Source organism: Natronococcus sp., assembly GCF_047921035.1.
Classification (GTDB): Archaea; Halobacteriota; Halobacteria; order Halobacteriales; family Natrialbaceae; genus Natronococcus.
Genome location: NZ_JBLRWX010000016.1, coordinates 1 through 45,237 on the forward strand (window position 1 = coordinate 1; position 45,237 = coordinate 45,237).

Sequence of the window (45,237 nt, forward strand, 5' to 3'; positions counted from 1 at the left end):
ATCGCCACTGTCATCATCGTCATCTCCGATGTCGTCGTCTTCGGTATCGGGGTCGTCGTCTTCGGTATCGGGGTCGTCGTCCTCTCCTAGGCCTGTGTCGCTATCGTCTCCAACCTCGGTTCCGTCGTTATCGTCGCCGATGCCATTATCGGAATCGTCCTCACCCTCATCGTCGTCCGCATCGTCGTCATTTCCCGAATCACTTTCCCCATCCTCGTCGTCAGTGTCGTCTACGTCCTCGTCGCCGTCCGCGTCGTCGTCATTTCCCGAATCGTCCTCGTCGTCATCATTTCCCGAACCATCCTCCTCTTCTTCGTCTTCCGCATCGTCTTCGTCGTCCTGTTCCTCTCCGCTTTCGTCATTTCCCTCTTCGTCCTCCTCGCCGTCGTCATCCCCGTTTTCGTCACCTACGTCGTCTTCACCGTCTCCCTCGTCGTCTTCGTCATTTCCCTCTTCGTCCCCCTCATCACTATCGTCGGCCGGATCGTCGTCGTCGGCTGGATCATCATCGTCGTCAGCCGGCTCATCGTCGTCGACCGGGTCATCATCGTCGTCGGCCGGATCGTCGTCGTCAGCTGGGTCGTCATCATCGGCCGGGTCGTCATCGTCGACCGGGTCGTCGTCGTCAGCCGACTCGTCGTCATCGTCGTCGGCCGGCTCGTCGTCGTCAGCCGGCTCGTCGTCGTCAGCCGGCTCGTCGTCGTCAGCCGGCTCGTCGTCATCGTCCGGCTCGGCAGTATCGTCGTCGTCCTCCTCTGGCTCGTAGGACTCCTCGTCCAGATCGCCGATCTCGAGTTCGTACGAGGCCGTCCCCTCGCAGTTGCTCAGCGGGAACGAGTAGACGGCGGTCTCGCCTGGCTCCGGGCTCCGCTCGTCGGCAAAGTGAATGCTCGCGATCTCGGCGCCGTCCTCGTCGTAGATCCGGGCCTCCATGTCGACGGTGATCTCCTCGTCGCCGACGTTCTCGAGTTCGACGTGGACGTTACACTCGTCGCCCGGCGGGTCGTCCGCCCAGGTGAACGTGTGACGCAGGGCCTCGAGGGTGTCGCTGGCGGCGCCGGAGATGATCACCTCTCCCGAGACGGACTGGTCCTCGTACTGGTCCTGTTCGTCCTCGTCGCTATCGTCGCCGTTCTCCGAGCCCCCGTCTTCGTCGTCCCACTCCGCTGGCCCGTCCCCATCCCTGGCCGATTCGTTGTCCCCCTGCTCGTCCTCGTCGTCGATAGCGCTACAGCCCGCCAGGATGGCCGAAAGTGATACCCCCGCAGCCGTACTGAACTCGCGCCGGTTTAGATCCATGTGACTCTCGTAGTGACCGCCCGCTGATTGCCTCTCGATACGTATCCTCTGGACAGACGTTCGGAGCTCCCCCGTGTTTAGCTCGTCGGATCCGCCCGGAAGCGTTCAACGTACTGATATCACCGAGAGCTACTATTCCTTCTGCAAGCACTGTCAGCCGCTCAGGAAGAAACCGGATCGATCCGGTCCTCGCGGTCCGCCTCGTAGATCCGCGCGACCCGGTCGTCGAACCGGTCGAGGATGACCCGGCGTTTCTTCTTCATCGTCGGCGTCAGCATGTCGTTCTCCTCGGTGAACTCCCGCGGAACGAGTTCGAAGCGCTTGATCGTCTCGTGTTTCTCGAAGTTCTCGTTGACCTCGGCGACTGTCTCGCCGACGTACTCCCGGACGCGCTCGTCGTCGCACATCGCCTGCGGGTCCTCGGGGAGGTCGATCCCCTCCTCGGCGGCCCACTCGCGGACGTGATCCGTGTTGGGAACGAGCAGGGCGCCGACGAACTTCTCGCCGTCGCCGACGACCATACACTGCTCGACGACCTCGCTGGCCGCGAAGGCGTCCTCGATCGGACCGGGTGCGACGTTCTTCCCGGTCGAGAGGACGAGGATCTGCTTGACCCGGTCCCGGAACTCGATGAAGTCGTCAGGACGGAGGTGGACGATGTCGCCGGTGCGGAACCAGCGACTGCCGTCGTCGTCCTCGAGGAACGATTCTCTCGTCGCGCCCGGCTTGTTCCAGTACCCCTGGGTGACGTTCGGCCCGCTGACGAGCAGTTCGCCGACCTCGCCGGGGTCGTCGAACGTCTCCCCCTCGACGAGCGAGTCGTCGATCCGGACGTCGACGCCGGGAAGCGGCGGCCCGATGGTTCCGATCTTCGGCGCCTCGGGCGGGTTGACCGAGACGACGGGGGCGGTCTCGGTGAGTCCGTACCCCTCGTAGATCGGCAGCCCCATTGCGTGGTACAGCGTACAGAGCTCCTTCGAGAGGCTCCCGCCGCCGCTGATTAGGAGTTCGATCTCGCCGCCCAGCGCCTCGCGAACGTTCGAGAAGACCAGTTTGTCGGCCAGCGACTGCTTCGCGCTGAGGATCGGGCCGGGATCGTCGGTCTCCTGGTACTCGACGCCGACGTCGGTCGCCCACTCGAAGATCCGCTTTTTCGCTCCCGACTCGCTGGCCTGCTCGCGGATCGTGTCGTAGATCTTCTCGTAGACCCGGGGAACGCTCGTGGCCGTGTTCGGCTGTACCGTCCCGAAGTCCTCCTTGAGCGTGTCGGTGCTCTCGGCGTAGGCGACGCAGGCGCCGCTGGCAAACAGCAGGAAGTGGCCGGACGTGCGCTCGAAGACGTGTGCCAGCGGGAGATAGGAGACGGACTGAACGGTCTCGTCGATGACCGGCAGCTCGTCGTCCTTGTCCGGGCGCGGGCCGTAGCGCTTGCGAATCTGGTTGACGTTCGACCGGAAGTTCCGGTGGGTGAGCTGGACGCCCTTGGGCTGGCCCGTCGTTCCGCTCGTGTAGATGAGGCTGGCCAGGTCGTCCGTGTCGGGCGCGTCGAGCCACTCCTCGTAGCGCTCGAGGTCGAACGTCTCCTCGCCGCGGTCGTGGACCGCCGCGAGGGTCAGGACGTCGTCGCGGTCGTCGTACCCCTCGAGACGATCCATCGAAACGATGAACTCGAGGTCGAGGTCGTCCTCGACCTCGAGGACGCGCTCGACCAGCCGTTCGTTCTCGACGACGACGGCGGTGGCGTCGGGGTCGTCGAGGAGGTACCGGACCTGGTTGGGCGAGGAGCTCTCGTAGACCGTCGTGATGACCGCGCCCGCCGAAAGCAGCGCGAAGTCGGTCTGGGCCCACTCCATACGGGTGTCGGCGAAGATGCCGACGCGATCGCCCTGCTCGACGCCGAGGTCGCGAAAGCCAGCCGCGAGGTTCCGGACGACGTTTCGCATCTGGGTGTAGGAGATCGCCCGGAACTCGCCCGGGTCGGCGGGCTCGAGGACCGACTCGGTCAGCGATCGGTCGTAGATCCCGCCCTTGTACCGCTGTGCCGGCCGGTTCGGGTGGCGCTCGACGGCGTCGTCGAACATCCGTCCGAGCGTCGTTTCACCGATGACCTCGTCCTCGTACTCTCGTTCGGCGTCCCGCCAGTGCATACACGTGAGACAGTACCTCCCGAGCGATAAAACGTGATGAAACTGAACGCATCTGTCACCGCGTTTATTCGTGGGCTGAAACGGTGATCGCGTCGAAAACGGGCAATCGGGCGGTCCCGACAGTCAGTCCCGGTGATCCAGGTAGCCGACGACGCCGCGAACGTTCATGCCGGCCTCGGCGCCGGCTTTGTGCTCGCCCCAGGCGTCGCCCAGATCCGACCTCGAGGCGAAGTGCTCGACGAGCGCCTCGTCGTCCTCGAGCTCCCCGCGTTTTGCCTCGACGTCTCGGACCCACTCCTCGAGGACGGTCGCGTACGCCTCGAGGGCCGCCTCAGCGTCGTCGCCGACGTAGCGCGGGCCGAAGTGGGCGTAACAGAGCACGTCGGGATCGATCTCCTGGAGGGTCTCGACGTCCTCGAGACAGCGCTCGAGGTGGAAGTTCGACGGCGGCGAGGTCTCCCGGATCTCCTCGCGTTCGGGCACCCAGATCCCCGCGGCGTCGGCGGTAAACACCGCGTCGTTTTCGGGATCCTCGAAGACGACCTGGTGGGGGGCGTGGCCGGGCATCTCGTGAACCCGCAGCTCGTGGGTGCCGAGGTCGATCGCGTCGCCGTCCTGGATCTCGACGATCCGATCCTCGGGGATCGGCTTCGGGTCGACGTAGTACTGCCACTGGTCGCCGACCGCAGCCTTCGTCCCCGCGACCAGCCGCGAGGGATCCGCCAGATGGGACGTGCCGATCGGGTGGACGTAGACGTCGGCGTTCGGGCACGCTTCGGCGAGAAAGCCCGCGCCGCCGGCGTGGTCGAGGTGGATGTGCGTGACGGCGATGGCCTCGAGGTCCTCGGGCGCGATACCGATCTCCTCGAGCGCCTCGAGGATTCGCTCGTAGTTCGTCCCGATCCCGGTGTCGACGATCGCGGGTCGGTCGTCGTCTACGACGTAGACGGCGCCGTACCCGCTGGTCTCGTACATTCCCGTATCGACGTAGTAGAGGTCCGAACAGTCGCCGGCCGTGACCGGGCGGACGTCACCGATTTCCATACCGGTAGGCCGTGGGGAGATAAAATAAAAGCTGTCGTCCCGGCCAGGCTACCGGTCGCGCTGGTCCTTCCACTCGCCGATCCCCGACGGGTCGAGGTGGACGTGGGCGTCGCCGACGTCCTCGATCCCTCTGAGACTGGCGACCAGCTCCGATTCGATATCGTGGGCCCGCCGGAACGGCATGTCGCCGTCGACCTCGACGTGGACCTCGACCTCGAGGACGGGGCCGTCGTAGAAGACCGTGAGGTCGTGGATCCCCTGGACGTCGGGGTGGTCGCGGAGGATTTCGGTGATCTGGGTCCGTTTCGTCGGGCCGGGCGAGGCGCCGATGAGGTAGTCGACGTTCTCGCGACCGATCTCGACGCCCTGGTAGATGACGAGCAGGCTGACGAGCCCCCCGGCGATCGGATCGAGCAGGGGCTGGCCGAGCAGGACACCGATGACGCCGACGACCGCGGCGAAGGAGGTGTAGATGTCGTTCAGACAGTCCGTCGCCAGCGCCTCGAGCGCAGTCGAGCCGATCGACTCGTTGATGTACTCGGTGTAGCGGTAGACCAGATACATGTCGACGATCGCGAACCCGAGCGCGCCGAGCAGCAGGGGACTGAAGACGACGTCGACCCCGTAGGCGATCCCCTGTGCCGACTCGTACAGCAGGTTGAGGCCGAGCAGGGCGATGACCGCGCCGACGAACAGCGCCGTCAGCGGTTCGATCCGCTCGTGGCCGTGGGGGTGGGTGTCGTCGGGCTCGTCGAACGAGCTTCGGCCCCAGACGAGCACGACGAGGCTCGCGACGAGATCGGCGATCGAGTGGGCCGCGTCCGCGACGAGCGCGACGCTGCCGAAGGCCAGCCCCACGGCGCCCTCGACGACGATCTTGACGGCATTGCCGAGGACGTTCACCCACGACGCACGCGTGAACCCGTCGCGACCCCCCTCGTCGACCATACCCTGTTTAGAGACAATCTAAACTTGGGTCTTTTCCTTCCGAGTGGCGACCCCGCCTTCCACAATTCTCATTTGACTGGTGTGAGAACGAACGTCTATCCGGGCGATGGGGCCCGCCTGACGCAACCGCCGGTGACTCGTTCACCAGTTCGCAACGCACCGCGCCACTGCCGGACCGCGTGCGGACGACCGAAACGGCCGGCTGATGGTCCCTACCGAACGCTGTCAGCCATGACCGACCATCCGCTCGTCCGACTCGAGACGCTCGCACTGATCGCGATCGGCGGTTTCGCCGGCGCGAACCTCCGGTTTTTCGCGATCGGGCTACTCTCGGACGTCGCCGCCGTGTTACTCGTCAACGTCGTCGGGAGCTTCCTGCTCGGGTTCGTCGTCTACGAGGCCCAGTACACCGGTATCGTCGACCGGAAAGCCAGGCTGGTGTTCACGACCGGGTTTCTCTCCTCGCTGACGACCTACAGCACGTTCGCGGTCCAGACCGCCGTCGCCGCCGAGCCCTGGCTGCTCGTCGGGATCGTCGTCGCCAACTACGGACTCGGCTTCACCGGCGTACTCGTAGGGCGGAAACTCGCCCGCAAGGTCAGGGACCGACGGCCGACACCGGCCGGGGGTGAGACGGCGTGATCGGGCTCGAGTCGACGGCGTCTAGCCTCCTCGCTCTCGTCCTCGTTCTCGAGCCCGTCCTCGAGGACGGCGCGCTCGAGTTCGAGGCCGCCCACCTCGTCGGCGTCGGCGGCGCGATCGGCGCCCTGTTGCGCTACGCCGTCTACGAACGACTCTCGGACGAGCGCTACCCGTGGCCGACGCTGGTCGTCAACGTCGTCGGGAGCTTCGTCTTCGGCGCGGCGACGTTCGCCGGGGCGGGCGAGTCGGCCATCCAGTTCGTCGGGATCGGCATCTGCGGGGCGTTCACGACGTTCTCGTCGTTCTCGGTCGAGACGGTCCAGCTCTACGAGCGCGGGGATCGAAAACTCGCGGTCGCGAACGCCGCGGGGAACCTCGTGCTCTCGGTCACGGCGATCGGACTCGCTTGGGTGATCGCGAGTACAGCTCCGGGACTGTAGCACGCTCGGACGAGAGTCGTCGGCAGATCCCGTACGAACTCGAATTCGTCCCGAGCGAAGCGAGGACGACGGAAGCGATCCCCGGGACCTGCCGCCTGCTTGCTATCATTTCCCGATACGTTTAACAGTCGACTGCGAAAGATACTGCTATGAGCGTACGGGAGGAGTTCTGGTCGATCTACCGCGAGGCGCTTCCCATCCTGCTGGTCGCCCTCGGCGGCGGACTCTTCGCCGGCCTGGTGCTCGAGGGAATGGTCGAGAGCGTCGAACGGTTTCCGGGACTTCTGGTGATGATCCCCGTCTTTCTGGCCACTCGTGGCAACGTCTACGGAGCGCTCGGCGGGCGGATCTCGAGCGGGCTCCACCAGGGGCTGATCGATCCGAAGTTCGAATACGACCAGCGGCTCGTCAACGCGGTCACCGCCTCGTTTATCAACGGGATCGGAATCTCGGTCGTCATCGGCGTCATCACCTGGCTCGCGCTGTTGCTCCTGGGCTGGGAGGTCGCCGCGCTGTACGAACTGGTGGGTATCATGCTGATCGCCGGCGTGCTGACGTCGGTCGTACTCATCTTCGGCCTGCTGGCGCTGATCTTCGCCGGCTTCAAGTACGGTTACGACCCCGACAACCTCGTCGGCCCCATCGTGACGACGCTCGGTGACATCTTCGGGATGCTCTTTATGCTGTTCGCGATCGGCCTCGTGGAGGTGCTCGTCTGATGGTCGCCCCGAGTGGCTCGCTCGGGAGCTGGGAGGTCCGCAGTATCGTCGGCAACATGTTCCCGCTGCTGATCGTCCTCTGTGTGATCGTTCTCTGGGCGGGGATCACCCTCGAGGAGGCCGAAGAGATGCTCGAGCAGTACGGCATCTTGGCGATTATGGTGCCGACGATGGTCGACATGGGCGGGAACCTCGGCGCGATCCTGAGTTCGCGGCTCTCGACCCGGCTCCACCTCGGGACGACCGAGTTCGATCCCCGGGATCGGGAGCTGTGGGCGAACGTCGGCGCGGTGCTGGCGCTCGCGGCGACGATCTTCACCGCGCTGGCGTTCGGCGCCTACCTGCTCGGCGGGCTCATCGGCTCGACGCTCCCGCTGTCGACGCTGCTTTTGATCTCGCTGGTCAGCGGGATGTCCGTCGCCGTCATCGCGGTTCTGTTCAGCTTCGCGACGACCTACGCCTCCTACCGGCTGGGCGTCGACCCCGACGACACGACGATCCCGATCGTCACGAACGTCGTCGACGTCTTCGGGATGGTCATCTTCATCGGCGTCTCCGCGCTCGTGCTGGGATTCTAGACCGTCCCCCCGGTCTCGAGCGAAACGAATTCGGCGGGGAAAACGGATGTGTGCCACCCGTCCGTCGGACGTCTGACTGAACTTCAAGTGTCAGGGTGTGGGGGTTGTATGCATGGAAGTCGAATCGACTCGCGACGAACGAACGCCACGAGACGTTCCCCGAAACGCATTCGGAGGAACGCGAGCGGGCCGATGAGCTGGCTCGTCCGCGCGTTCCGAACGCGGGAGCGACGACACGCGACCGTTCCCTTGACGCTAGCGATCGTCGTCGTCGCGCTCGGCATACTGCTGTATCTCGAGCTCGTCACGATACTGCTCGCGTACGCCGGCTAGCTCGGGTCGCCGACGGCGGCCGACTACTCCGTCGCTCGAGACAGGTTTCCGAACGCCTCCGCGGCCGTCCGGGTCCCCTTCGAGATGAGCACGTCGCCGCCGTTGACCTCCGCGTCGGCGTCCCCGACCAGTAACCAGCCCTCGTCGGGCCGACGGATGGCGATCACCGACATCGTCGTCTCCGTGTCGGGGACGCCCGCGTCGATCGTCGTCCCGTCGAGGTCGCTGCCCGACTCAACCTCGATCCGAGTGATGATCTCGTCGCTCTCCTCGACGGCCATCCGGACGACTGGGTGAACCTCGATATCCCGGAACACGCCCTCGCTGAGATCGATCGCGGCGTCGCTGATGACCTCCGTGCTGGTGCCGAGGCGGATCAGTCCCCGCAGCGAGACCGGGTCGGGGGCGTCGGCCGCCGCTCGGAGCGTCCAGGCCTCGAAGCGGGACTGCATCGCGTCGACCTCGACCTCGAGGTTCCGAACCTCCTCGGCGAGCGCCTCGCTGTCGAACAGGACGCTGCTGTAGGCCAGGTCGATCGCCAGCTCCGAGAGGTTCTTCATGTGGATGATCGTGTCCACGGCCCGCTCGAGGTCGTCGATGTCCGGCGACTCGACCGCAGGGACCTCGTAGGCCGCCCCCGTCAGCGTCTCGTACACCTCCTCGATCGCCGTATCGGGACCGCGGAGGAAGGCGACGTCGTCGGCCGCGACCGTCGTCGTCGGACCGGGGTTGAGCAGCCAGTCCTCGCCGCGCCGGAGCGCGATCACGCGCACACCGGTCTCGGACTCGAGGTCGATATCCTCGAGCGTCCGGTCGGCGTACGGGGAGTTCGCGTCGACGACGCCCCGCACTAACACGCCGGCGGCCTCGGGCAGCGCCGCGCGCATCGCCTCGGGCAGCCCCATCTCCTCCAAGACGATCTTCGCGATGTCGCCGGCCGCGTCGCTGATCGTCCCCGTCGCGGCGACGATTCCGAGCACCGGCGCGAGCTGTTCGGCGTCCGAGGGGTTCCGCGAGGCCATCAGCAGCCCCATCCGGGCGCGCATCTCGAGGACGTCCATCTGGCGCTCGAGACGAAGCACCTCCCGCGCGAGGTCCTCGTTGCGGTGGAGGACGGCGGAGTAGGAGAGATCGATCAGCAGCTCCGCGGTATCTTTCATCTCGACGAGCACGTCCTTGACGCTGACGGGCTCGTACTCGATCGACACCGGCGACGGCTCGTCCTCGAACGGATCCATGTCCTAACCCACCAACCCGCGTCAAAAAAACGTTTCCCGCCGCCGAGTCGCGGGTTCACGAAACGACGCCTTCCGACACGGTTTTGGACCGGCGCGGAGAATCCACGGCCAATGATCGACCGGAGCCTCCTGCGCGAGGACCCCGAGGCCGTCCGCGACGCGCTCGACAACCGAGGTGCCGACGTCGACCTCGACGAGCTGATCGAGATCGACGAGCGCTGGCGCGAACTGAAAGCCCGCGGCGACGAGCTGCGCCACGAGCGAAACCAGGTAACCGAGCGAATCGGCTCGCTGGTCGCGAAAGGGAAGCAGGACGAGAAAGACGACGCGATCGAGGAGTCGAAGGAACTCAAAGCCGAGATCGAGGAGATCGAGGAGGAGGCGAACGAACTCGGCGGCGAGCTCCGGGAACGGATGCTCGAGATCCCACAGATTCCCGACGAGAGCGTTCCGCTGGGGCTCGACGAGCGACACAACGTCGAGGACCGACGCTGGGGGTTCGACGACCTGCGCGTCGACGCCGACGAGATCACCCCCCACTACGAGCTCGGCGAGGAACTTGACATCATCGACGAGGAGCGCGCCGCCAAAACGACGGGATCGGGCTTTTATTTCCTCAAGGGCGACGGCGCCCGCCTCGAGCACGCGCTGATCCAGTTCATGATGGATATCCACCGCGAGCAGGGGTACGTCGACCTCTTCCCGCCGGTCCCGGTCAAAAGCGAGTCGATGCGGGGTACCGGCCAGCTGCCGAAGTTCGCCGACGACGCCTACCGACTGGGCGGGAGCAACGAGGACGCCTACGAGGACGACGACCTCTGGCTCTGTCCGACCGCCGAGGTCCCGGTCACGAACATGTACGCCGACGAGATCCTGCTCAAGGACGACCTCCCGCTGAAACACCAGGCCTACACGCCGAACTTCCGACGCGAGGCCGGCGAGCACGGCACCGAGACCCGCGGGATCGTCCGGGTCCACCAGTTCAACAAGGTCGAACTCGTCAACTTCGTCGAGCCCGAGGACAGCTACGACCGCCTCGAGGCGCTGCTCGACGAGGCCGAGGAGGTGCTGCGTCAGCTCGACCTTCCCTACCGCATCCTCGAGCTCTGTACCGGCGATCTGACCTTCGCCTCGGCGAAAACGTACGACATCGAGGTCTGGGCGCCCGGCGACGACATGGACGACGGCCCCGAGGAAGGCGGCCGCTGGCTCGAAGTCTCGTCGGCGTCGAACTTCGAGGACTTCCAGGCCCGCCGCGCCGGGCTTCGCTACCGGCCTGAACGCCACGAGTCGGCCGAGTACCTCCACACGCTCAACGCCTCGGGGCTCGCACTGCCCCGCGTGATGGTGGCGATCCTCGAGTACCACCAGAACGAGGACGGCACCGTGACGATCCCCGAGGCGCTGCAGCCGTACATGGGCGGCCAGGAGGTCATCGAGGGCCACGAGAAGGTCGGCGAGAGCGCGCTCGGTGCGGGCGAGCGGGAGTAACGTCGTCGATCAGTAGGTCTCGACGGCGACGCCGAGCGTCTCGAAGTCCGCCGTATTAGCGGTCAAGACGGCGTCGTCGAGGACCTCGGCGACCGCGCCGATGTACGCATCGTTCGTTTCGACGCCGCTGTTCCCACCGTCCGCTTCGTCGGCGTTCGCGAGCAACGTACTCGCCGTTCGGGCGATTTCCTCGTCGACGTCGACTCGCGGATAGCCGAGCAGCGCGTTCGACACCTGCCGTCGTTCCTCCTCGCTTGCCGTACACGCGACACCGTAGTACACCTCGGCGACGACCGGTGTCGGGAGCCACTGCACCTCCCCGGTTTCCGTGAGGTCGTGTCCCGTCCGAATCGCTTCGGGAACTCCCTCCATCAGGTCGAACAGGTACGACGAATCGAGGATCACTCCTCGAACGCCTCCCGCGCTCGCGTCAGCCGCTCGTCGTCGCGTCCGCCGAACCGCTCGGCAGCCTCTCGAGCGTCGTCGACCTCGTCCGACGACAGAATACCTGCCAGTGCCTCCGGATCGGGTTCTCGAGTCAGGCGACGGAGCGTCTCGAACATCGTTTCGTCGTCCCGGTTGTGAGCTTTCACCCACGCGTGATACTCGTCGGGAACGCGAATCATCTTGGTCATGCCGTAAAACAGGATTTACACTTGCAAAAGCGTTCGCCCGCAGTCGATCGAACGGAGAAGACGTCGCTGGAAGATCGCCGGAAAAACGAACCGCGAGAACGAAACGTCGTCTAGATGTACTGGATGATCTCGGGCAGCTCGAGCTTCATACCCTTGCGCTCGCGGATCTCCATGATCTTCTCGCGCTGGAGCGAGTCGGACATGACCTCGAAGCCGGCGTTCTCGGTGTTCCAGGAGGCACGGCCCTCGGTCGCGGAGCGGATGTCGCTCGCGAAGCCGATCATCTCGCCGACGGGCGCGATCCCCTCGACGACCATCAGATCGCCTTCCTGGTACATGTCGTCGACGCGGCCACGACGACCCTGGATCTCGCCGGAGGCGGCGCCCATGTGGTCGTTGGGGACGTCGATACGGACGTCCTGCATCGGCTCGAGCATCTTGATGCGGCCGTCGATCAGGGCGTTGTGGAGCGCGTTTCGAGTTGCCGGGATGACCTGTGCCGGACCCCGGTGGATAGTGTCCTCGTGGAGCCTGGCGTCGTGCAGCCGGATGAGCGTCCCCTGAACCGGCTCGTTTGCGAGGGGACCGTTGTTGAGGGCGTCCTCGAATCCCTCGATTACGAGTTCCATCGTCTCGTTCAGGTGCTGGATACCTTTCGTGTCGTCGATGAGGATGTTCGTCCCGTGGATGTGCTCGACTTCCTGGGAGTCATCCTTGTCCATGCCGGCGTTCTGCAGGGCTTCGCGGCGCTCCTGTTCGGGCATATCCATCGACGCCTCGCCGAGTTGGATCGCCTCGACGAGTTCGTCCGACATCGGCTCGATGGAGACGTAGAAGCGGTTGTGACGGTTCGGCGAGATGCCTTCGATCTCGTCGCTGGGTTCCTGGGGCTGCTCGCGGTAGACGACGATCGGTTCACCGGTGTTGACCGGAATACCCTGATTCTTTTCGATACGCTGGGTGATTACTTCGAGATGAAGTTCTCCCTGTCCGGAGATCAGGTGCTCGCCGGTCTCCTCGTTGATCTCGATCTGGATCGTCGGGTCCTCTTTGGAGACCTGTCGAAGGGTTTCGATCAGCTTTGGCAGGTCGTCCATACTCTTCGCCTCGACGGACTTCGTAATGACCGGCTCGGAGATGTGCTCGATCGACTCGAAGGGCGTCATCTCGACGCTCGAGACGGTCGAGCCCGCGATGGCGTCCTTGAGACCGGTGACGGCCGCGATGTTCCCCGCCGGAACGTTTTCGACTTCCTCGCGCTCGCCGCCCATGTAGATCCCGACGGACTGGACGCGGTTCTTGCCCGCGGTACCGGAGACGTACAGCTCCTGGCCCTTCTCGAGGGTACCCGAGAAGACGCGACCGGAGGCGATTTCGCCGGCGTGGGGGTCCATACCGATGTCGGTGACCATGAAGACGACCTCGCCGGTCTCGTCGACCAGTCGCATCCCTTCGGCGAGGTCCGTCTCGTCGTCACCGCGCCAGATGCGCGGAATACGACGAGGCTGGGCGTTGACCGGGTTGGGGAAATGCTCACAGACCATGTCGAGGACGACGTCCGACAGCGGCGTGCGCTCGTGGAGCTCCTGGCGCTTGTCCGAGCGCTCGAGTTCCATGATGTCGCCGAAGTCCATGCCGGTTCGCTGCATCGAGGGCATCGAGACGCCCCACTTGTACAGCGCGGAACCGAAGCCGACGGTGCCGTCCTCGACGGAGACGGTCCAGTCCTCGATGTCGTCCATCTCCTCGGTCATGCCGCGGATGAGTTCGTTGACGTCGTTGATGACCGAGACGAGGCGACGCTGCATCTCCTCGGGCCCCTCCTGAAGCTCGGAGATGAGGCGGTCGACCTTGTTGATGAACAGGGTCGGCTTCACGCCCTCGCGCAGCGCCTGGCGGAGAACGGTCTCGGTCTGGGGCATCGCACCCTCGACGGCGTCGACGACGACCAGCGCACCGTCGACGGCACGCATCGCTCGGGTGACGTCGCCACCGAAGTCGACGTGGCCCGGCGTGTCGATGAGGTTGATGAGGTGGTTCGTCCCCTCGTACTCGTGGGTCATCGAGACGTTCGCCGCGTCGATGGTGATCCCACGTTCCTGCTCGTCCTCCTCGGTGTCCATCGCGAGCTGTTCGCCGGCGGTCTCGTCGGAGATCATGCCGGCACCAGCGAGAAGGTTGTCGGAGAGGGTCGTTTTTCCGTGATCGACGTGAGCGGCGATGGCGATGTTCCGGATGTTCTCCGGTTCGTCCATCAGCCGTTCACACTCTTGGACGATCTTCTTGCGTCGGCCCATATACCCCCCAATACCGGTAGCGGGGTCAAAAGGGTAGTGTTTCGTCGCCGGGGGGAATTCGCCGCGTTTCCCGCTCTAGAGCGACGAAAGACTAATTTGCGTGAGTGAATAGCACACAGTAATGGTCGGCACGAGGGACTGCCGACGGGCGTAAGAGCCATACAGTCACGGCCCGTGATACGGCTACACATGGATATCCGAGTGAACGGCTCGGGCCCGACCGCCCCCTTTCTCGGGGCCCGCGACCTGTTCGAGACCGAGTACGACCTTTCGCTTCCGGTCGACGTCGAACTGTGCGAGGACCCCGACGTTCGCACCTGGGCCGGCCACTACGACGACCGACACGTCCTGAACATCTCCCGGCAGGCCGCCTCGAGCGCGATGGCCCGCGAACTCGCCCTCCACGAGTTCGCCCACATGGCAAGATACGAGCAGAACCACCCCTCCCACACGCAGTCGACCGAAGAAGTGCTGTATCTCGCACTCGCCGGCAAGAGCGTCGAACGGCGAAAGCTCACCCACTGCTACCAGATCGCAAACCACATGAAAGACATCTACGCCGACGACATCACGCTCTCGGTCGGCCCCGGCGAGAAACTTCTCTCGTTTCTCGAGTCGAGCCTCGCGGCCGCGGTCGTCGACCGGCCCCGGAGCCCGCCACGAACCGAGCGAACGAGACTCTCGGCGAGCGCCGATCCCGAGATCACGGCCGTCAATGCGGCGTTCGCGCTGGCGCTTGCGGAACGACACGACCTCGTCGAGCCCGATCACCGTCTGTACGATCTCGCCCACGTCGCCGCGGTGGACGCCCCCGACGTTCCGTTCGAGGCGTTCAAACGCCGGTTTCGGGAACTCGCTCGGGATCCCGACTCGAGCAGCTACCGACAGGTCCTCGTCGACGCGACGCGAGCATACGTCGGCGACGGAGACGCCTCGAGCGAGGCGTGACGTCGCCGTCGTCAGCGACCCGAACGTTTAATGTTTTACACCTCATTAGTATGGAACATACTGGCAATGCTCTCCGAGACAGATGCTCGCGGACCGGACGACGCGTTTATCGAGGAACTATCGCGACTGAAACGCCGCGGAGCGAGCGTCCTCGTCGTCGGGTCGGCCCGGGCGAGCCAGCAGGCCAAAACCTGCCGCCGGCTGCTCGGCCACGCCACGGATCGTCCGCGGCGACGCGTTTTGGTTTCGACGACCGGCGAGAGCGCACCGATCGAGTCGCTGGTCGACGAAACCCCCTCGGATAGCCACCGAATCGTCCGACACGAGATCGACGTCCGGAGCACCAGCGCCGCCTCGAGCGAGCACGGACCGGGACCAGCGCCGTCGATCGACGTTCCGGTCACAAGTACAGAAACGCTGGCCGACCTCGGGATCGAGATCTCGAGCGCGATCGAGTCGTTCGAGAGCGCCGCGGACGGCCTCGAACCCTCCGAGCTTCGGATCGGCGTCGACTCGCTGCTCCCCCTGCTCGAGACGTACGGCACGGAACGCGTGTTCCGGTTTATTCATCTCACCAACGGACGGGTGCGGAAATCCGACGGCATGATTCACTATCGGCTCCCCGTCGAGCGCGAGAGCGAGGTCGTTTCGATTCTTACGCCGCTTTTCGACGTCGTCGTCGAACTGCGGACCCACAACGGCGTCTGTCAGGAACGATGGTCGCTCAAGGGCGAATCGCTGTGCTCGGGCTGGATTTCGACGCAACAGCTGTAACGAGAGTATGTCGGCTGGAGACGCACTGTACTCGATGGCCGGTACTCGGGACGGAACGACGGGGCAGGTTCGCGGATGAAACCGACGTTCGAGCCGACAGCCGACGGACTCGAGATTATCGACCGGATCGAACGCCACCGGTATCGGTTGACAACTCACGACCCGGTGTCGCTCGAGCCCGCCGATACCGACGAGATTCAGTATCCGGTTGATTCGGCGGTCAAAATCACGACCGATACGCTCACGCTTCCGACGACTCAGTACGTATACGTCCGTGACGATACCGGGGCGATGGTCGCCGAAGTGAAACCGGACGAACAGACGTGTCTGCCCGAGGGAGAGTATACGCTTGATCTCTCGGGACCGCTAAAGGTCTATGCTCGCGTCAATAGTTCTCTCCAAGTATACTCCGATCCAGAGCGAACACATATCACGCTAGACGGACCATCGTCGGTGATATTCGGCGCACGTTCCTATCACACTCGTCCCTCGCAAACAATTACGACTACAGCAGCACCGACTGACGTGATGCATGCCGTATCGGCGTTTGGCTCGGCGTTGAAAACAACGACTGCAGAGCGCTCGTATCCAACTCTACGCGGACACCCGCCTGCGGTCGAATTAGGGGACGAATTGGACGTTCCTGACGGACTGACGGTTCCGGACACTGGTATCAAAATTGGAGTTCCAGAGAAACTCGAACGGATCTTCGTCGTTTCCCCACTGGTGTACTATCTTGGAGCAGAAATCGTACCAAGCACCGAACCTCTCTTATTAACTGACGAAGGATATACTCATACTCTCGTCGGGCCGGAGGGATTCGAAAAGACTGTCGAACGAATCCTCGAGCAAATTTTCTTTCTTGATACAGTTGTAAGGACAGAAGGAACGACACCACTTCCGCTTCAGAAACGAGAAGAGATAGAGCCGTTATTCAACCATAGTATACAAAACATATACGAGCAGCCGTTAGTTAAGCAAATCCGAAGCTATCTCCGGATTCCCTTCTCCGAGTTGGAAGCAGCGATTCCGAACTGGCGATTCGAAACACATATCGGATCGAGACCAGAGGTAACCGAATTTCTTCCATTTATTGCTAATGATCTCGCGGCAGTCAGAATAAACGAAACAAAAAAGCAGCCACCGACCGTTTCAGAGGAAGCGCAAACGATCTCCGACTTTACTCGAAGCGGTCGCACTCGAAATACGGAGCAGGCCCGAAATACGACACCAGAATCAACTCGAAATGATACTTCTGCATCTCCATTAATACGACAGTTATGGAATAGTTCGAACGGTGGTAATATCGCCAGCACAGCGCCATTGGAGGCCTTTAAAAATAGTATCGGTAGAACTCCTCATGATGATCCAATCGATATTGAAGTCGTTTGTAATGACAATACCATGAGTGAGGAATCCGAATTCGTCAACGATACCTATGGTGATCGAGACGAACTACCGTTCGACGTTACAGTTCATCACAATATATCTACAAGTGAATTTAAAGAGGTACTGGTGACGAAGAGCGACTTCCTACATTATATTGGACATATCGACAAAGATGGTTTTCGATGTGAGAATGATAGATTGAGTGGATCAGAAATCAAAAAGTCGAATATAAAAGCGTTCTTTCTAAATGGATGTCAGTCATATACGCAAGGCCTTCGTCTGATTGAGGCAGGAAGTGTCGGCGGAATCGTGACACGTGGTAATGTCGTTAATAGTGGGGCAGTTGAGGTCGGAAATGCTATTGCAAAACTCCTGAACCAGGGGTTTCCGTTGTATGGCGCATTAGACATCGCTCAGAACGAAACGTTAGTCGGTCAGCAGTATTACATGGTGGGTGACGGCAAGACCACGATTGCCCAATCTGACCTCGAAGCACCTAATGTATGTAGTATAGAGAAGCGGAATGGAAAGTACTTAATGAATATGAAGATATATAATTCTATCCAAGCAGAAAAAGGTTCGATAAGCACCCCCCATCTGGGTTCGATTAACAGCTACTATGTTGTGCCTGGTGAAACGGGCCAAATGTCCATAGAAGAACCACAGCTTGAGGAGTTTTCTAATCAAGGGCAGTTTCCAATAATAGTCGACGGGAGCGTTTACTGGAGCGACAACGTGACGATCAGTTCGTTGTGGTAATTACGGGCCAGTGTAGGTTGAGTTGTTTGCCGCGACTGTACTGACCTGCGAAATGGCCAGCAGCATCGTGAACAGGACGCCGATCATTCGTGGGTGCTTCTTCAGGTAGTGGGTCAGGTCCGTCATGGTACACGTAGACCATTGTGCCGGCAAGTAATGAATTTATTTTAATATAACTTACAAGGAAATCATAGATCCATTCTGTATTTTGAAGTTCTAAAAGGTCAAATGAATATAAATAATCCCCCTATGTAGGATGCATAATACATAATGGCGTGTTGAATATATAACAGGGTGACTGCCGAAACCTGCACTCTCTGACGACAATGAACCCGATGTTCGAGCCGACTGAAGATGGCATAGAGGTTATCGATATGACTGAGCGGAGGCGGTATCAGCTCATCACTGACAGCCCAGTCCAACCAAAAGAAATTGAAGAAACAACGATACCGTATCCAATCGATAATGCGGTCGAGATCACGACCAATGCCCTCACACTCCCGGCAAAAAGTGCAGTGTATGTTTACGACAGAGCAGGGGTGATGCTCGCGGAGTCGGATCTGCACGGCAAAACAGTTCTTCCAGGAGATGAATATTCGCTCGATATTTCTGGGCCGATAAAATTGTATGCGAACGTCGATAGCAGCGTCGAGATCTCTTCAGACGTAGAACGGACGCGTATCGAGTTCGGTGGTCCGACAAAAGTAGTTCTCGGCGCACGATCCTACCATACTCAGCCGGCAGGATCGATTATGACGACGACTAATCCGAAGGACGTTATGCAAGCTGTATCAGCGTTTAGCTCGGCACTCAAAACAACGAGGCCCGAACGCTCCTATCCTACGCTTCGCGGTCATCCCCCAACAATAGAAGTCGGTCAAAAGTTGGACGTTCCCTCCCAGTTCGACCCACCAGAAACGGGAATCAGTATCGAAGTACCGGATGATCTCCGCTCGATATTCGTCGTTACGCCGCTTGCGTACTATCTCGGAGCGACGGTCCGACACGGTTCTGCTCCGCGCCTCGTAATGGGGTCAGGCCAGACGTTCTCCTTATCCGGAGACCGAGGCTTCGAATCTATCGTCGAGCGTCTATTAAAGCAAACGCTCTTTCTCGATTCGCTCGTTCGAGTGGCAGGCCCCTCATCGAACCCCCTTCAAGAACGACACGAACTCGAGTCGGTGCTAGCGCTCGATATGGAGTCGATATACAACCAGTCGCCAGCCGAGCGACTTCGAACGTATCTCGACGTTTCGTTCGGGGCAATCGAACCATATCTCCCTGACTGGCGTACGTCCGTGCTACACTCCACGGAAGACGAGATTCCGTATCTACCGTTTTTAGCTCAGGACCTCACAGTCGTTAAAACCGAACCGGGCCGGCCCAGGAGTACTGAAAGTGGCCCAGCAGCAGGGACAGTTCGAAAGGACACGACCGCATCTACCGAAGCGAACTCCTCACTAGACCGAAGCATCGAACAGTGCTGGACCGATGGACGTCTCCCGGACATCACGGCCAAGGTACCGCTTTCGGCGTTTTACAACGACATCAACAGGACGGTCCGAGCCGATCCGATCGAAATCGAGGTTGTCTGTAATGATCCGGAAATGGGAGAAGAACTCGTGGCCCTCTATAGCACGTACGGCAATCGAGAGGATCTTTCGTTCGAAGTCACGACACACTACGAGCTTACCGTGTCTGAACTAGCAGCAGTCTTCGAACAAACGAGCGATTTCGTCCACTACATCGGCCATACAGACGGAAAGGGGTTCAGATGTACCGACGGCCATCTCGACGCTTGGTCGCTCGAAGACGTCGGCATGGATGCTTTCTTGCTCAATTCCTGCCAGTCGTACGACCAAGGAACGGCACTCCTTGAAAAGGGAAGCATCGGTGGAATCGTAACATTAGAAGATATCGACAATATCGATGCCATACATACAGGAAGCACGATTGCACAGCTACTGAATCAGGGGTTTCCTCTCTACGCAGCGGCTAACATTGTGCGTGAGGAGTGTGCTGCTGGAGAAAACTATCAGATCATCGGTAAGGGAACTACGGCAGTCTCTCAGTCCAGAGCAGGTCTACCGATACGGTTCTCGATTTCACGAGATGGAGAGCGTCACCAGTTCTGTCTAAAGGTGTATACGAAGTCCAGGTTCCAGATTGGCGGCACGTATCAACCACATCTCAGTTCAACGGACGCGTACCATCTGATACCGAAGGAGATCGGACCAGTTCAAACCGTGAAATCGGATCTCCCGAAGATCACCGACATGAGCGAGGCTGTCGTCCTTCTGGAGGATGGTATCAAAATGGGCGACGAAATCAAATTCAAAGATATAGATCTCTTCAGTTAGTAGCAACGGCTGTACAGTCCGTTCTAAAAGTCAGAAAATAAAGCGCCTTAGCGTGCGGCGGCCGCGACGCGTTCCTTCTCCTCTTTCTGACTGATCGCGTACGTCTGCACGTCGTAGTTAGCCGCGCCGACGAGCTGGTTTGCGATCGCTTCCGGAACCGACGTGGAGGTCTTGAACGAGTCCTTGTAAACGCCCTCGGCAAGCATCATCAATGCCTGGTCGACGCGACGCTGCGGAGCGACGTCGACCGCCTTCGGCACCGAGATTCCGCCGTACTTCAGTCGAACCGTCTCCTCGCGCGGCGCGGCGTTCTCGACGGCCGTCACGAGTACCTGCACCGGGTTCTCCTCGGTGCGCTCGTGAACGAGCTCGAACGCGTCGCGGACGAAGTTCAGCGACTGCTGTTTCTTGCCCGTGTTGTCCTCGGTCTGCATGAGGCGGTTGATAAACCGCTCGACGATCGAGATCTGGGACTTCTTGAACTGCTTGCTGGCGTGACGGCCGGCGGTGTGAGCGACCGGCGTCACCTGGATGTAGCGTTCGGTCGAGGGATCGGCGTACTCGATCTCGCCCATCTCCCACGTTCCGAACAGCTTCGCGGAGACGTCCGCGTCACCCGCTGGCGCGTCGGGGTCGGGTTGGTCTTCTGCAGCCATCGTTATCGCACCGGTTTCTCAGCGTTACCGCGAACCAGTTCGATGAGCGAGACGCCGTTGACCTTCTCGACCTTGTAGTTGACACCCGACAGGTCACCCATCGCGCGGCCCTTCGCTCCGCCGATACCGGCGATGGTGACTTCGTCGTGTTCGTCGATGAACGAAATCGCGCCGTCACCGGGACAGAACGCGGTGACCTGTTTTCCGTTCTTGATCAGCTGCACTCGGACACACTTTCGGATCGCCGAGTTGGGCTGTTTCGCTTCGATGCCGACCTTTTCGAGTACGATACCTCGAGCCTGTGGGGCCCCCTCGAGGGGGTCGGACTTCTCGCGAAGTCCACGGGCGCGGCGCGCGTAGTCCGAGTCGGACCACCGCTGGTTCTGGCGGTCCTTCTTGAGCTTGCGCGCGGCGTACTTGCCGTTTGCCATGCTCGTCGCTATCGGTCGGAGACACTTAAGCGTCCCTGTTTGGAGACGGGATTACGCCGCGAGAACGCTCGATTGGGGGTAACGAAGGATTCTGAGGGCGTTTCGTCGCTCGAGAAAACCTCTCGAAGGGTCGGAGTTAGATCAGCTGGACGTCGTCGATATCGAAGTGTCTGTCGGCGAGTCGTCGAGCGACGTCGATCGTTCGGCCGTCGCTGCCGATCGCGACGCCCCGATCCTCCTCGGCGACTTCGACGTAGGCGACGGTATCGTCGTTTTCGCTGATCGTGACGTTGTAGACCGCTGCCGGTCCGAGCGTGTTCGCGACGAACGTCTCGGGGTTGTCGGCGTCCTCGACGAGGCGAACCGACCGATCGACTTGCGTTTCGAAACGACGGACGGTCCGACCGTCGGGACCGATCGCATCGCCCATCCGACCGCTTTCGACGACAACGATCAACCGCTCCTCGCCGTCGCGTTCGTCGACGAGACAGTCCTGGCCGGCGACGTCCGTTACGTCCTCGAAGCGGGCGAGATACTGCCGAGCGTCGTCGTCGAGGGTTACCGCCATCGATCAGTCCGCTCGGCTATCGCTGCTGGAGGTCGTCGACCCCATCCGCAGATCGACGTCACCGGTGCCGAGCTTGATCGGTTTGCCGACGATGACGTTCTCCGTGACGCCGTCGAGATCGTCGACTTCGCCGTGGATCGCGGCGTTGAGCAGGTGGTTGACCGTCACCTCGAACGCCGCGCGGGCGAGGACCGAGTCCTTCGAACCCGAGATACCGTGGCGGCCGATCGACTCGATCTCGCCGCGGTTGGTCATCATGTCCGCGACCAACATCAGGTGGCGGACGTTCACGTCGTCGAGGCCCTGTTCTGCGAGCGTGTTGTTCGTCTCCTCGATGATCGCCTCGCGGGCAGCCTCGATCCCGAGATTGCGGTGGATCTCGTGGATGTTGTTACACGTCGATCGGGAGGCGTCGACGCCCTCGATTTCGAGGGCGTCGCCGAACGCCGAGCCCTCGGTGTAGAGGACGAACTCCTCGTTGCCGTCGTCGAGTTCCTCCCGTCGGATGACGACCCGGGAGATGTCCTCGATCCCCTTGAACGTGATCTCGCGCAGTTCCTCGACGAGCTGGAGCAGGTCCCGGTACGATGGCTCCTCGGGACCGAACTCGATCTGGGTTCCCTGCTGGATCGCCTTGACGCCGAGGTTATCCTGGATGATCTCGGCAACTTCCTCGGGCGTGATCATCCGCTCCTGGAGGGTGTCCTCGTTGAGCGAGATCTGGACCCGCATGTCCGCGACGTTCGTCGAGACGTCACCCAGCGCGAGGATCTTCGTCGCCTCGATCTTCCAGACGACCTCGTGGGCCTTCTCGCGCTCGGTGGCGTACTCGTCCTCGAGGTGGATCGTCATCATCGGCGTGTCCGGGGTCTTCCGGGCGTCGACCAGCTCGATCAGCCGCGGCAGCCCCTGCGTGACGTCGATCTCCGCGACGCCAGCGTAGTGGAACGTGTTCATCGTCAGCTGCGTTCCGGGTTCGCCGATCGACTGTGCGCTGACGGTGCCGACGGGGTCGAGGGGATCGACGCGCGTATCGAGGTATCGCGCTTCGACCGCTTTCGCGAGTTCGTCAGCGTCCTCGACAGTGGCGTCGCCGCGGCCCTCGAGCGTTTCGTAGACCTTGTCCTTGAGCCGGCGGGGAAGGTCGGTGTCCTCGACGACGGCGATCGTATCGTCGTCGACGGCATAGTCGACCTCAGTCATCGGAGGTCACCTCCGTTCCCTCGACGAGTCGGTCGTCGGCGTGCTCCGAGAGGTTCGTCGGCTCGGTCCTGATGCCGAGGAACTCATCGCGCTGTGCGTCGGATTCGAACTCGGAGTCGAGCACCCGGTCGGCGATCCGTTCGACGTCGATGTCGTTGTCGTCGCCGGAGGAAACTTTGACCGGCGACGTGCCGTCCTCGCCGAACTCGAACTGGACGATGGTGTCCGAGGTGTCCCGGACGGTGCCGTCGTACTGCGTCTCGAGCTCGGAGAGGGCGTTGATCAGCCGGCGCTGGAGGTATCCCGACTTCGAGGTACGGACGGCGGTGTCGACCAGTCCCTCGCGGCCGCCCATCGCGTGGAAGAAGAACTCCCGCGGGGTCAGCCCGCTGGTGTAGGAGTTCTCGACGAAGCCGTGAGCCTCGGCCGAGAGGTCGTTCGGCTTGTAGTGGCTGAGGGTACGGTCCTCGTACCCGCGGTTGATTCGCTCGCCCCGAACCGCCTGCTGGCCGACTGCGCCGGCCATCTGGGTCAGGTTGAGCATCGAACCGCGGGCGCCGGATTCGGCCATGACGACCGCCGGGTTGTCGTCGTCGAAGTGTTCGTCGGCGATGTTCCCGGCGTTGTCACGCGCACGCGAGAGCGTCTGCATGATCTTCATCTCGAGGGTCTCGTCGATCGTCCGGCCGGGCAGGCTCTCGAGTTCGCCCCGCTCGTAGGCCTCGATAAGCTCCTCGACGCGGTCGTTGGCGTCCTCGATCGTCTCGTCGATTCGGGCCTGTGCTTCTTCGGGGATGGTCTCGTCGTCGATCCCGATCGAGAACCCGAAGTGCATGATCGCCCGCATCGCGAGCGTCGAGACCTCGTTGATGAAGATCCGGGCGCGGGTGTTGCCGTAGACCTTCGTGATCGTGTCGACGATCTCGCCGCCGAACTCGCCGACCTCGTCCTCGGCGATCGTTCCCTCGATGAGCTGTCCGTCCTCGACGACGACGTCGTCGCCGACGGTACCGGTGAACTCGAGGCTCAAGTCGTCAGGGAGCAGCTCCGAGAAGACGTCGTACCCGGTCCAGAACGGCTCGTCCTCGTCGTCGATGCCGCTGGGTTCGGGCAGTTCGTCGATTCGGGTCGCACGCAGCAGGTCCAGCGCCTGGGTCTCGTTGAACCGGGGGTTGTCGTGGGTCAGCAGGTACATCCCCGAGATGTGGTCCTGGATGGCGCCGATGATGTTCTCGCCGAAGCGCGGGCTCAGGATCTGCTCCTGAACGCGCATGAGGACGCGGGCCTCGGCTCGGGCCTCCTCGTTTTGCAGCGCGTGCATGTTCATCTCGTCGCCGTCGAAGTCTGCGTTGTACGGGGGACAGACGACGGTGTTCAGCCGGAACGTCTTGTACGGCATGACCACGACCTCGTGGGCCATGATCGACATCCGGTGCAGCGACGGCTGCCGGTTGAAGATGACGATGTCGCCGTCGACGAGGTGGCGATTGACCTCCCAGCCGGCATCGACCTTCTCGGCGAGCTGTTCGCAGTTCTTCTCGGTCACCTTCAGTCGGCGACCGTCGGGACGCCGGACGTAGTTCGCGCCGGGGTGGGCTTCGGGGCCGTTCGAGACGTACCGGCGAGCCTCCTCGACGTTGCGCTCGGTGACGTTCATCGTCTGGGTCATCTCGCTGGCGACGCGGTCGGGGACGCCGACCTCGTTCAGCGAGAGGGTCGGGTCCGGCGAGATGACGGTTCGGGCCGAGAAGTTCACGCGTTTCCCGGACAGCGAGCCCCGGAACCGACCCTCCTTGCCCTTGAGTCGCTGGGAGAGGGTCTTGAGCGGACGGCCGGAGCGGTGACGGGCCGGCGGCGTCCCCGAGATCTCGTTGTCCATGAACGTGGTGACGTGGTACTGCAACAGCTCCCAGAGGTCCTCGATGATCAGCTGGGGCGCGCCGGCCTCGCGGTTCTCCATGAACCGCTGGTTGATCCGGATGATGTCGACCAGCTTGTGCGTGAGGTCGTCCTCGGAGCGCTGGCCGTTGTCGAGGGTGATCGACGGCCGCGCGGTTACGGGCGGTACGGGGAGGACGGTCAGGATCATCCACTCGGGGCGGGATCGCTCGGGGTTGATCCCCAGAACTTCCATGTCCTCGTCCGGGATGGCCTCGAACCAGTCACGGATGTCGCTGGGCATCAGCTTGTTCGTGTCCTCCTCCGTGAGGTCGATGTCCAGGGCCTTCTCGATGGCCTTGCGCTGGCTCTCGCGCGGGCGGAACGAGCCCGAGAGGATTTCGTTGATCCGACCGATGTCGATCTCGGTCTTCTCGGCGAGTTCGTCCGGCGTCGTCCGCTCGACGCCGGCCTCCTCGTCGCCCTGCATCGCGCCGGCGATACGCTGGGAGTACTCGCTGGTCAGGACCTGCTGGACCTCGTAGTAGGTCGTCGGCTTCTCGTGGTCGATGTCGTACTGGATCTCGCCGCAGTGGGGACACCGATCCTTCTTTCGGGCCTGCCGGATGGCGGCCTTCGTGACGTCGTTCAGGTCGCGGCCGAGCTTCCGGGAGTCGTCGATCTGATCGTAGAACTCCCCGCGTTCGTCCTCGGTCAGCAGGAGCCGCGAGCACTCCCGACAGGTCCCCCGCAGGAGCCGACGAATAAGCTTCGTGAAGCCGACGTGGATGACGGGCGCGGCCAGTTCGATGTGGCCGAAGTGACCGTTACACGAGCCGGAGTGCTTCCCGCAGGTCTTACACTCGAGTCCGGGGTCGATGACGCCCAGCCGGGGGTCCATCAGTCCCATGTCGATGGGGAAGCCGTCGTCGTCGTAGGTGTCGGCCGTGATGATCTTCGTCGCGCTCATCTCCCGGTACTCCTCGGGCTCCATGAGCCCGAAGTTGATCGATCCGATGTCTTTTGGTGTGCTGTTTTGCATGGTGGGTTAGACGGCGTCCTCCAGTTCCAGTCGCGGCGCGATACCCAGCGCCTTCATCTCGTCCAGCAGGAGCTTGAACGCGTAGCTCATCTCGATCTCGTGGATGTCCGTCTCCTCGTCGCAGTTCGGACAGTAGACCCGGCGCTGTTCGACGTTCTCGACCGCGCTCATCCCGCACTGGCCGCAGATGTGGATGAACTCGCGGTCGGACTCGTCGAGCAGTCGCTCCTTCAGAGTCATCGCGGCACCGTGGCCGATGAAGACGTCGCGTTCCATCTCCCCGATACGGAGTCCACCCTCGCGGGCGCGACCCTCTGTCGGCTGGCGGGTCAGCACCTGCACCGGGCCCCGGGAACGGGCGTGGAGCTTGTTCGAGACCATGTGGTAGAGCTTCTGGTAGAAGATGATCCCGACGAAGATTTCGGCCTCGATCTTCTCGCCGGAGATCCCGGAGTACATCGTCTCCTTGCCGGCGGAATTGAATCCGTTTTGCTCGAGTCCCTCGCGGAGTTCGTCCTCGTCCTCGCCGAGGAACGGGGTGCCGTCGACGCGACGACCCTCCATGGCGCCGAGCTTGCCGCCGATCATCTCGAGGATGTGACCGACCGTCATCCGCGACGGCAGGGCGTGGGGGTTCAGAACGAGGTCGGGCACGACGCCCTCCTCGGTGAAGGGCATGTCCTCCTGGGGTGCGAGGTGGCCGACGACCCCCTTCTGGCCGTGGCGGCTGGCGAACTTGTCCCCGAGTTCGGGGATCCGTTCGTCGCGCACGGAGACCTTCGAGAGCTTCGAGCCGTCCTCGCCCTCCATCAGCGTGACGGTGTCGACGACTCCGGACTCGCCCGAACGCATAGTGACGGAGGTCTCGCGGCGCTTCTGGGGCGAGAGACCGCCCATGTCGTCGGGTTCCTCGAGGAACCGCGGCGGGCTCGTCTTCCCGAGCAGGACGGAGTTCTCGTCGACTCGCGTCTCGGGGTTGACGAGACCGTCCTCGTCGAGGTGCGTGTACGCTTCCTCGCCGCGGGCACCGCGGACGTCCTGGCTCGGAATCTCGAAGCGGTCCTCCTGGCCGCCCGGGTAGCGTCGTTCCTCGCCCTCGTAGGTCCGGAAGAAGTGCGAGCGGGCGAGCGCGCGTTCGACGCTGGCCTTGTTCATAACCAGCGCGTCCTCGATGTTGAACCCCTCGTAGCTCATGACGGCGACGACGAAGTTCTGGGCGGCGGGTCGCTCGTCGAAGCCGATCTGCTCGGTGGTCTGGGTCTTGACCATCGAGAGCTGCGGGTAGTGCAGCAGGTGCTGGCGCGTGTCCGGACGGATCCGGTAGTTCGCGCTCGGCAGTCCGAGCGACTGCTTGATCATCCCCGCACCCATCGTAATCCGGGGTGAGGCGTTGTGCTCGGGGTAGGGGATCATCCCCGCACCGATCCCGAAGATCAGCTGCGGATCGATCTCGAGGTGGGTGTGATCCTCGTCAAGGTCGTCCTCGTCGACGGCGACGTAGATGTCCTCCTCCTCCTCGGCGTCGATGAACTCGATGTAGCCGTGCTCGACCAGGTCCTCGAACTCGAGGTCGCCGTCCTGGAGCGCCTCGAGTTCCTGGTCCGAGATACGGGGTTCGCCGTCCTCGACGACCAACAGCGGTCGCCGCGCGCGGCCGGCGTCGGCGTTGACGATCACTTCTCGGGTGCGCTCCTTGACGGAGACGTTGACCATCTCGCTGACGTCGCCGATGCGTCGCGCTTCGCGGATCTGTTCGGCCAGTTCGTGCGGATCGGGATGGGTCCCCACCAGCGACCCGTTGACGTAGACTTTCGCTTCTCGTTGTTGGCTGCTCATTGTTGATCAGTCGTCTGCGGTCGATCGCTCGATACCCTCGAGACCGGGGATCCCCTCGACGCCCATCGAGGCGAGTTCGCGTTTGAGTTCCTGTTCGTCCTCGATGTTCTGGGAGAGCTCCATCGCCTGGGCGAAGTTCTTCACCAGTCCACAGTTCGGCCCCTCCGGCGTCTCGGAGGGACAGATGCGACCCCACTGGGTCGCGTGCAGGTCTCGCGCCTCGAAGTGTGGCTGCGAGCGACTGAGCGGACTGCGCAGTCGGCGCAGGTGTGAGAGCACGCCCATGAAGTCGGTGCGGTCGACCAGCTGGGAGACGCCGGAGCGGCCGCCGACCCAGTTTCCGGTCGCGATCGGGTGCTCGAGACGTTCGGTCAGCACGTCCGAACGGACGACGGTGTTGACCGAGAGCTGTCGGTTGCGCATGTTCGCGCGCTCGAGCTGGTATTTGACGTCCCGGGCCAGCTTGTTCAGCGCGGTCCGGAACAGGTCCCGCATCAGGTCGCCGCTGACCTTCAGTCGCTTGTTCGCGTAGTGGTCCTTGTCGTCGGCCTCGCGGCGACCGAGCGCGAGCTCGAAGCAGGCCTCGGCCATCCGACAGAGGTAGTGAGCCTTGTTGATCCGAACGTCCTCCTCGTCGACACCCTCCTCGTGGAGGTGTGGCAGGAGGTAGCGGTCGATGACGTAGTTGGCCCGCTTGAGCTGGTAGTTCTTCCCCTGGCCGGAGGCGACGCGCTTTCCGAGCTCCTCGATCGCCTCCTCCTCGGTCTGGACCTCCGCTTCCTCCAGGTTCTCGAGCATGTACTTGACGACCTCGGGGTCGTTCGAGACCTTGTGGACGATCTCCTCGTCGCTCTCGAGGCCCAGCGCCCGAACGAGCGTGACGAAGTTGATCGATCCCGACACCGACGGGAACGAGACCTCGAGCAGCCCGTTCCGGGTTCGCTCACACAGCACGAGTGCGCGGTAGCCACGGCGCTGCGAGAAGGTCTTCGCGACCTGGATCTCGTCACCGTACTTGGTGTCGTACTCCGCGAGGATCTTGTTCGGCGCGAGGTCCTCGCTGGTCATCAGCACGCGCTCGGAGCCGTTGACGATGAAGTAGCCGCCGGGATCGGCGGGGTCTTCGCCGATCTCGATCAGCTCCTCGTCGCTGAAGCCGGCGATGTTACACTTGTCGGAGCCGACCATGATCGGCATGCGGCCGATCTTCGTCTCGGTCGAGTCGACGACCCGCTGGTCGCCCTCCTCGCCCTTGACGATCGACATCTCCATGAAGACGGGCGCGGAGTAGGTGATGTTCCGGAGTCGGGCCTCCTGAGGGTACAGCAGCTCCTCGGAGCCGTCGGCCTCCCGAACACGGGGCGTGACGACGCGGACATCGCCAAGCTTGACGTGTACCGGTTCCTCGCCCTCCTTGTCGCCGATGTCGGTGTCGATCGTCTCCTTCTCGTCGACGACCTCCTGCATCCCTCGGTTGAGGAAGGCGTTAAACGATCGGTAGTGGTGTTCTGCGAGCCGTTCCTTCGAGAAGTATTCGCGCGAGATGTCCCGTCGTTTCGAGCGATCAAGTTCTATTGACATTTATTCTACCACAAGTCGGTATACGACTGCCTGGTCGGTTGTGCGTGAGTTCCGAACGATCTTGATGACGTCGCCGACTTCCGCCTCGTCCGGGAGAGCGGAGTCCTTGCGCTTGATTTTCGGTAAGTCTGTGCGGTCGATGTCGTACTCCGAAAGAACCTCCTCGAGGACGTCCTCCTCGAGGACGGTGTGTTCCGGAACGAGTTCGTGTTGGCTTACGTCTACCATGTGTTGGTGCGGGCTATCGGGAGAGAAGCGGCTGTCACGAGATACTACAGGCACGTAGCGGCGGGACGCATTTAACGGTTACTAACTCGACTCAAAAGCGCGGCTATCCGGCCTGGCGAACTTGACCGGAACTATCTGTCACGTTCGTACGTAGCCCGTTCTCGGTTATATTCCTTGTGGGGAGTGAAAGTGGACGCCTCTGGAGCGGACGTGTCCCGGTTCGTCCTACCACACGTTTCACGATTGGAAAGCCTTAATACTCTCACCGGGAAACGGAGAAATGCGTCGCAAGACGCCGCAAGCAAGCCCGGATGGTGTAGTGGCCCATCATACAACCCTGTCACGGTTGTGACGCGGGTTCAAATCCCGCTCCGGGCGCTTTCTTGCGACTTGCCTGCCCGGATGGTGTAGTGGCCCATCATACAACCCTGTCACGGTTGTGACGCGGGTTCAAATCCCGCTCCGGGCGCTTTCTCAATATCGCGGGCGGTCCGCCTGCTGTGTTACGAACAACTTGAACAGACGGGTTCAATCAAGTGCGTTCATGGTTTTCCAGAATCAGTAGTCGTGGCCATCCCTATTATTAAACCAAATTACATCTATAGTTACGAACCACGATGCGGAACTCGAAAGAGAAGGGAGACGAGACAGAAATTAAAATCGCTTCACGGCTCATAGAAGCCGGATACAGCGTCTCGGTCCCGTTCGGTGACAACGATAAGTACGATCTCGTAGTCGATGATGGAGTGACGTTACATCGAGTCCAGTGTAAGACCGCGTGGCAGAACAAACCACGAACGATCCGATTTAACACCCATTCACAGACAACCAAGAACGGAGAGTATCACGAACAGACCTACCGAGAGGAAATCGACGCGTTCTGTGTTCGGTATCCGGAAACGGATCAGCTCTACTGGATATCGGTTAACGAGGCGACAACACAAAAGATGGAGCTCCGGTTCGATGCTGCTATCGACCATCCGTCGATTAACTGGGCAGCCGACTACGAGTTCAGCGAGAACTGTCCCTGATCGTATGATCGGCTGTTTCCGTCACGTTTGTCCAACCTGATCCGTTCTCGTTCCTACCAGATCGGTTCACTTCCACTCGAGGGCGCCCTCCCAGCCACCGACCGACGACCGTCTCGTGAGGTGTTCGGCGAAAGACATCTCAGTTCGGTAGCCGGTTTCGAGATTCCTCGAGCCGGCGTTCGATCGGTCGGCGTACCGATAACGGCTATCCGACGACGAGTTCACCGATCGGGTATCAGCCCGGTCGAGAGTCGTATCTACAGACAACCACCGCAGGCCGAATTTATCGAAAGGCCGTGAGTTAAGACGCCGTGAGTGAAAGGGAAGCGGCATGGTTCACGAAACCGACTCGAGTCGCGACCGGAGCCGTCGAGCCGTTATCGGAGCCGTCGGCGCTACGGGCTTGGGACTTGTCGGCAGCACGTCGGTCGGCGCCTCGAGCGACGGCGATCCGACGCCGATCGACTCGCCGACGGTGATCGAAGAGCCGGGCGAATACGAACTCGTCGCGGACCTCGAGCCGGAGGAACTCGACCAACGGGGCTGTATCGTGGTCAATCTTCAGGACGAACACGGAGAGTTCACTCTGTACGGGAACGGTCACACGATCGATTTAGGTAACATAACGTCCGGTTCGTTCGATCCAGGACGTATCGACCCCAGTTGCATCACTCTTAATCGACCCCCGCGGAACAGCCCCTGGGGTCCGAACCGATCCGTGGACTGGGATACGACGATCGAAAACGTCGAACTCCGCGGCGGGTACTGTGGCATCTTCTCGAGGATAGGCGGCGGGGGAAGGTTTAGCGAAATCACGGCTACGGAAAATGAGAACGGACTCTGGTTTGCTTCCGATACGGGTCGACTCCGAGACTGTACGATAACGGAGAACTATCGAGGAGTGTACGTGCAAGCGAGTGTCCAAGACTGGGGACGCCGTTCGGAAATAGACGTGGAGAACTGTACGGTGGAGGCGAACGGAACCTGGTACCCGTCTCCGGGAAGGGACAAGGGACATGGGATTTGGGTTAGTCATCAATCCGACGCGCAGATCGGATCCAGCCGTATCGTCGGAAACGGCAACGGTATCCAGGTCTCGGCCTGGGACGCGAACGCAGTCATCGAGGGGAACCACATCTGCTACAACGATCAGTACGGGATCGAAGGCCAGCTATATCTAGCCGACGACGACGAGCGGGAGTCGCCCAGACAACCTCGCGTTCAGGCGACGGGCAATTACTGGGGTACAGCTAATGGCCCTTCGAGTCGCCTCAGCCAGAACTACCGACACGGTCGAGGGGTGAGACGGGAACTCATCGAACCCGACGAACCGTTTACGGACCCCGAGACCGGACGGCCGGCAGACGGCGACGGCGACGCCATTTCCGAATCCCTCGAGTCCGGCGTCACCAACGTCTACTTCGATCCGTTCTCCGAAACTCCCCTCGAGGACGTCGGCGATCGTCGCTGAGACGCGACTCGACCTGCTCGCTCGAGCGCGTTCGCTCGAGAGCCGAGCGCTGACCGCGCCGCGAACTGTACGGCCGAAAACATCTCGTTCCAGCATCCCGTTTCGAAATCGGCTCCAGCGTGCGTTCAGCCGATTGGCGTACCGATGGCGGCCATTCGACACCGTCTCTCCTGGTGACTGTCAACCCAAGCAAGAGTCGTATGGACAAACAATCACTATAGCTCGAATTTATTGCAAGGTCGTGAGTTAAGACACCGTGAGTGAAAGGGAAGCGGCATGGTTCACGAAACCAACTCGAGTCACGATCGAACTCGTCGCGCTTTCATCGGAGCCGTCGGCGCTGTGGGTCTGGGACTTGCCGCCAGCACGTCGGTCGCCGCCTCGGACGACGATAGTCCGACGCCGATCGACTCGCCGACGGTGATCGAAGAGCCGGGCGAATACGAACTCGTCGCGGACCTCGAGCCCGATTCGCTGGACCAGCCAGCTTGCGTCGTCGTGGACTCCGACGGCGTTACGCTCCGTGGAAACGCCCATACGATCGACGTCAGCGAGGCGACGGTCGAGCGCTTCGGACGACCCGCACGCCCGAGCGGTATCGTCGTCAATCCGGATCCTGGCGGTCAGGAAGTAAACTGGGAGACGACTATCGAGGACGTCGAACTTCGCGGTGGGAACGCGGGTATCTACGCGCAGCTCAGTCTGGGAGGGCGCTACAGGAACATTACTGCCGCCGAAAACGACAGCGGATTCGAGTTCTACGTCGACGGTGGGACCCTCGAGAACTGTCTCGTCGAGGACAACTGGAGAGGCATCCATCTAGACGGGAACCCCGATTTTTGGGGTGGATCGGACGCGGTTCTGGAAAACTGTACCATGCGACAAAACGGACGCGAGGGGGACGGTGAGAGAACGGGGGCGGGGATCCACGTTGGCCACGGGAGCCGAGCGAGTATCGACTCCGGTCGGATCGTGGGCAACGGCAACGGTATCACTGCGTCCGCCTGGGAAACGCACACAGACGTCTCGGAGAGCCACATCTGTTACAACGACCACTACGGTATCGAGGCCGGTACTGAGCAGGGGTTCGAAGCGGACGACGAGTACTGGCCGCCCATGCAGGGAACCGTCGACGCGACGGACAACTACTGGGGAGCAGCTAACGGCCCCTCGAGTCGCGTCACCGTCGAGTGGCGCCAGCGGGTCGAGGAAGCGGACGAACCGTTCATGGATCCCGAGACGGGACAGCCGGCAGACGGCGACGGCGACGCCATCTCCGAATCGCTCGATGCGGGCGTCTCTAACGTCTACTTCGATCCGTTCTCCGAAGTTCCGCTCGAGGACGTCGGCGCCCAGCGCTAAGAATCGACGCGGCGGGAGGTCCGATCAGCGTAGTCGGTCGTCCCACGCGATCCACTCCTGCTCCCAGCCCGTTCGCGACTCCGCCCGTTGCCGAGCGTACTCGAGGTCCTCACGGTTCGTCCGATTCCGTTCGACGGCACCCGATTGCTCGCCCTCGAGCAGGAGCGGATCGAACGAAACCGCCTCGAACACCTCGCTCGAGCCGTCGGCGTCGACGGCCGCGAGTCGCTGGGGCTGGGTGCCGCGAGGGAGAACGAGCCGGCCGCCGTCGGCGAGTTGATCGAGCAGCGGTCGCGGCGGGTCGACCGCGGCCGCCTCGAGCAGGATCCGATCGAAGGGAGCGTACTCCGGGAGTCCGTTCGCGCCGTCACGGCGATCGACGAGCACGCCCTCGTAGCCGGCCCGCTCGAGGTTGGCTCGCGCTTCGGCGACCAGGGGGCGCGAAATATCGACGGCGTGGACGCGCTGCTCGCCGACGATCTCGGCCGCCACAGCCGCCGTGTAGCCGACGCCGGCGCCGACGATCAACACGTCGTCGCCGTCCTCGAGGGCGAGCGCCTCGAACAGGCGGGCGACCGTACTCGGCGCGAGGACGCGAGTCTCGAGGACCTCGTGCTCGCGATCGGCGTAAGCCGAGTGGTCGTCCTCGAGGAAGGCGTGGCGGGGAACGTCCCGCATCGCGATGGCGACGGCCTCGTCCGTGAGAACCCCCTTGGCGGGGGATTCGAGGCCGTCGACCATGTCCTCGCGGAGTACCGCAGGGTCCATACCCGGGGTAGCGGACGGAGCATTATCAACTACGCGCCCGCCCGCGCAACGACGGACTACTCCCCTCGCATTCGAACGAACCGAACGCCGCCGTGTTCGCTGCGCTCGAGGCTCCCGTCTCCGCGCTTCTCGGCCAGCACCAGTGTCTGGAAGCCGGTTCCGACCGGTGCGAGCAGCCGTCCGCCGGGCCGGACCTGCTCGACGACCGAATCCGGAAACGACGGCGTCGCGCAGGTGAAGTACGCCGCGTCGTAGGGTGCGTGGTCGGCCCACCCCTCGCGGCCGTCGCCGACGCGAATCGAGACGTCGCCGTATTCCGTCTCGGTGAGCCGTTCTCGCGCCTGCTCGGCGAGGTCCGCGCCGTACTCGACGCTGTAGACGTGCTCCGCGCCGACGAGCTCGGCAGTGACGGCGGCGTGGTAGCCACAGCCGGTGCCGATCTCGAGGACGTCCTCGCCGGGCTCGAACTCGAGCCGGTCGGCCATGATCGCGACCATGTGGGGCGCGCTGATCGTCTGGCCGTCGCCGATTGGAAGCGGTTGATCCCGGTAGGCGTCCCCGCGCCGATCGGGCGGGACGAACTCGTGGCGCGGAACCGCCCGGAGGGCCTCGAGGACCCGGTCGTCGTCGACCCGGTCTGCGACCGTTCGAACCATTCGCTCGCGAGCGGTCTCGTAATCGTCGTCGGAGCCGTCGGAGCTGAATCGATCGAACATGGCGGAACCTACGGGCTCGCGGACAATAGCCTGTGGGACGCAACTGCATGCCAGTTCTTCGTTCGGACGACCGTTCGACTACCAGGCCGACCAGGCGCTGGTCTGCTCGTCGTAGGCGTAGACCCGCTTGAGGTCCTTCGCGATCCCCGTGTCGCCTTCCATCTCGTAGCGGTCCCGGTCGTACCCCGAGGCGTCCTTGCGGACGACGAAGGCGTCGATCTCGAACTCGTCGTCGCCGAACTCCTCGATCGAGCCGACCTCGAACTCGTAGTCGCCGGGGACGTAGACGGTGATGCTCCGGCTGTCGTCCCGGGAGCCGTCCTGCGGGTGAACAGTGACGTTGACAGCCACGTTGTCGACCTCGCGGGTCCAGACGGTCTCGACGTCGTCGACGTCGGCCTCCTCGACGCGGCGGTGGCCGCCGAGTTCGACGCTCGTAACCCGGACCGTCGAGAGCACCTCGTCGGTTTCGAGAATGAACTCGTCGCCGACCTCGACGGTCTCGTCTTCGGGCGCGGTGACGTTCGCGGTGAACGACTCGCCCTCCTGAGAGACGACGACGTCGAGGGTGACTTCGCGTTCGGGATCGGGCTGTACCTTGTGGACGTGACTGCACTCGCTGCAGCGAACCGTAAGCGCCCCGCCGCCCGCCGTCAGTACCTCGTGGACCGTCTCGAGGTCCGGCGAGCACGACGGACAGGGCGTCGGGATCCGGTCTGGAACGTCGTTCATAACACGCCGTAGACGCCACGGCCGTAAAAGGCGATTGGACCGCGTGTGGACCCGTTACTGGCTCGCACCGTCGCCGATCGGTGCCGACGCGTCGGAGTCGTCACCCGCTCCGATTCGGCGTCCCCGCTCGAGGACGGCGCGATCCCACTTCGTTCCGGGAAGCTCGATCACGGTGCCCGCTCACGGCTCGTCGCCGTTCGCCGTCGGGAGGTCTACGACCTCCCCATCCGCCCACACCGTCGGCTCCCGGACGATCCCGTCGAGGTGGATCGGCGCATCGACGTCGCCGCCGATCCCCGCGTCGTCGCCGATCGCGATGTGAACCGTGCCACCCGCTTTCTCGTCCAGCAGGACGGAGCCGACGAGGTCGGTGACCGCGACGTTCGTGCCGATGCCGAGTTCCGCGAGGTTGTAGGCGGCGTCGCCAACTTCCTCAGCGGCGTTCTCGACCGTCTCGCGGATCTCGTCGTCGGAAATCTCGGTGACGAGTCCGTCCTCGACCTCGAAGCGAAGCTCCTGGCCGTCCTCGAGCAACCCGTGAGGTCGCATCGTCCCGTCGACGACGAACGTCCCGTCGGCCGTTTCGGGGCTGACGAACACCTCGCCCGCGGGGAGGTTCGACATCTGGCCGGGCTCGTGGACGATCCCGGTATCCGAGAGGAACTCCCGGTCGCCGATCCCGAACGTGATGTCGGTGCCAGCGGGTGCGGTGACCCGGATCTCGCCGGCGCCGTCGACCTGCTCGCGCACGTCGGCGGAGTGGGCGGCGATCGCCTCGTAGTCGGCGTCCAGCCCGGTCGTAAAGACCTCCTCGGTGATCCCCGGCAGCGTGGCGACGCGGGCGCCGGCCTCGTTCGCGTCGCCGCGCGCGCGGGTGTGACTCAGGCTCTTGCTCGTCGGCGCGAGGACGACGTCGGCGCCGGCCATCGCCGCTGCAACGGGTTCCGGCGGTTCGCTCCCGTGGGTCTCGCCGGGCGGGTAACGAACGATGACGGCGTCGTCGGTAACCGCGCTCGCGACCTCGTAGATCGCCTCGCCGATCGGCTCCCGTTTGTCGTCGGTGACGACGGCGCAGGATTCGTCTGACTCGAGCGCGAGACACTGTCGGACGGCCGTCTCGGCGGCCGCGCGAAGGTCGGACATACCCGATGCTGGGACCAGCGGGCCGAAAGGTCTTGCTATCGGTTACAAGAGGACGCTACTCGGCCGCGTCCTCGAGGGCCTCGATCGCGACCAGGGGCTCGCCGGTGAGCGCGCGGACGTAGGCGCCGCCGGCGATCGAGACGTGTCCGAAGTCGTCCTCGTCGAGCCCGTACATCTCGATCGCGCGGGAGGTGTCGCCGCCGCCGACGACCGAGAAGCAGTCGGTCTCGGCGATCGACTCGAGTACCGCCACGGTGCCGTCGGCGAATCGTTCGTCCTCGAAGACGCCCAGCGCGCCCTTGACGAAGACGGCCTCCGACTCACGGACCAGGTCGGCGTACGTCTCTGCAGTGTCGGAACCGACGTCGAGGTACGAGGTCTCCTTCTCGAGGCCCTCGACCTCGGTTTCGGCACGCTCGTCGTCCTCACCCTCGTAGGCGAGATCGGTCGCGAGGTACAGCGAGTCCTCGTACTCCTCGAGGATGCGTTCGATCGTCTCCTGTTGCTCGTCCCACTGCTCGTCGAAGAAGTCGGTTCCCTCGACGTCGTAGCCGACGTCGTGCCCCGCGGCTCGTAGGAAGAGTTCACCGACGATGCCGCCGAGACAGAACCGGTCGACGGTGTCGTCAACGCCCTCAATAACTGGGATCAGATCTTCGGCCTTGGTACCGCCGAGCGCCATCGTGACGGTGCCGTCGAACTCCCGCTCCTGGATCGACGAGTTCGCGGTGTACTCCTGTTCCATCACGCGACCCGCGTAGGCGTCCATCACGCGCGGGAAGCCGACCAGCGAGGCGTGGGCGCGGTGGGCCGCCGAGTAGGCGTCGTTGACGTAGGCGTCGAACTCCGGCGCGAGGGTTCGTACGAACTCGGTGTCGGCCTTGACCTCGGGCTCCTCCTCGGGAAGTTCCTCGTCGCACATCCGGGCGTTCTCGAGGACGAGCACGTCGCCCCTCTCGAGGTCGTCGATCGCCTCGAGGGCGTCGTCGCCGAAGGTATCCGCGACGAAGTCGACCTCCCGCTCGAGGTGATCGGCGAGGATGTCGGCGTGTGCCTCGAGCGAGACGAACGTGTCGCGACCGGGTCGGCCCTGGTGGGCCAGCACGGCGACGGCGTGGCCGTCCTCGAGCAGTTCTCGAAGGGTTTCGGCGTGGCGCGCGAACCGGCGGTTGTCCTGGACGGTTCCGTCCTCGATGGGCGCGTTGAGGTCGAGACGAACCAGCAGCCGCTGCTCGGCGTCGAGATCGTCGATCGTCTTGAACATACCGAGAGGGCGTGTCGAACGCGCTTAAAGGTTAAAGTGGCAGCTGCTCAGCGGGCGACCGCTTCGTCGGCCTCGTCGGCTTCGGCCTCGGCGGCGACGTACGTCGCGAGGTCGAGCATCCGGTTCGAGAAGCCGTACTCGTTGTCGTACCAGGTCAGCACCTTCACGAGACCGTCCTCGAGGGACATCGTCGACTCGAGGTCGACGTACGAGGAGAACGGCAGGCCGATGATGTCCCGGGAGACGATTTCCTCGTCTGTGTAGCCTAATACGCCAGCGAGTTCGTCGTCGGCCGCCGATCGGATCGCGTCGGCGATCTCTTCCTCGGTGACGTCTTCCTCGAGGTCGACGGTGAGGTCGGTCACCGACCCGTTCGGAACGGGAACGCGCATCGCCATCCCGTCGAGCTTGCCCTCGAGCTGGGGGAGCACTTCGGTGGTGGCGATGGCGGCGCCGGTCGAGGTCGGGATGATGTTCTCGGCGGCGGAGCGGCCACGGCGGCGCTTGTCGAGCGGGCCGTCGACCAGGTTCTGGGTGCCGGTGTAGGCGTGGACCGTCGTCAACAGTCCGGACTCGATGCCGAACTCGTCGTCGAGGACTTTCACGACCGGCGCGACCGAGTTCGTCGTACAGGAGGCGTTCGAAAGGACATCCTCGCCGTCGTACTCGTCGTGATTGACGCCGTAGACGATCGTCTGGACCTCCTTCTCGCCTTTCGGCGGCGCTGAGATCAGTACCTTCTCGGCGCCGGCTTCAAGATGCTGGGCGGCCTCGTCGTACGTACGGAAGATCCCCGTCGCCTCGAAGGCGACGTCGACGTCGAGTTCGTCCCACGGCAGCTGAGTCGGATCGCGCTCGGAGGTCAGCCGGATCTCCCGGCCCTCGACGGTGAGGGTGTCACCCTCGAGGGTGACGTCCTCGAGGCGGCCGTGGACCGAGTCGTACTGCAGCAGGTAGCGCATGTCGTCGTTGTCCATGACGTCGTTGATCGCGACGACCTCGACGTCGTCGTACTCGAGCGACGCCCGGAGGACGTTGCGGCCGATCCGTCCGAACCCGTTGAGTCCGATACGGAGCGTCCCCTCGAACTCGTTCTCCGCGTACGAATGTTCACTCATATTCGAGTACTACGCGGTCCACGATTAAATCAGTTGCCCCTTCCGAAACGTTGATTCACGATAGGGAAGGATTTCGAGTGACCGAGAACCGGACGGCCCGCTGTGGTATCACATATCACAGAAAATTCATCGATTTTGAGAAGTTCGTCGGAGAGATTCGTTAGCACGAGTCTCCGGCCGATCTGTTCTAGACAACTCAATTTCGAGTTAACATCTATCAGATTCTTGCAAAACAGTTATGCCGGTCGGCGGTGGATGTCGACGCGTATGCTCCGGGTCGGAATCAACGGTTATGGAACCATCGGAAAACGCGTCGCAGACGCCGTGCGAGCCCAGCCAGACATGGAGGTCGCCGGCGTCGCCAAGGTCAGTCCCGACTACGTTGCACTCGGGGCGGTCGAGGCCGGATATCCGCTTTACGCGGTCGACGAGGACCGAACCGATGGCTTCCGCGAGGCCGGCATCGATCTCGCCGGCACCGTCGACGAGCTCGTCGCCGACAGCGACATCGTCGTCGACGCCACACCCTCCGGAATCGGCGAACAGAATCGACCGCTCTACGAGCGCCACGACACCCCCGCGCTCTTCCAGGGCGGCGAGGACGCGACCATCGCGGAGGTTAGTTTCAACGCCCGCGCGAACTACGACGAGGCGACCGACGCCGACTACGTTCGCGTCGTCTCCTGTAACACGACCGGCCTCTCGCGGCTCGTCTCGCCGATCCACGAGGACTACGGCATCGAGAAGGTACGGACGACGCTCGTTCGTCGCGGCGGCGACCCGAACCAGACCGGACGCGGCCCGATCAACGACGCCCTGCCGGACCCCGTCTCCATCCCCTCCCACCACGGCCCGGACGTCCAGACCGTCTTCCCCGAACTCGACATCGATACGATCGGGCTCAAGGTCCCGACGACGATGATGCACGTTCACGCGGTCAACATCACCCTCGAGGAGAAACCGGACGACGTCGACGAGATCCGCGACCGACTGCGCGCGGAGGACCGGCTGCTCATGATCCCCGACTACGCCGGGATCGACGGCGCCGGCACGCTCAAGGACCTCGCGCTCGACGCCGGCCGCCCCCGCGGCGATATCTGGGAGAACTGCATCTGGGAGGAGTCGATCACCGTCGAGGGACGCGACCTCTACTGCATGCAGGCGATCCACCAGGAGTCGGACGTCGTTCCCGAAAACATCGACGCGATCCGCTCGGTGACGGGGCTGCTCGACGGCCCGGAGAGCCGGGCGCTCACCAACGAGACGCTGGGAATCGGTCTCAGTCGGCTGGACAACCCTGAGAAGCGGATGGCGGATCGACAGACCGCCGACTGAGTCGTCGGGGAAAGCTTTTGGCCGTCCCTTCCCTACCACCAGCTATGCGACGAGACGACCGCGACGAACCCTTCGACGATCTCTTTCGGGAAATCGAGCGGATGATGAACGAGATGATGAACGGTGCCGACGTCGATTTCGACTCTTCGAGCGCCGTCGACAGCGGATTCGGGATGGACACCCACGTCGACATCCACGAAACCGACGACGAGATCCGCGTCGTCGCCGACCTTCCGGGCGTCGAGAAGGACAACATCGACCTCGAGTGCGACGGGAAGACGCTCACGATTTCGGCCCAGAGCGACCACCGCCAGTACGACGAGCGCGTCTCGCTCCCCCAGCGGGTCAACGAACACAGCGCCTCGGCGACGTACAACAACGGCGTCCTCGAGGTCGTCTTCGAGTCGGCCGAACACTCCTCGGGAATCAGCCTCGAGTAAGCACACGAGAGTCGACTCGCGGTCGGCACCGGTTTTCGTTCTCGAACCCCTTCCGAGACGGCACGTCGTCAACCAGTCCTCGAGACGCCGGCACGTTCGGAGATCACTCCGGCCAGCCGGTCGTAAAACGACGGGTCGTACTTCGTCGCCTCGTCGATCGTCGGCCGGGCGTTCGTCTCGTTGACTACGACCCGATCGCCCGTCTCGAGCAGGTCCACTCCGAGAAACGGGATCTCGAGGCGGTCGGCGACCGACTCGGCCAGTCGACGCCGTTCCGCCGGGAGGTCGACCCCCCGCGCCTTCGCGCCGCGGTGGACGTTGTGTTTCCACTGGCCCTCGCGGACCGCGTCGTCGGGAAGGCGACGTTCGACCGCGCCGACGTACTCGCTGTCGACGACCATCACCCGGTAGTCGGTCGCGTCGGGGAGGTACTCCTGGACCAGAAAGGATCGATCCCCGGTCGCCCGGTAGTCGTGGACCAGCGAGAGGTAATCACAGATCCCCAGAAACGAATCGAGGTCGTGGGCCTTCGCGACTCCGACCCCGCGAGTAGTCGAGTTCGGTTTCACCACGACCGGTGGCTCGAACCGGTCGAACGCCTCGATCAGTTCGCCCTCGCCGACGTCGTTCGAGACGTACACCGACTTCGGCACCGGCAGGTCGGCTCGCTCGAGGCGCGCGAGGACCTCCGCCTTGTTCCGGGAGGTGAGGATCGCCTGGCGGTCGTTGAGCCAGGGGACCTCGAGCAGGGCGTCGGCGACGCCACCCTCCATCGGTCGTCCGGGGTAGACGAAGCCGACGTCGTACTCGTCGGCTGTCCAGGGCGCATCCGCGCCCAAGGAAACGATCCGCTCGCTGACGGGCACGTGGTGGGCGCGGATGCCGCGCTCGGCGAGGGGGTCTCGCATCCGATCGAACGTCTCCTCGGCGTTCGCGACCGCGAGATCGATCATGCTCGAGAGTCGGGAGTAGAGACGCAAAAATCTGCGTACCCGAAGCCAGGGCTCGTCGCACTCGATCTATGGACGACGAACTAAAAGGCCGGGTTACGAAACCAGCTGCTCTTCGCCCTTCTCGACGACGATACGGCACGGCGGCGAGATCTTGTTGTACGCGCGACGGAACGCCTCCTTGGCGTGGTCGGCGTCGTCCAGGTCACACCAGACCGTGAAGATGCGCTCGCCGGCGTCGATGCGTGCGGCGGTACCGACGATCTTCCCGAACGACTGGCGCATCCCGTCGGAGACACGGTCCGCACCCGCCCCCGTCGCCTGCTTGTTCTCCCGGATGACGTGGTGGGGGAACTTCCGGAGGATCATCTTGTAGTTGTTCTCGCCGGCGTTTTTGAGCATGTGGCGGTTGGCCGACAGGCGCGAGGCCTCGAGGCTCCCGTGGCGGATCTGGACCTCCTCCTCGGTGATGAGGCTGATCTGGACGGGGTAGTCGTCGGGCTCGGCGCTGACGTTGCCCATCTTGTGCTGTGCGATCTTCGATCCGGGGATCCCAGTAATGTACTCGCGGCGCGTGTAAGCCGGCTTACTGATCTCCCGGTACATTGAGGCGGGTTTGTCCGACATGGTTGTGGTTACTTACGAAAACGCAGGCCTACCGTGGGGATAAAGCCTTCGAACCGATACGTCCGCGCCAGCGGCGGGTTCAGACGGAACTCCTCGGCGAGTCGACCGACAGCACGTCAAAAATCGTCGCTCAGTTACAGGGGACGTACTCGGCGCCGTTCTTCTCGACGAGCCCCTCCGCGGTGAGGCAGTTCAGCACCGAGAGGACGCCGATCTTCTTCATCGCCAGAACTTCGTTCAGGTCCGACGCCGTCGCACCGCCGCTGGCCTCGAGGTAGAGGTAGACGAGTTTGGCCTGCGGGGATTCGATTTCGGTCGGGAGCGGCTCGAGCTGCGTGGTGAGTTGCTGTTCCATCATCGTAGTACGATCCACATCGAGGTTCCATATAAGTCTATTGTGCACCTGAGCAATATAGTTCAATGGATATAAGGTGCCTTATATCAGTATAGTCTATTCGTGCGGATGGATAACAACCGACTGGAGCGAAGCAGCAGCCCTTTGGACCGTTATCAGGGAGTGATTTCCGAGTCGGAGCGAGAGAGGGCGATCGGTTAGTATCGGTAACTAGATGCCCGGTACCGCTTTCGTTCGTTCGTTCTACTCAACGGTCAGTCAGAAGTCCTCCATTAATAATAATTTTGTTTATGCCGGGGCGAGCTGTATAAGGAATATTAGCATCGGTCGAGGAACGTCGGTTGGCAGCGGCGTTCCGACGTCGTTCGAACCGATCGAACCGGCCGTCGCCTCACCATGACGGCGGCGTGTTTAAGAGTCTGCCACCGGAAACACCCAGTATGTTGAAGAGCTTTCGGATCGGCTCCCTGTTCGGGATACCGATCAAGCTCGATCTGACGTTCTTGCTGGTGCTCCCGCTATTTGCGTACCTCATCGGCGTCCAGATCGGGCCCGTCACCGACATTCTCAACGACGTGCTCGGCGCCGGTATCGACGTCGGCTACGTAACCGGAGGCGCGCTTCCGTGGATACTCGGCTTCGCCGCGGCGGTCGGGCTGTTCGTCGGCGTCGTCCTCCACGAACTCGGCCACTCGCTGACGGCTCAGCGGTACGGCTTTCCGATCGACTCGATCACGCTCTGGCTGTTCGGCGGGATCGCCGCGCTCTCGGAGATGCCCGAGGACTGGCGACAGGAGTTTACCATCGCCATCGCCGGACCGATCGTCTCCGTGCTCGTCGGCGTCGCCTCCTACGTGCTCTTTCTCGTTACTCCCGAGGCGTTCGGCGGCGCGCGGTTCGTCCTCGGCTACCTCGCCGTGCTCAACGTCGCGCTCGCGATCTTCAACATGATCCCCGCGTTCCCGATGGACGGCGGACGGATCCTTCGCGCGTTGCTCGCTCGCGGCCGCTCGTACGCGCGGGCGACCCAGCAGGCCGCGAGCATCGGCAAGATGTTCGCGATCGCGATGGGGCTGTTCGGGCTGTTCGCGTTCAACATCATCCTCATCGGCGTCGCCTTCTTCGTCTACATCGCCGCCTCGAGCGAGGCCCAGCAGGTGACGATGAAGGCCGCGTTCCAGGACGTCACGGTCCGGGACATCATGACGCCCGCGAGTGACCTCCACACCGTCGAGCCGGACGCGTCGGTCGCGGACCTGATCCAGCGGATGTTCACCGAGCGACACACCGGCTACCCGGTCGTCGAAACCGGCGGGTTCGGCGACGAACGGCTCGTGGGACTGGTGACGCTGTCGGACGCCCGCGACATCAAACCCGTCGAGCGCGACGCGTACACGGTTTCGGACGTGATGACGACCGACCTGAAGACGATCGATCCGAACTCGGACGCGATGACCGCGATCGAACGGATGCGCGAACACGGTATCGGACGGCTCCTCGTCGTCGAGGGCCGGGACGAGTGGGGCTCCGAGAGCGCGTTCGGCGAGCCGGCTCCGAACGCCGGCGGTGACATGGTGGGACTGATCTCTCGGTCGGACGTGATGACCGCCTTCGACATCGTCCAGCAGAGCGGGGCCGTCAACCCCTCGAGCCAGCCTCGAGCGGGCGACTGAGGCTCCCTCGGGCGTCGATCCAACATTCTTAACCGCGGGCGTGGCCGAGGGTTCAGCGATGCCACCGGCCATCGAGACGACGGACCTCGTGAAGGAGTACGGCGACTTACGCGCGCTGCAGGAGCTCTCGCTGACCGTCGAGGAAGGGGAGTTCTTCGGGCTGCTCGGTCCGAACGGGGCCGGGAAGACGACGTTCATCAACACGCTGGTCGGACTCGTCCGCAAGACGGGCGGCGAGGCTCGCGTCTTCGGCCACGACGTCGAGGACGACTACCGGCAGGCCCGGGACGCGATCGGGCTCGCTCCCCAAGAGTTCAACGTCGACCGCTTCTTCCCCATCCGCGAGGTCCTGATGCACAAGGCCGGCTACCACGGAATCCCCGAGGACGAGGCCGGAGAGCGGGCCGACGAGGTGCTCAAGCGAGTCGGGATCTACGACAAGCGAAACGAGCGCTTCGACTGGCTCTCCGGGGGGATGAAGCGCCGACTGCTGCTCGCCCGGGCGCTCGTCACCGAGCCCGACCTGCTCATCCTGGACGAGCCGACGGCCGGCGTCGACGTCCAGTTGCGCCACGACCTCTGGGAGCTGGTAACCGAACTCAACGAGGAGGGCACCACGGTCCTGCTGACGACCCACTACATCGAGGAGGCCGAACGCCTCTGTGACCGCGTCGCGATCATGAACGAGGGCCAGAAGGTAACCGTCGCGACGCCGGACGACTTGAAAACGCGGGGTACCGACACCATCGCCGTCCGCCTCGAGGACGCGCCGGCGGTCACCCCCTCTC

Annotated in this window: 42 protein-coding genes, 2 tRNA genes, 1 pseudogene and 1 riboswitch; of the genes and pseudogenes, 20 read left to right on the plus strand and 25 right to left on the minus strand. The window is 63.0% G+C overall.

The genetic code is table 11. The features are described 5' to 3' along the window. Positions 1–933, minus strand: a pseudogene (locus ACNA7R_RS05270) (hypothetical protein); the annotation flags it as partial. A gap of 42 nt (positions 934–975) precedes the next feature. Here ACNA7R_RS05270 and ACNA7R_RS05275 point away from each other — a divergent pair. Next, complete coding sequence (locus tag ACNA7R_RS05275; protein WP_416282511.1) at positions 976–1,257, plus strand: hypothetical protein; 282 nt, start codon at positions 976–978, stop codon at positions 1,255–1,257. A gap of 203 nt (positions 1,258–1,460) precedes the next feature. Here ACNA7R_RS05275 and ACNA7R_RS05280 read toward each other — a convergent pair whose 3' ends face one another. The 3 genes from ACNA7R_RS05280 to ACNA7R_RS05290 all read right to left on the minus strand — a co-directional run bounded on the left by ACNA7R_RS05280 (position 1,461) and on the right by ACNA7R_RS05290 (position 5,438). After that, positions 1,461–3,446: an AMP-dependent synthetase/ligase gene (locus tag ACNA7R_RS05280; RefSeq protein ID WP_416282512.1), complete on the minus strand. Its 1,986-nt coding sequence runs from the start codon at positions 3,444–3,446 to the stop codon at positions 1,461–1,463. A gap of 123 nt (positions 3,447–3,569) precedes the next feature. Then, a complete protein-coding gene (locus ACNA7R_RS05285) occupies positions 3,570–4,490 on the minus strand; it encodes an MBL fold metallo-hydrolase (RefSeq protein WP_416282513.1) in 921 nt (306 codons plus the stop codon). Between the two features lie 48 nt (positions 4,491–4,538). Next, a complete protein-coding gene (locus tag ACNA7R_RS05290; protein ID WP_416282514.1) occupies positions 4,539–5,438 on the minus strand; it encodes a cation diffusion facilitator family transporter in 900 nt (299 codons plus the stop codon). 93 nt (positions 5,439–5,531) lie between these two features. Then, positions 5,532–5,660: riboswitch (Fluoride riboswitch) on the plus strand. Positions 5,661–5,669: 9 nt separating this feature from the next. Here ACNA7R_RS05290 and ACNA7R_RS05295 point away from each other — a divergent pair. The 5 genes from ACNA7R_RS05295 to ACNA7R_RS05315 all read left to right on the plus strand — a co-directional run bounded on the left by ACNA7R_RS05295 (position 5,670) and on the right by ACNA7R_RS05315 (position 8,150). After that, a complete protein-coding gene (locus tag ACNA7R_RS05295; protein ID WP_416282515.1) occupies positions 5,670–6,080 on the plus strand; it encodes a fluoride efflux transporter FluC in 411 nt (136 codons plus the stop codon). Then, the gene (gene crcB / locus ACNA7R_RS05300; RefSeq protein WP_416282516.1) at positions 6,077–6,520 is read left to right on the plus strand and encodes a fluoride efflux transporter CrcB; all 444 of its coding nucleotides are present in this window, start codon (positions 6,077–6,079) and stop codon (positions 6,518–6,520) included. The genes ACNA7R_RS05295 and crcB overlap by 4 nt, the downstream gene beginning before the upstream one ends. Positions 6,521–6,669: 149 nt before the next feature. Next, positions 6,670–7,239 carry a magnesium transporter gene (locus ACNA7R_RS05305; protein ID WP_416282518.1) on the plus strand — a complete coding sequence of 190 codons (570 nt, stop codon included), beginning with the start codon at positions 6,670–6,672 and terminating at the stop codon, positions 7,237–7,239. Next, a complete protein-coding gene (locus ACNA7R_RS05310; protein WP_416282519.1) occupies positions 7,239–7,817 on the plus strand; it encodes a magnesium transporter in 579 nt (192 codons plus the stop codon). Before ACNA7R_RS05305 ends, ACNA7R_RS05310 begins: the two co-directional genes overlap by 1 nt. Positions 7,818–8,009: 192 nt before the next feature. Next, the gene (locus tag ACNA7R_RS05315) at positions 8,010–8,150 is read left to right on the plus strand and encodes a hypothetical protein (RefSeq protein WP_416282520.1); all 141 of its coding nucleotides are present in this window, start codon (positions 8,010–8,012) and stop codon (positions 8,148–8,150) included. 23 nt (positions 8,151–8,173) lie between these two features. Here ACNA7R_RS05315 and ACNA7R_RS05320 read toward each other — a convergent pair whose 3' ends face one another. Further along, positions 8,174–9,388 carry a potassium channel family protein gene (locus tag ACNA7R_RS05320; RefSeq protein WP_416282521.1) on the minus strand — a complete coding sequence of 405 codons (1,215 nt, stop codon included), beginning with the start codon at positions 9,386–9,388 and terminating at the stop codon, positions 8,174–8,176. Positions 9,389–9,499: 111 nt separating this feature from the next. Between ACNA7R_RS05320 and serS the strand changes: the two genes are divergently transcribed. Next, positions 9,500–10,879: a serine--tRNA ligase gene (serS, locus tag ACNA7R_RS05325; RefSeq protein WP_416282522.1), complete on the plus strand. Its 1,380-nt coding sequence runs from the start codon at positions 9,500–9,502 to the stop codon at positions 10,877–10,879. A gap of 9 nt (positions 10,880–10,888) precedes the next feature. On the opposite strand, the gene ACNA7R_RS05330 is transcribed toward serS, so the two are convergent. The 3 genes from ACNA7R_RS05330 to ACNA7R_RS05340 form a co-directional block, all read right to left on the minus strand. Beyond that, positions 10,889–11,284 carry a PIN domain-containing protein gene (locus ACNA7R_RS05330; RefSeq protein ID WP_416282523.1) on the minus strand — a complete coding sequence of 132 codons (396 nt, stop codon included), beginning with the start codon at positions 11,282–11,284 and terminating at the stop codon, positions 10,889–10,891. Beyond that, the gene (locus ACNA7R_RS05335) at positions 11,281–11,514 is read right to left on the minus strand and encodes a hypothetical protein (RefSeq protein ID WP_416282524.1); all 234 of its coding nucleotides are present in this window, start codon (positions 11,512–11,514) and stop codon (positions 11,281–11,283) included. Before ACNA7R_RS05335 ends, ACNA7R_RS05330 begins: the two co-directional genes overlap by 4 nt. Before the next feature lie 110 nt (positions 11,515–11,624). Then, entirely contained in the window at positions 11,625–13,811 is a 2,187-nt protein-coding gene (locus ACNA7R_RS05340; protein ID WP_416282525.1) for an elongation factor EF-2, read from the minus strand. A gap of 189 nt (positions 13,812–14,000) precedes the next feature. Here ACNA7R_RS05340 and ACNA7R_RS05345 point away from each other — a divergent pair, with 189 nt between their 5' ends. The 4 genes from ACNA7R_RS05345 (at position 14,001) to ACNA7R_RS05360 (ending at position 20,041) form a co-directional block, all read left to right on the plus strand. After that, positions 14,001–14,759, plus strand: a complete 759-nt coding sequence (locus ACNA7R_RS05345) for a DUF5781 family protein (protein ID WP_416282526.1) — start codon at positions 14,001–14,003, stop codon at positions 14,757–14,759. 66 nt (positions 14,760–14,825) lie between these two features. Continuing rightward, positions 14,826–15,533, plus strand: coding sequence for a hypothetical protein (locus tag ACNA7R_RS05350; protein ID WP_416282527.1), 708 nt, complete (start codon positions 14,826–14,828; stop codon positions 15,531–15,533). 75 nt (positions 15,534–15,608) lie between these two features. Continuing rightward, positions 15,609–17,681 carry a hypothetical protein gene (locus ACNA7R_RS05355; protein WP_416282528.1) on the plus strand — a complete coding sequence of 691 codons (2,073 nt, stop codon included), beginning with the start codon at positions 15,609–15,611 and terminating at the stop codon, positions 17,679–17,681. Positions 17,682–18,007: 326 nt separating this feature from the next. After that, positions 18,008–20,041 carry a hypothetical protein gene (locus ACNA7R_RS05360; RefSeq protein WP_416282529.1) on the plus strand — a complete coding sequence of 678 codons (2,034 nt, stop codon included), beginning with the start codon at positions 18,008–18,010 and terminating at the stop codon, positions 20,039–20,041. Between the two features lie 47 nt (positions 20,042–20,088). On the opposite strand, the gene ACNA7R_RS05365 is transcribed toward ACNA7R_RS05360, so the two are convergent. The 8 genes from ACNA7R_RS05365 to ACNA7R_RS05400 form a co-directional block, all read right to left on the minus strand. Further along, a complete protein-coding gene (locus tag ACNA7R_RS05365) occupies positions 20,089–20,697 on the minus strand; it encodes a 30S ribosomal protein S7 (RefSeq protein WP_416282531.1) in 609 nt (202 codons plus the stop codon). A 2-nt stretch (positions 20,698–20,699) separates the two neighbouring features. Then, positions 20,700–21,128: a 30S ribosomal protein S12 gene (locus ACNA7R_RS05370; RefSeq protein ID WP_005554545.1), complete on the minus strand. Its 429-nt coding sequence runs from the start codon at positions 21,126–21,128 to the stop codon at positions 20,700–20,702. A 136-nt stretch (positions 21,129–21,264) separates the two neighbouring features. Further along, the gene (locus ACNA7R_RS05375) at positions 21,265–21,696 is read right to left on the minus strand and encodes a NusA-like transcription termination signal-binding factor (protein ID WP_416282532.1); all 432 of its coding nucleotides are present in this window, start codon (positions 21,694–21,696) and stop codon (positions 21,265–21,267) included. Between the two features lie 3 nt (positions 21,697–21,699). Beyond that, positions 21,700–22,899, minus strand: coding sequence for a DNA-directed RNA polymerase subunit A'' (gene rpoA2 / locus ACNA7R_RS05380; RefSeq protein WP_416282533.1), 1,200 nt, complete (start codon positions 22,897–22,899; stop codon positions 21,700–21,702). Next, a complete protein-coding gene (locus tag ACNA7R_RS05385) occupies positions 22,892–25,819 on the minus strand; it encodes a DNA-directed RNA polymerase subunit A' (protein WP_416282534.1) in 2,928 nt (975 codons plus the stop codon). Before ACNA7R_RS05385 ends, rpoA2 begins: the two co-directional genes overlap by 8 nt. Positions 25,820–25,825: 6 nt before the next feature. Next, a complete protein-coding gene (gene rpoB / locus ACNA7R_RS05390) occupies positions 25,826–27,655 on the minus strand; it encodes a DNA-directed RNA polymerase subunit B (protein ID WP_416282535.1) in 1,830 nt (609 codons plus the stop codon). Between the two features lie 6 nt (positions 27,656–27,661). Further along, positions 27,662–29,236, minus strand: a complete 1,575-nt coding sequence (locus ACNA7R_RS05395) for a DNA-directed RNA polymerase subunit B'' (protein ID WP_416282537.1) — start codon at positions 29,234–29,236, stop codon at positions 27,662–27,664. Further along, positions 29,237–29,464, minus strand: a complete 228-nt coding sequence (locus tag ACNA7R_RS05400; RefSeq protein ID WP_416282538.1) for a DNA-directed RNA polymerase subunit H — start codon at positions 29,462–29,464, stop codon at positions 29,237–29,239. A 305-nt stretch (positions 29,465–29,769) separates the two neighbouring features. On the opposite strand from ACNA7R_RS05400, the gene ACNA7R_RS05405 reads away from it, so the two are divergent. The 5 genes from ACNA7R_RS05405 to ACNA7R_RS05425 all read left to right on the plus strand — a co-directional run bounded on the left by ACNA7R_RS05405 (position 29,770) and on the right by ACNA7R_RS05425 (position 33,328). Then, positions 29,770–29,842: transfer RNA gene (locus ACNA7R_RS05405), tRNA-Asp, on the plus strand. Positions 29,843–29,860: 18 nt separating this feature from the next. Then, positions 29,861–29,933: transfer RNA gene (locus tag ACNA7R_RS05410), tRNA-Asp, on the plus strand. A gap of 148 nt (positions 29,934–30,081) precedes the next feature. Further along, positions 30,082–30,495: a group I intron-associated PD-(D/E)XK endonuclease gene (locus ACNA7R_RS05415; protein WP_416282539.1), complete on the plus strand. Its 414-nt coding sequence runs from the start codon at positions 30,082–30,084 to the stop codon at positions 30,493–30,495. A gap of 331 nt (positions 30,496–30,826) precedes the next feature. Continuing rightward, positions 30,827–31,966, plus strand: coding sequence for a right-handed parallel beta-helix repeat-containing protein (locus ACNA7R_RS05420; protein ID WP_416282540.1), 1,140 nt, complete (start codon positions 30,827–30,829; stop codon positions 31,964–31,966). A 342-nt stretch (positions 31,967–32,308) separates the two neighbouring features. After that, positions 32,309–33,328: a right-handed parallel beta-helix repeat-containing protein gene (locus ACNA7R_RS05425; protein ID WP_416282541.1), complete on the plus strand. Its 1,020-nt coding sequence runs from the start codon at positions 32,309–32,311 to the stop codon at positions 33,326–33,328. 24 nt (positions 33,329–33,352) lie between these two features. Here the strand turns inward: ACNA7R_RS05425 and ACNA7R_RS05430 are convergent, their stop codons facing one another. The 6 genes from ACNA7R_RS05430 to gap all read right to left on the minus strand — a co-directional run bounded on the left by ACNA7R_RS05430 (position 33,353) and on the right by gap (position 39,069). Then, positions 33,353–34,096, minus strand: coding sequence for a protein-L-isoaspartate O-methyltransferase family protein (locus ACNA7R_RS05430; protein WP_416282542.1), 744 nt, complete (start codon positions 34,094–34,096; stop codon positions 33,353–33,355). Between the two features lie 56 nt (positions 34,097–34,152). Next, complete coding sequence (locus ACNA7R_RS05435) at positions 34,153–34,812, minus strand: protein-L-isoaspartate(D-aspartate) O-methyltransferase (RefSeq protein WP_416282543.1); 660 nt, start codon at positions 34,810–34,812, stop codon at positions 34,153–34,155. Positions 34,813–34,890: 78 nt separating this feature from the next. After that, entirely contained in the window at positions 34,891–35,544 is a 654-nt protein-coding gene (locus ACNA7R_RS05440; RefSeq protein WP_416282544.1) for an HVO_0476 family zinc finger protein, read from the minus strand. Positions 35,545–35,724: 180 nt separating this feature from the next. Continuing rightward, a complete protein-coding gene (locus ACNA7R_RS05445) occupies positions 35,725–36,687 on the minus strand; it encodes an aminopeptidase (RefSeq protein WP_416282545.1) in 963 nt (320 codons plus the stop codon). A gap of 55 nt (positions 36,688–36,742) precedes the next feature. Further along, entirely contained in the window at positions 36,743–37,951 is a 1,209-nt protein-coding gene (locus tag ACNA7R_RS05450; protein WP_416282546.1) for a phosphoglycerate kinase, read from the minus strand. A gap of 47 nt (positions 37,952–37,998) precedes the next feature. Then, a complete protein-coding gene (gene gap, locus ACNA7R_RS05455) occupies positions 37,999–39,069 on the minus strand; it encodes a type I glyceraldehyde-3-phosphate dehydrogenase (protein ID WP_416282547.1) in 1,071 nt (356 codons plus the stop codon). Between the two features lie 267 nt (positions 39,070–39,336). On the opposite strand from gap, the gene ACNA7R_RS05460 reads away from it, so the two are divergent. Together ACNA7R_RS05460 and ACNA7R_RS05465 are read left to right on the plus strand one after the other, a co-directional pair. After that, on the plus strand, positions 39,337–40,404 hold the full coding sequence (locus tag ACNA7R_RS05460) for a type II glyceraldehyde-3-phosphate dehydrogenase (protein WP_416282548.1): 1,068 nt from the start codon (positions 39,337–39,339) through the stop codon (positions 40,402–40,404). 44 nt (positions 40,405–40,448) lie between these two features. After that, entirely contained in the window at positions 40,449–40,844 is a 396-nt protein-coding gene (locus ACNA7R_RS05465) for an Hsp20/alpha crystallin family protein (protein WP_416282549.1), read from the plus strand. A 68-nt stretch (positions 40,845–40,912) separates the two neighbouring features. On the opposite strand, the gene ACNA7R_RS05470 is transcribed toward ACNA7R_RS05465, so the two are convergent. The 3 genes from ACNA7R_RS05470 to ACNA7R_RS05480 form a co-directional block, all read right to left on the minus strand. Continuing rightward, on the minus strand, positions 40,913–41,797 hold the full coding sequence (locus ACNA7R_RS05470; RefSeq protein ID WP_416282550.1) for an ATP-grasp domain-containing protein: 885 nt from the start codon (positions 41,795–41,797) through the stop codon (positions 40,913–40,915). A 93-nt stretch (positions 41,798–41,890) separates the two neighbouring features. Further along, positions 41,891–42,421, minus strand: coding sequence for a 50S ribosomal protein L16 (locus ACNA7R_RS05475; RefSeq protein WP_416282551.1), 531 nt, complete (start codon positions 42,419–42,421; stop codon positions 41,891–41,893). A 130-nt stretch (positions 42,422–42,551) separates the two neighbouring features. After that, positions 42,552–42,779 (minus strand): MarR family transcriptional regulator, encoded by a 228-nt coding sequence (locus ACNA7R_RS05480; protein WP_416282552.1) that lies wholly within the window; start codon positions 42,777–42,779, stop codon positions 42,552–42,554. A 437-nt stretch (positions 42,780–43,216) separates the two neighbouring features. Here ACNA7R_RS05480 and ACNA7R_RS05485 point away from each other — a divergent pair, with 437 nt between their 5' ends. Further along, positions 43,217–44,449: a site-2 protease family protein gene (locus tag ACNA7R_RS05485; protein WP_416282553.1), complete on the plus strand. Its 1,233-nt coding sequence runs from the start codon at positions 43,217–43,219 to the stop codon at positions 44,447–44,449. Positions 44,450–44,507: 58 nt separating this feature from the next. After that, positions 44,508–45,237 (plus strand): ABC transporter ATP-binding protein (locus ACNA7R_RS05490; protein WP_416282554.1); only part of this gene is annotated, 730 nt, incomplete at its 3' end.

Excerpts from the sequence above, each read along its gene's own strand:
- ACNA7R_RS05365 (WP_416282531.1), bottom strand. The coding sequence starts at position 20,697 with ATGGCTGCAGAAGACCAACCCGACCCCGACGCGCCAGCGGGTGACGCG.
- ACNA7R_RS05465 (WP_416282549.1), top strand. The coding sequence starts at position 40,449 with ATGCGACGAGACGACCGCGACGAACCCTTCGACGATCTCTTTCGGGAA.
- ACNA7R_RS05485 (WP_416282553.1), top strand. The coding sequence starts at position 43,217 with ATGTTGAAGAGCTTTCGGATCGGCTCCCTGTTCGGGATACCGATCAAG.
- serS (WP_416282522.1), top strand. The coding sequence starts at position 9,500 with ATGATCGACCGGAGCCTCCTGCGCGAGGACCCCGAGGCCGTCCGCGAC.
- ACNA7R_RS05470 (WP_416282550.1), bottom strand. The coding sequence starts at position 41,797 with ATGATCGATCTCGCGGTCGCGAACGCCGAGGAGACGTTCGATCGGATG.
- ACNA7R_RS05310 (WP_416282519.1), top strand. The coding sequence starts at position 7,239 with ATGGTCGCCCCGAGTGGCTCGCTCGGGAGCTGGGAGGTCCGCAGTATC.
- ACNA7R_RS05400 (WP_416282538.1), bottom strand. The coding sequence starts at position 29,464 with ATGGTAGACGTAAGCCAACACGAACTCGTTCCGGAACACACCGTCCTC.
- rpoB (WP_416282535.1), bottom strand. The coding sequence starts at position 27,655 with ATGAGCAGCCAACAACGAGAAGCGAAAGTCTACGTCAACGGGTCGCTG.
- ACNA7R_RS05435 (WP_416282543.1), bottom strand. The coding sequence starts at position 34,812 with ATGTTCGATCGATTCAGCTCCGACGGCTCCGACGACGATTACGAGACC.
- ACNA7R_RS05445 (WP_416282545.1), bottom strand. The coding sequence starts at position 36,687 with ATGTCCGACCTTCGCGCGGCCGCCGAGACGGCCGTCCGACAGTGTCTC.
- ACNA7R_RS05320 (WP_416282521.1), bottom strand. The coding sequence starts at position 9,388 with ATGGATCCGTTCGAGGACGAGCCGTCGCCGGTGTCGATCGAGTACGAG.
- ACNA7R_RS05345 (WP_416282526.1), top strand. The coding sequence starts at position 14,001 with ATGGATATCCGAGTGAACGGCTCGGGCCCGACCGCCCCCTTTCTCGGG.
- ACNA7R_RS05280 (WP_416282512.1), bottom strand. The coding sequence starts at position 3,446 with ATGCACTGGCGGGACGCCGAACGAGAGTACGAGGACGAGGTCATCGGT.
- ACNA7R_RS05480 (WP_416282552.1), bottom strand. The coding sequence starts at position 42,779 with ATGATGGAACAGCAACTCACCACGCAGCTCGAGCCGCTCCCGACCGAA.
- ACNA7R_RS05370 (WP_005554545.1), bottom strand. The coding sequence starts at position 21,128 with ATGGCAAACGGCAAGTACGCCGCGCGCAAGCTCAAGAAGGACCGCCAG.
- ACNA7R_RS05315 (WP_416282520.1), top strand. The coding sequence starts at position 8,010 with ATGAGCTGGCTCGTCCGCGCGTTCCGAACGCGGGAGCGACGACACGCG.
- ACNA7R_RS05290 (WP_416282514.1), bottom strand. The coding sequence starts at position 5,438 with ATGGTCGACGAGGGGGGTCGCGACGGGTTCACGCGTGCGTCGTGGGTG.
- ACNA7R_RS05415 (WP_416282539.1), top strand. The coding sequence starts at position 30,082 with ATGCGGAACTCGAAAGAGAAGGGAGACGAGACAGAAATTAAAATCGCT.
- gap (WP_416282547.1), bottom strand. The coding sequence starts at position 39,069 with ATGAGTGAACATTCGTACGCGGAGAACGAGTTCGAGGGGACGCTCCGT.
- ACNA7R_RS05285 (WP_416282513.1), bottom strand. The coding sequence starts at position 4,490 with ATGGAAATCGGTGACGTCCGCCCGGTCACGGCCGGCGACTGTTCGGAC.
- rpoA2 (WP_416282533.1), bottom strand. The coding sequence starts at position 22,899 with ATGACTGAGGTCGACTATGCCGTCGACGACGATACGATCGCCGTCGTC.
- ACNA7R_RS05340 (WP_416282525.1), bottom strand. The coding sequence starts at position 13,811 with ATGGGCCGACGCAAGAAGATCGTCCAAGAGTGTGAACGGCTGATGGAC.
- ACNA7R_RS05385 (WP_416282534.1), bottom strand. The coding sequence starts at position 25,819 with ATGCAAAACAGCACACCAAAAGACATCGGATCGATCAACTTCGGGCTC.
- ACNA7R_RS05350 (WP_416282527.1), top strand. The coding sequence starts at position 14,826 with ATGCTCTCCGAGACAGATGCTCGCGGACCGGACGACGCGTTTATCGAG.
- ACNA7R_RS05395 (WP_416282537.1), bottom strand. The coding sequence starts at position 29,236 with ATGTCAATAGAACTTGATCGCTCGAAACGACGGGACATCTCGCGCGAA.
- ACNA7R_RS05420 (WP_416282540.1), top strand. The coding sequence starts at position 30,827 with ATGGTTCACGAAACCGACTCGAGTCGCGACCGGAGCCGTCGAGCCGTT.
- ACNA7R_RS05475 (WP_416282551.1), bottom strand. The coding sequence starts at position 42,421 with ATGTCGGACAAACCCGCCTCAATGTACCGGGAGATCAGTAAGCCGGCT.
- ACNA7R_RS05430 (WP_416282542.1), bottom strand. The coding sequence starts at position 34,096 with ATGGACCCTGCGGTACTCCGCGAGGACATGGTCGACGGCCTCGAATCC.
- ACNA7R_RS05460 (WP_416282548.1), top strand. The coding sequence starts at position 39,337 with ATGCTCCGGGTCGGAATCAACGGTTATGGAACCATCGGAAAACGCGTC.
- ACNA7R_RS05305 (WP_416282518.1), top strand. The coding sequence starts at position 6,670 with ATGAGCGTACGGGAGGAGTTCTGGTCGATCTACCGCGAGGCGCTTCCC.
- ACNA7R_RS05360 (WP_416282529.1), top strand. The coding sequence starts at position 18,008 with ATGAACCCGATGTTCGAGCCGACTGAAGATGGCATAGAGGTTATCGAT.
- ACNA7R_RS05440 (WP_416282544.1), bottom strand. The coding sequence starts at position 35,544 with ATGAACGACGTTCCAGACCGGATCCCGACGCCCTGTCCGTCGTGCTCG.
- ACNA7R_RS05335 (WP_416282524.1), bottom strand. The coding sequence starts at position 11,514 with ATGACCAAGATGATTCGCGTTCCCGACGAGTATCACGCGTGGGTGAAA.
- ACNA7R_RS05450 (WP_416282546.1), bottom strand. The coding sequence starts at position 37,951 with ATGTTCAAGACGATCGACGATCTCGACGCCGAGCAGCGGCTGCTGGTT.
- ACNA7R_RS05295 (WP_416282515.1), top strand. The coding sequence starts at position 5,670 with ATGACCGACCATCCGCTCGTCCGACTCGAGACGCTCGCACTGATCGCG.
- ACNA7R_RS05355 (WP_416282528.1), top strand. The coding sequence starts at position 15,609 with ATGAAACCGACGTTCGAGCCGACAGCCGACGGACTCGAGATTATCGAC.
- ACNA7R_RS05375 (WP_416282532.1), bottom strand. The coding sequence starts at position 21,696 with ATGGCGGTAACCCTCGACGACGACGCTCGGCAGTATCTCGCCCGCTTC.